Consider the following 57,325-nt stretch of genomic DNA (forward strand, 5'->3'; position numbering starts at 1 on the left):
GTCCACTACTCCGCGATCAACGCGAGCGGATTCCGCTCCCTCGAAGAGAACCAGGCGGTTTCCTTCGACGTCACGCAGGGTCCGAAGGGCCCGCAGGCGGAGAACGTCACCCCCCTGTAGGTCTTCGGCTCACCTGAGTCCCCGGCTCATCTGAGCCAGTTACTCTGATCCGGAACGTGTGCAGTACCCAAGGAGCTCCGAGCCATCCGGCATCGGAGCTCCTGCCCTTTCCGGCCACGGTCCCCGCCGCGGTCGGCCGCGTTGTCAGTGGGCCCCACTAAGGTCCCCGCCATGACTGACTTCGTCGCCGCCACCCGCGTCTTCTACGACGCCATCGCCGAGGACTACTTCTCCCGGTTCCGTACCGGGCTCGCCGACCAGCCCCTGGAGCGGGCCGTGCTCGCCGCGTACGCCGAGTTCGTACGGGGTTCAGGGGGCGGTGGCGGACAGGTCGCCGATCTCGGGTGCGGGCCTGGCTGGGTCACCGCGTTCCTCGACTCGCTCGGGCTGTCGGTGTTCGGTCTTGACCTGTCGGAGTCGATGCTCGCGGTGGCCCGGCGGGAGCATCCGGGGCTGCGGTTCGAGCAGGGCTCGATGCTGGAGCTGGATCTCGCGGACGGCGCGCTCGGCGGCGTCGTGTCCTGGTACTCGACCATCCACACCCCGATCGACCGCCTGCCCGCCCTCTTCGCCGAGTTCCACCGCGTCCTGGCACCGGGCGGGCATCTGCTGCTCGGCTTCCAGGTCGGGGACGAGCCCAAGCACCACGACCAGCCCTTCGGGCACCCCGTGTCCATGGACTTCCAGCGTCGCCGGCCCGACCGGATCGCCGCGCTGCTGACGGCGGCCGGGTTCACCCTCACCTCGCAGACCGTGCGGGAGGCGAACGAGGAGACCGGGGAGTCGTCCCCACAGGCGTTCCTGATGGCCCGCAGGCCGTTGGGCCAGGACACGTAGGCCCCGTAGACCCCATAGACCCCGTAGACCCCGTAGACCCCGTAGACCCCGTAGAGCGAGCGACGGTCACAGCACCCCCGCCGCCGCCAGTGCCGCCACATAGCCGAACGTCATCGCCGGGCCGATCGTCGAGCCCGCGCCCGCGTAGCTGTGGCCCATGACGGCGGCGCTGGCGTTTCCGGCGGCGTACAGGCCGGGGATCACCGTGCCGTCGGCGCGCAGGACCCGGGCCCGGGCGTCGGTGCGCAGGCCGCCCTTCGTTCCGAGGTCGCCGGGGACGATCCGGAAGGCGTAGTACGGGGGCAGCCACAGGGGGGCCAGGCAGGAGTTCGGGAGGACGGCCGGGTCGGTGTAGTAGTGGTCGTACGCGCTGTCGCCGCGCCCGAAGTCGGTGTCGTCGCCGTTCAGGGCAAGGGAGTTGAAGCGGCTGACGGTGGTGCGGAGGGCGGCGGCCGGGACGCCGATGGCAGTGGCCAGGGCATCGACCGTCCACGCCTTGTACGCGGCACCGGAGTTGTACCAGTCCGCCGGGAGTACGAAGGTCGGGGCGACGTCCTTGAAGAGGTAGCGGTTGCGGTAGTTCTGGTCGACGATCAGCCAGGCCGGGATGTCGGGGTCGGTGGGGTTGCGCTCGTACATGGTGTGGACGACGTCGCTGTAGGGACCGGCCTCGTTGACGAAGCGGGAGCCGGCCGCGTTGACCAACAGGCCGCCGGGGAGGGTGCGTTCGGCGAGGCAGAAGTACGGCTCGCCGGGGAGCGGGATCGCCGGGCCCCACCAGGCGTCGTCCATCAGGGCGAGGGAACCGCCTACCCGTTCCCCCGCGCGGATTCCGTCGCCCGTGTTCTCCTTCGCGCCGACGGTCCACTCCGTACCGATGGGCTGCTGCTGGTACTGGTCGCGCATCGCCGCGTTGTGCTCGAAGCCGCCCGAGCCGACGATCACGCCTCGCCGGGCGCGGAGGAGACCGGGGGTGCCGTTGCGGGTGACGACGGCGCCGGTGACCGTACCGGCTTCCGAGTAGAGGTCGGTGAGGGGGGTGTTGAGCCAGACGGGGACTCCGGCCGAGGCCAGCCCCGCGCGCAGTCCGCCCGCGAGTGCCTGGCCCATGGTGAGCGGGGTCTCCCCGCGCAGCGCCGCCCGCGTACCGCGTGCCAGGCACTCCACGGCAACGGCCGCGCCCTTCGCGCTCACGGCGGACAGGGCCAGCCACTTGTAGTCGGCGCTGAAGACGACCATGCCGGACGGGACGGCGAGGTAGGGCGGGTTGAGGCGGGCGAGTTCGGCGCCGAGGACGTTGCCGTCGAGCTGGTCGGGCTCTATGGAACGGCCGTTGGGGAGCCCGCCGGGCAACTCCGGGTAGTAGTCGCTGTATCCCTCCATCCAGCGGAAGCGGAGAGGGCTGTTCGCCATGACGAAGGAGAGCATGGCGGGTCCGTGGGCGAGGAAGGCCTGTTGGCGGGCGGCCGGGATCTCCGGTCCGACGACCGCCGCGAGGTAGGCGGCGGCCTTGGCGGGCGTGTCCGGCACCCCGGCGGCGAGGATCACGGAGTTGTTGGGTATCCAGATCCCGGCACCGGACCGGGCGGCCGACCCGCCGAAGGTGGCCGCCTTCTCTACGACGACGCAGGTCAGCCCCTGCTTGGCGGCGGTGAGCGCGGCGGTCATCCCGGCGGCACCGGCGCCGATCACGACGACGTCGTACGTCCCGAGGAGGGGCGGGGCGGCGGCATGGGCCGCCTTTCCACCGACCCCGACCGCAACACCCGCCACGGCGGCGCCTGCCAACACGCCTCGTCTGGAAGGGAGTTGGGTATGTCTTACGGAGTCCGATTCTGGGTTCATGGGGCGGGAATGTCGTACTTGGGTCTTGTGAAGTCAAGAAGCATGCCGGGGAGAAACCAGGAGGCGGCCGCAGCCCGGCGTAGGCGATCGTCAGTTTTCGGTGTCGAGTCGGATGTCCTCGATGCCGTTGTCCAGGAAGGTGGCCAGGTCCTGGGCCTCGGTGTGGACGGCTTCCTGTTCCAGGGCGGTGAGGGGGCGCAGGGAACTGATGTGGAGTCGGTGGTCGCGCACGGTCCAGGTGGCGGTGACGCGTCCGTCGACAAGAACGGTGCGGTGGCCCGCGACGGACAGACCGAGGTGGGGGGCGTCGATGATGCGGCTGCGGTCGTGGTAGCCGAGGATCGCGTTGTCGAAGGCCGGGAGGAACCGTACGGGGGCGGGGGTGTCGGGGTGGGGGCGGGGTGCGTCGGGCAGGTCGAGCAGTTCGCGGCCGCGTTCGTCACGGAAGACGACGAGTTCCTCTCGGGCGGCCTTGACGGCGGCGGGAAGGCCGGCGAGGCCGCACCAGGCACGTAGATCCGCGCTCGCGGCGGGCCCGTACGCGGCCAGGTAGCGGTGCAGCAGTCGCTGTCCGAGGGGATCGCTGCCATCGGCGGGCAGGGGGTCGATGTCCCGTTCCAGCCAGGTGCTCAACGGCAGGTTGCGTACGCCGGCGGTCTGCTGCCACAGGCCGCGGGGCGGGAGTTGGGCCATGGGGATGAGAGCTGCGACGAGCAGCTCGCCCAGGACACGACGTGGTGGGCCGGGCCAGCGGTCTTCGAGGGCCTGCACCAGCTCGGTCATGGTGCGGGGCCGCCCGTCGGCCATGACCGCGCGGCCGGCCGCGGCGACCTCGTCCATGTCGATGCCCGCCAGTTCACGCCGGTAGGTTCCCAGCACTCGCTGGCGCAGCATCGTGTCGTGGCGGGCCCGCCAGGCGAGCGCGTCGTCGGCGGTGACGAGGTGGACGGTGCGCCGCATCAGGTGGGTGCGCACCACCGCGCGACCGGTCAGCGCATCGTCGAGCTGCCTGGGCTCGAAGCCGGACAGGCGGGACCACAGGCCGATGAACGGTTCCTGAGGCTCCTGCGCCTGAAGGCCGCACAGCTGGGCCACCGCCTCCGACACGGATGTGTCGCCGCGCTCGAGCAGGTGCTGGCGGGCGAGGGCGGCGCGGTTGAGGGCACGGGCGTCAAGAACCGTCATGGCGTCGTGTGGATCGGCCGGTTCAGCCGTTGTACGGAGCGGTGACGTCCAGGACCCAGGTGATGCCGAAGCGGTCGGTGAGCATGCCGTACAGCGGTGCCCACTGCGCGGGCTCCAGCGGACTCACGATGGTCGAGCCCTCGGCGAGCCTGCCCCACAGGGCGCTGATCTCCTCGGCGTCGTCGCCGCGCACGGAGACGAAGAACGGGTTCTCGCCCTGGTTCCAGGGCAGCTGCGAGGGCACGTCGTAGGCCATGACGTGGAAGCCGTTGTCGCCGGCCACCTCGCCCCACATCACCCAGTCCGCCTCGCTCTCGTCCTGCACGGCGCCCGCGTCCTTGTAGGTGACCGCGACCGTACGTCCGCCGAAGACGGACCGGTAGAAGTCCAGTGCCTCACGGGCGGTGCCCCGGAAGTTCAGGTGGGTGGTGGTCGTGACGGACATGACCTGCTCCTTGCTCTATGTGCCCCAGTGGCGGCTGCCGTGACCAGGAGCGATGTCTCCTGAACGGCTCGTACGCCACGATGGCAGGGGTAGAGGACAGGATGTGTCCGGTACTCCGGGGATCATGGGTGCCATGCACAAGACATCCGCCCGGCTGCTCGCGCTGCTCTCGCTCCTTCAGACGCCCCGCGACTGGTCCGGCGATGATCTCGCCGAGCGTCTCGGCATCACGTCACGCACGGTGCGCCGTGACATCGACCGCCTGCGCGAACTCGACTACCCGATCAGGACCCTCAAGGGACCGGCCGGCGGCTACCGCCTGGAGGCCGGCACTCACCTGCCGCCCATGCTGTTCGACGACGACCAGGCCGTCGCCCTGGCCGTCGCGCTGCGGACCGCGGCGGCAGGCACCACCGTCGCCGAAGACGCCGTCCGCGCGCTGGCCACCCTCCGCCAGGTCATGCCGCCCCGCCTGCGCCACCGCATCGACCTGTTGCACATCACCGCAGTCGAGCCACCCGCGGCAGCGGGCGACACCCCCCAGGTCGACACCCAGGTCCTGATGGACCTGAGCCGCGCCATCCACGCCCGCGAGGAACTGCGCTTCGACTACGCCCCGGGTCCGAGCACCTCGGCCGATGACGTCCGCCGTGTACAACCCCACCACCTGGTCACCTGGCGTCATCGCTGGTACCTCGTGGCCTGGGACCTCCACCGCGAGGACTGGCGCACCTTCCGCGTCGACCGCATCCGGCCCCGCACACCCACCGGCCCCCGCTTCACCCCTCGCGACCTCCCCGGGGGCACCGTCTCCGCCTTCGTCACCAGCCGATTCCGCGGCAACGACGGCACCACCACCGACTGGCCCTGCCAGGGCGAAGTCGTCCTCGGCCTCCCGGCCGCCGAGGTCGCACCCTTCGCCCAGGACGGAATAGTCGAGGAACTCGACTCCCGTCACTGCCGGCTCACCCTCGGCTCCTGGTCCTGGACCGGCCTCGCCGCCGCGATCGGCCGCTTCGACACCGACATCGAGGTCATCGGCCCACCCCAACTGGCCACCGCGTTCGGGGAACTCGCGGCCCGGTACGCCTACGCCGCCCGCACCACAGGACCGGAGACCGGCCCGGCGCGTTGAGAACAGAACTCCGGTGGCGCAACACGCTCGGGCGCACCATGTGGGACTTCCCCGGTGACCGACCAACGGCGACCGGTACCTCGCACTCGGCCGCGACACGAGCCAGGCCGCCGACCTCACCCCACCCCACCGGCCGACCGGGACGGCCTGCTCGCGTACGGGCCCCTGCTCCGCGCCCCGGACCTGGAGACGGCACGCGCCGTCCTGACCTGGGCGCCCGCACTCAGGGCTCCGAGGCGTCCGCGTCAAGGAGGCCGAACAGCTCCAGGCCCGCCGCGGAGTCGCGTGCGGCCAGCAGCCGCTCCGGCGCCGAGGCGGCGCGCGGGCCCTTGGGAACGAGGGACAGAGCCTCGTCCTGGGCGCGTGTCCCCACGTCCTGTACGTCGTAGGCGTCCGGGGCGTCGAGGAAGGCGAGGGCGGCTGCTGCCAGCACTCCCGGGACGTCGTTTCGTTTCGTTCGCAATCCGGTACGGAGTCTGAGACTGGCCTCCGTGAGTCGGGCGGGGTCGCGCAGGCCGACGAGCGAGGTCAGAGAGGCTCCGCCGAGTTCCCGGAAACCGTCGCCGATCAGGGCGTTCACCACGGTCGGCGCCTCCTCGTCGTCCGGGTCGGTGGCTCCCGGCAGATCCGGCGGGACATGGGCACCGGCCGTGATCAGGGCGGCCCGGCAGACCAGCAGGCGCAGGCGGGGCGGTGGATAGTCCCCGGTGCCGTGGCCGGTTCCCGGCGTGGCGGCGAGTGCGTCGGCGAGTGTCCGGACGTACGCCTCCCCGCAGGCCAGCGTCGCGCACACGTCCGCGAACACCTCACCGAGCCAGGGCTCCCACACCTCGATCCGCTCCGCGGGGAGCCCCGCGTGTTCCCGCAGGCGCGTCCGCAGCGGCTCGGCGAGGCCGAAGTCGTCCTCGATGTGGTGACCCGTCTCATGGGCGACGGCGAGCAGGGCGGGAAGGTGATGACTCGCGGACCAGGGGATCCCGATGACCGGGAAGGGCAGATGCCCGCTCGCCCTCCGTCCGGCCAGCGTGCGCTGTTTTCCGGAGGGGAGCAGGTCCTCGAAGTCGCTGCCCCGGGCGGTGGCGAAGGGGACGGGATGCCGGCTGAGGAAGGTGAGCGGCGGTTCCCTGAGCAAGAGGTGGGCGGTTGCCGCCGCCCTGCGCACAGGGTCGTAGACCGCCCAGGCCAGTTCGTCGGCCACGTCCAGGAACCGCTGGTAGCGCGGTATATGACGGACCGCCAGCTTCGTGCGGAAGAAGTCCCACAGGTGATGCAGGTCGAGGACGAGTTCGGGTGCTTTCCTGTGCCGCTCGGCGTCGGGCAGGCTCCTGAGCTGCTCAAGTGCCCCTGCTATGACCCGTACCGCACTCGCGATCTGCGACTGGTGCTTCTCCAGGGGGCCGCGCTCCCCGGCGGCCTTCGCCCAGTCGGCGAGTTCCTCTTCGAGTCCGGTCAGGAGGTGCCGTACCTCGGCCTCGCGGCGGGCGTGGGCGCCTTCGGCCTGCGGGAGGAGGCCCGTCATGAGGGCGCGGATTCGGAGATGTGGAGGGCGGCCGGGCTGGCGAAGAGTGAGACACAGTGGTGTTCGATGGTGTCCTCGCCCCAGCGGGTGTGGCGGTCGGGGCGGTCGTCGGCGAGGCGGCGTAGGTCCGCGCACAACCGCAGGAGTGGTGCGTCCTCCCGGACCGCCCGCGCCACTAGGTCCCGCTGTGGCCTTCCCGTGCCGCGCAGCAGTCCGACGCCGAGCACGGCGGGGACATGCCCGGAGGCGAAGAGGGTCGCGGCGAACAGGTTGCGTAGCACCAGTTGCAGGGGAATGTCGGCCGGTGAGCCGGGACGCGGCGGATCGAGTACGACCAAGGGCTGCGTACCGGGTTCGAACTGCCTCAGCCAGTCGATGAGTTGGTCCGGGTCGAGGTCGGCGCCCATCGCCGTGCGGCTGAGCCGCTCGTCGTGGCTCAGCTCCGTCGAGGACAGGTCGAAGCAGGGGGTCGTTCCTCCGCTCAGACGCAGCGGGGCACTCACGTGGATGACGGCGGGGGGCGGCTGGCGCATCGGCAGGCTCTGCCGCGAGCGGATCTCCTGGGGTGCCAGGCCGTGCGTCTTGTAGGCGCCGAGTACGGAACGGGAGGAAAACGGGGCGGCCCCGGACGCGGCGTACGAGTGGTTGTCGGAGGCTGGGTCGCAGACCAGTACCAGGGCCTTCGGTCCGGACCGGGCACGCGCCCGCTCCCGTGACTTCTGTACGAGCTGAAGCGCCACGGCCGATACCCCGCCGGACACCAGCCCGAGGGCGGCAGCACCCGCGCCCACAGCGGCGCCGAGAGCCACCTTGGAGAGCGAGCCCCACACGCCGTCCGTCACCAGCTTCGTGTCAGCGCGGGCGTTGAGCGCCGCCTGGACGGACCGGACGTCGACCGCCTCCGCGGCCTCGGGCAGCGTCCGGAATACGGCCAACGGGTCGTCACAGAAGGCGAGTTCCCAGGGGAACGCGTGCGCCAGGGGCTGGTCCGCCTGGATCTGGACCGCGTCGGCGGGCGGAGTCCCCCAGGACCGCAGTTGCAGGGCACTGGCGTTGGCGGCCGTGACGTCCGGCCGGTTGGTGGTCAGGACCTGGGCGGTGTGCAGCGGGGCACTGGTCACCCGGAACGCGGGATCGATCCGAAACACGTGTTCGTGCTCCGAAGAGGCGCCGAAAGACGGGTCCGGGGCGCGCCGGACCGACGGCTCCGGACGGTAGCCGAGGGCAGCCGACATACGGTCAGCGGCCTTGAGGGTCGACTCGTCCGCGTTCACGAGGCCGATCGACCGCAGGATGTACTGGCCCCACAGAGAAGGCCGTTGCACCTCACTCAGGTGTTCCGAGGCTTCGTTCAGCAGTGCGCGTTTGGGCTCGGCGTCGCGTTCGGTGAGGGCGAGCATCCAGCGCGACGTCGCGCCGAGGAGGGGAGATGTTGTTCCGGGCAGATCGCACAGGGAGCGGCTCAGCTCACGCGACGCGAGCCCGTTGAAGCGGATCTGGGCCTGAGCCCAACGCCACTTGGGCAACGGCTCCCCGTCGCCGACCGACTCGCACAACACGGAGTGCGCCCGCATCATGAGGCGTACGGCCTCTTCGTGGCGGCCCGACACCCGCTCGAACTCCGCCAGCAGGGTCATCCGCACCTGCTGGTCGACGCTCCCGGGGTCCCCATCGGCCAGGTCTGCGAACAGTGGCCGGAACAAGGTGAGTTGGGGCAGTGGCTCACCCTCGGGAGTGGGGCAGCGGTTCAGTCTGCTGAGCGCGGCCAGGCGGGCCTCGGGCGGTTGTACGTCGGCCAGGGCTTCCGCCAGAGCGGTGGCGCGGCCGGGGTCGGCGAGTACGGCGGGCACACCACCGTCGATCAGGTCCTTGGGGGACCTCCAAGGCACGTCCAGCAGGGAGCGGTCCGGTACGTCGTAACCCCGGACGGCGAGATCGTGCCACAGCAATGCCGCGTGGACGGCGTGTTCACCCGCGGTGTCCACGGCCCGCAGTCGGTCGAGGGTCTGGGCGGCCCGGCGGAGGTCGCCGAGTTGCCAGGTGAGGAACCGGGCGTACATGAGCAGGGACAGCGGGTGCCCGTCCAGATGGCCCAGGTCGCTCCAGAGTGCTGCCGCCCGGGCGAACGAGCGTTCCGCGGTGTCCACTGACAGGAGCGCGCCCTCGTACAGTCCGCGTTGCAGGACGTTCTCAGCCAGATGCCGGAACCGGGTGGCGTCGTCGATGTCCGATCGGGCCAGTTCCTCCGCCCGGTCCAGTGCGTCCAGGGCGCGGCGCGAGCGGCCCAGCAGATGCTCGGCCGCCGCCTCGCACTGGTATGCCTCGACACGTTCGTGGACCGGCAGCGAGCTCGGATCGAGTGTGCCCAGCGTTTCCAGCGCCGAACTGGGGGAGAAGGTCCGGAGTTGCGTTTGTGCCAAGCGCAGCATGGCGTCGACACGGACCGCCAGGACCGGCTTGCCGGTGGCTTCCGGGAACTCGTCCACCGATGTCACCCGCCGGCGGAGTTCGGTGGACTCGTCGATGCGGCCCTGGTCCTCCAGGGTCTGCGCGAGTTCCAGCGAGATACGTGCCTCGCTCTCTTCGTCACCCCTGGAACGTGCCTCCAGAATGGCCCCGTGATAGGTCGATTCGGCCTCCGGGTCGTTCAACTGGATCTGGGTCCGCGACAGAAGCAGTTGCAGAGATTCCCGGTACTGATTGTGCGGCTCGGTTTCCAGTGCGGATCGGGCCAGCTCGACGGCCTCGTCCAGATGGCCACGGCCGAAGAGGACGAGAACCCTCAAGAAAGTTTCGGCCCCTCCTGCCCTGATGGGTTCGGACGACTGCGCCATCACCTCGTCGACGAGCGCGAGGCGGCGTTCGACCTCGCTCCAGGCCGGATCCGAGGGATTCGTCGTGGACATGTCCAAGTAGTCGTACGCTACTGCTGCCGCCAGGGCGAGATGGGATCTGGCCACCATCAGGCGACTGATCAGCGGCTCTCCGTCGACGCGCAGCCTGGGCTGCCCCTCATCGAGGTACTCCGCTCCCAGGACTTCCTCGCCGAGTTCCCGGACGGACTCGGGGGATTCCGAGTCGGCCGCCTTTTGGAAGGCATCCAACAGGATCTCCTCAGCCCGGGGATCCCCCGCCTGGAACCGGTGGTAAAACGCCTCCTTCGTGTAAGTCACCCACTGCTCGGGATGCGCCTCGGCCAGCCCGTCGAAGTGGGCGACGAACGCCTCGTGCAGCTCCCCGAACACCCGATGCCCGGAGACCAGCACCCGCATCGGTGCCAGCACGTTCGTGTGGAAGACGACGGTGCTGTCGTCCCCGGGGTGCCGTGACAACCAGGAGGACCTGGCCGCGTAGTCGAGGAGCCGTTGCCACGATCGCTCCAGTTCCTCGTCGGTGGGCTCGGTCGGAGCGATGGGGAAGACCTTGTCGCTGCCGCGCAGATGGTGGTCGTCCAGGCGCGGATCGTCGGCGTCGGAGCCGGCCGTGATGCCCCTGGCCAGCCAGGGGCGCATGAGGGTGAACACATCCTCCTTGCGCAGCCGCCGTGGGATCACGCCGTAGCGCAGCAGCCAGCGCACCGCAGGATCCTCGATGCGCTGGACGATCCGGTCGATGAGGTAGCGGACGTGGGGCCCGTCGTCGTCGGCGAGTTCGGCGGCCGTGATGTCCGGGTCCTGTTCGATGATGTCCGCGAACAGGGCCAGCTTGAAGGGGAGCCCACGTGCCTGGCGAACGGCGACGCGTACCAGCCGGCTGTCGCGGATTCCACGGACGTCCGTCAGATACGACCGGGCCTGTGCCGCGCTGAACGGGCGGACCCTGATGTGTTTGACCTGTTTCCTCGGGAAGGCCCTCAGCGCCTCGGGAATGCGAGTGCGCAGGTCGTAGCGGCCGGCCAGGACGAGGCGCAGCGACGGGCAGGCCTTCAGCAGGTCGGCGAGGAGGCGCAGGAGGCGTTCCGCCTCGGTGTGGCCGTGCAGGAGCAGTTCTTCGAGGGTGTCGACGACGAGTACGGCGGGGCGGTCGGCGACGGCCAGGTTCAGCCGGTCGGCGAAGGCGGCGAGGAGGTCCGCCTGAATCGCGTCGCTGTCGAGGCTGTCGAGGGTGCCGGCGACTTCGCGGCCGGATTCGGAGGGCATCCGGTCGAGGAGGATCCGGTAGACGCCGTAACTGCTGGTGAGCGACTCGAAGGGGCGTCCGGGCAGGCGGCGGCCGAACTGTTCGGCCAGTTCCAGGAGCAGCAGCCAGGGGTGGCGGCCCACCGTGTGCGGGTTGACGACGTCGAAGTCGATGCGGGCGCACGGCACATCGCGCGGTGCGGGCACGCAGTGGCGGGCGACGAGCCAGCGCAGCTGCATGGTCTTGCCTGCGCCGCCGGGGGCGTACAGCTGCCAGACGCGGCGCTCGCCGGACAGGAGCCGTTCGGCTTCGTCGACGAGTCCGGCGGGCTGGAGGAACTGTGCGGAGCGGGCGTAATCGGCGGACCAGTGGTCGCGGGCCCGTACGTATCCGGCGCGTTCCAGGCCGAGTTCGGAGATCTCGGGGCCGAGGTAGGGGAGCCGGTCGGGGTCGCCGAGTGCTTCGACGAGGTCCTGGCAGGTGGCGAAGTCTCGGCGCCGGTCCGCCGCGTCGAACCGCTCCCGGAAGAGGGTCAGGGCCTCGTCGGAGGAGGGCAGCAGGAGGTGTCGTACGGCTTCGGTGTGGTCGCCCGTCGTCAGTCGGTGCTCGGCGATCTCGCGTTCCAGGCGCAGGAGTTCGACGGGCAGCGCGTCGCCGCCGGTGCCGATCCAGTCGAGGAAGTAGGAGGTGCGGTCGGGTTCGGAGAGGGCGTACGTCCGTGGTGTGCCGCCCACCGGTCGCGCCACGCGCTCCTCGACCAGGTCACGGAGGGCGGGTGGGTCGCCGGGGCCGCCTGCCGCGGGGGCGAGGACGTTCTCGTACAGGGGCTCGTCGAAGGTGCGGGCGACGGCGCAGACCCGCAGTGCGGGCGCCCAGTCGGGCGGGCGCACGGAACGGGCGATGTCCTCCAGGCTCTCGCCGGCGGCGAGTCGGCGGGTGAGATCCGCCAGGGCGTCGGTCATCGGGCCCCCAGTTTTCTGGCTTCGCGCCAGTCCCGCAGAAGCCCGGTGAGGCGGTCGAAGGTCTCGACATCGAAGTACGGGCCCTGGCGGTCGCGCAGGATTTCCAGCAGCGCCTCGAATCCGTCGTCGGGCGGGACGCCGAGACGCCGCCCGTATGCCCGGGTGAGCCGAGTGAACTGGTCGCTGTCGAAGTCGCAGACGCTCACCCGGCCCAGCATGTGGGAGTCGGCTTCCGGGAGCACCGCGTTGAGCCACGGGTCGCGGGCGACGACGATGAGCCGCAGGGGCGAGGCATGGCCGTACGCGACCGGTCGCACCAGCCACTTGTACAGAACGTCGGTGAACGCCGCCGGCATGACGCTCTCGGCATGGTCGAGTGCGATGACCAGGGGGCGTCCGTCGGTCAGGGTGCTCAGGGCGTCACGGAACGCCTCGAAGATGGCTTCCTTGCGCTTGTCGTAGGGGTCCCCTATCTCGTCGTCGAACCGCTTCCACTCGTCCTCGGCCGGCTCCAGTTCACCGCACGGCAGGGTGGCGGCGCCGGTCAGGTGGTTGAGTACGGCGTTGAAGGTGCCGAAAGCCGTCTCCGGTAGCCGGCACAACTGCTCGGAACTCGTCGCCTCCTGCCGGATGAGCCGCAGGGCCGAGAGCCAGTCCTTGTACCGGGCGTACGGGTTGATGTCCGGGACCTCGGGGGGCGGGCGGAGCGGGGTCCTGAGGTCGACCGACACGACGTGGTGTCCGCGCAGGAACCAGGTGATGAGGCACCAGTTGGCGAGCCAGGTCTTGCCGGACCTGCCGGTCCTGCCGCTGTCGGTCTGTGAGTAGCCGCCGATCACCAGCACCGGACGTTCCTTGCCGCCCGCCGACGCGAACGGTCTGTCCAGGGTCCACCAGGCTTCCCGGCGTTCGTCGGAGCGTCCCACGAAGCGGCTGAGTTCGACGTACTGCTTGCAGTTGTCGATGTCGTCGAGCGAGGAGTCGGGCGGCGGCAGGCAGTTGATGCGGAGGACCTGGTCCGGGGCGCATCGGGTGAGGAGCACCGGCAGTGCCCAGGAACCGGTGTTTCCCGTGCGCTTGGCGAGGTGGGAGCGGGCGGCGGCGACCGCGTCGTCCAGGGGGTGCGAGTGGCCCAGCTCCTCGTAGAACTTGGTGGAGAAGGCGACCGCCGAGTCCGAGGCGATGTCGCCCTGCATCGACACCACGGCCCTCGTTCCCGCGTCCAGGAAGGCCTGCGCCATGCCGCCGATCCAGTCGGCGGCATCGGCCTTTCCCGCGTGGCAGGCGTTGAGCACGACCAGCATCGGCTTCCAGTCGGTGAGGTCGGCGATCGCCTCCGCCGTCAACTCCCAGTCGTCCACCCCTTCATGTGCCGGTACGAAGACGAGAACGGGGCTGCCCGCGCCGGGGCGTGCCATGCCGTGGCCGATGAAGTGCACGATGTGCGGGCGCAATGTGTCGATGCGGTCGGCCAGTTCTGCCGCGTCGTGGGGCGCGTCGAGCGGCTCCAGATGGGTGCGGCCCGGGGAACGCTCCACGGCGCTCGAAATCGAGGCGAGTTCCTGTTCGGCCAGGAGGCGGTCGTCGTGGGGCGGGTTGCACACGACGACGAGGACTCGCAGAGGGCCGAGTTCAGTGGGCTCGGCGCTCGGCGGATCGTCGACGCCGCCGCGTCTCCACCGCAGTTCGGGCCGCCGCCACAGCCACTGGTTCTGGTGGCGCAGCAACTCCCAAGGCAGCGGCCGTAGTTCGGGCGGGCCGATGTCGATGCGTACACGCAGGGGGCTGCCCGCCGACGCGCCGCTCCGCAGTTCGGCCCAGCGTTCGGCCAGTTCGCCGCCGAGTAACGCCGAGTACAGCCGTTCACCCGCCTGTTCGCGCTCGCTGTCGCCCACGCCCCGGTCGAAGACGGTGGTGAGGTCCCCGATCCGGCCCAGGTCGCCCAGCAGAGCGGAGGTCACCGGGCCGCCGTCCACTGAGAGTTGAACGACCGTCGTCCCCGCCTCGCCGTCCGCGCCGTCGACGAGCCGCAGTGCCACGTCGACGCCGTCGGTCATGACGCGTCCGTGGAGGGCTCGTCGGAGGAGACGTCAGGAGGAGGAGGCGGCTGCTCGTCCGGCGTCACCGTTTCGAGGACGGCGGCCGGATCGTCGTAGGCCTCCTCCAGCAGCACGGGGGGAACGGGCACGGGAGCCGCGCCCCGGCCCGGCTGGCGGGGCCCGTAGTCCGTCTTGACCTTGCCGAACCAGTTCTTGCGCAGGCGGGCGACGCGGAAGAAGGGGGTGGTGTCGGTGCCGAGCCACTCCAGGCCGACACTGCGACGCCACGCGACGCTCGCCCGGCCCGCGAGGTCGGCGAGGCCCAACTGCGCCTGGCCCGCGCCTGCTTGGAGGCGCAGTTCGACGACAGCTCCCCGCTCCGCGGCGGTCAGGACGATGCCGAAGCCGGCGGTGACCACGTCGGTCACGGCGAGCAGCGTGTCGTCCCACTCGTCCCAGCCACGCTGTACGAGCGCGGCAGCCAGGGCCCGTACGTCGGCGACGCCGGTCTCCGTCAACCCGCGATAGACGACGAGAGCGCTGTCGCCCTTCTCGAACCTGACCTGTGCGCCGAAGTCGGCGACCGCCAGCGCGGTGAGGCCGTCCATGGCGACTCCGGCCGCCTTGAACTGGAGGGACGCGGAACCCTGGGTGTCATAGGTGTAGTCGTTGTGGGGTGTGCCGGGGCGCGGCTCGAACGGGACACCCCGCTCCGACAGGCTTCCGGCGGTACGGACGCTGCCGTCCACGTTCGCCAGGACCTGACCCACCTCGACACGCCCGGACAGGGGCCAGGACACCCACCAGCCCTTCCAGACATCGTCGACGGCGCGGCGGTACAGCTCGTACGAGTCCTTCATGTCGTCCCCCGTGTGGTGCCCGTGCTGTTCTCGCAGCGTACTGCGATCGGCCGGCGCTCACCTGTCCTTGAGCGGGAGTTCCACCCACACCGTCTTGCCGACGGCCCGGTCCGTCACACCCCAGGTGCGTGCGAGCACCGACACGATGACCAGTCCCCGGCCGTATTCCTCGGCCTCCCACCGGGGCACGATCCGCAGTTGCCGGTCGCCGCGCGTATCGCTCACCTCGATACGCAGAGTGCCCTCCGGGAGCAGCAGGAGGCGCAGTTCGAAGTCCCGTCCCGGTACGCGTCCGTGCGTGACGGCGTTCGCGGCGAGTTCGGCGACGACGTGCTGGGCGGCGTCGTTCACGTCGCTGTCGTGCGGGTATCCCCACTCGGCGAGTTGCTGGGCGGCGAGTCTTCTGGCAAGGCGGGCGCCGCGAGGAGTTGAGCTGAGGCGCTGGGTCAGTTCGTCGGTGGGGGTGGCGATTTCCGAGTTCACGTTACCGAGCGTGGTCGTCCGGTTCTAATCTGACCAGGGGCGACTGGAGGACTCCGGGTATCCGTACGGGTGCGGTGGGTTAGGGGTACGGGTTGTCGGCCGTGACCACGACGAGGTGAAGGTGGGTGGCGTGAGTGACAGAGGATGCGGATCAGAGGCCGGAGACCCCTGCGGAGGAGAACGGAACGTGGGGTCTGTTCACGGCGCTGGGCAAGATGCTCAAGCTCTTGCGGGAGCGGGCGGGGCTGACGCAGAAGGAGTTTGGTGAGAAGGTGGGGTACGGGCCGGATGCCATCTCCGCCATGGAGCGCGGCGTGCGGATCACGAGGCCCGAGCTGCTGCGGAAGGCAGACGAAGTCCTCGACGCCGGTGGGTTGTTGAAGGAGGCGATCCCCGAGGTCGAGGAGGCCATGAAGAAGGCTCGGACTCGTCACCCCGAGTGGTATCGAGGGTACGCGGCGCTCGAAGGTGAGGCAGTCGAGCTTCACTATTACGCCAACCAAGGGGTGCCGGGCCTGCTTCAGACCGAGGACTACGCAAAGGCCATGTTCTCCCGCCGCCGACCGCTCCTCGACGAGGAGACCATCAATAAGCGGGTCGCCGACCGGTTGTCACGTCAGCAGGTCTTCGACCGATGGCCCGCGCCCATGTGTAGCTACGTACTGGAAGAAGTGGTGCTGGATCGGCCGATCGGCGGCCAGGCCGTGCGGCAAGGGCAGTTGACTCAGTTGCTGCGCATCGGTGGCATGCGAAACGTGGAGATCCAGGTGATGCCGACAGGCATCGAGGACCACCCCAACATGGGCGGCGCATTCAATCTGCTGACGCCCCAAAAGCACCCGCAGGTGGCGTACACCGAAGTCCAGGGGCACCCGCGGCTCATCACCGACGTGGAAGAGGTCCGGAAGATCGCCGACCGCTATGGGATCATGCGGGCGGTGGCCCTGCCGCCAACGGAGTCCCGGGCCCTGATCGAGAAGAAGTTGGGGGAGCTATGACCATCCAGCAACTCAACTGGTTCAAGTCCAGCTATAGCGACGGCGAAGGCGGCGAGTGCCTGGAAGCCGCCTACACCTGGCGCAAGTCCAGCCACAGCAGCGGCGGAGGCGGCGAGTGCCTGGAGATCGCCACCTGCCCCCGCGCCATCCACATCCGCGACTCCAAGCACCCCACCGGCCCTCAGCTCACCCTCTCCCCCGCCGCCTGGTCAGACTTCCTCCAGCGCGCCTACTGATCCTCGGGACCGTGCGGATAGGTCGCCGACCGGTGCTGGAAGGACAGGATCTTCGGGTTCTGTACGACCCCGTCGCGGATCTCGATCGCCTTGCGGAGCGTGATGTCCGCGTCCCAGGCCGGCGGGCCGTTCATGACCTTGCGCAGGTACGGCAGGAGCGCCTCGCTGATTTCCCAGGTGGCGGAGTTCCAGAGGTGGGACGGGCTGTGGTCGACGCCGTAGTAGTGACAGCCGGGGCCCACCTCGTGCATGGGCTCGCCGAAGGTGGTCGGGCGGGCGAAGCTGAAGCCCATGCCCTCGTCGCAGGAGACGTCGACGAAGAAGGTGCCCGGCCGGAACTGGGCGAGTTCCTCGTCGGTGACGAACATGAGCGGCGCGTCGGTGTCCTGGAGGACGCAGTTGACGATTATGTCGAAGCTGGCCAGGTACTCCGCCAACGGCATGGAACCGGCCGACGTGACCGCCCGTAGGCGCGTCGGGTCTTCCTGCTCTTCCTCGAAGTGAGCCATCACGACCGACGGCATCGGCGAGGCCACCGCGGCGGCGGCGCGCTGCGTGAGCACCGTGACGTCGGTGACCCCCATCGCGCCCAGGCCCGTGACCGCGCCGCGTGCCGTCGCGCCGAAGCTGATGACGACCGCGCGCAGGCGACGGCCGTAGTGGCCGGTGAGCCCGCCGAGCTGGAGGGCGTGCAGGACCGAGCAGTAGCCGGCCAGCTCGTTGTTCTTGTGGAAGACATGGACGCTGAAGGCGCCTGCGGCGGTCCAGTGGTTCATGGCCTCCCAGGCGATCAGGGTCAGCCGTCGGTCGATGGCGATCTGCGTCATCTTCTCGTCCTGCACGCAGTGCGGCCAGCCCCACAGGACCTGGCCCTCGCGCAGTTCGGCGATGTCCTCGTGCATCGGCTTGGGCAGCAGTATGGCGTCGCACTCGGCGACGAGCTGCTCACGCGAGCGCAGCCCGGCCACGAGTGGTCGCAGCGCGTCGTCGGCGATGCCGAAGCGTCGGCCGTAGCCCTCTTCGAGGAAGATCTTCCCGCGCAGGTCCGGGGCGATCCGGTCGAGGTGACGGGGGTGCAGCGGAAGGCGGAACTCGTTCTCCTTGCGGGAGGAGGCGAGTACTCCGAGACTCATGAGGCTCATGTGGGGCGGCTCGTTTCCGGCCGGGCACGAGGTGCTCCGGCATTGCCGTTCCCCGAGGGCGACGCCGAAATGGATGACGGCATGCGAGGTGCGCTCGGTAGCACCCACGGTACTCCGTCCGCCGTACAACCCAGGCACTACGGCACCGAACCGCTCACACTGGGTGATTCTCAGCGTTCCCGGCGGCGGTCCCGGCGGCCCAGCAGCGACCCCACCTCCTCCCACGCCCGTCCGCTCAGCAGTGGCCGGAAACCGTTGAACAGGGCGAGCAGGTCCGAGCCCCGCTGGTCGCGGAAGACCGGGTTCACCCGGGCCAGGTCGAGTTCGTTCGCGGCCGTCAGTTCGGCGAGGTCCTCGCACCGGCTCCGGAGCACGGTCCGGGCGCGGCCGGTGAAACGGTCGTGGAACACGGCGTCCGGGGCGGCCAGGCCCGGGTAGGTCGCCTTGCGGTCCATGGCCGCGTACACATGGACGATCTCCTCCGCCTCCGGGCCGATCACCCTTGCCAGTTCGGCGCGGCGGTCAAGGGAGAGCAGGGCGGTGGGGAAGCCGTCGGTGCCGTACGCGGCATGGCAGAGGCCCGCCAGCCGGAGAGCCGGTCTGGCCTCCCAGGCGGCGAGCAGTCGGTACACCCGGCAGAGGTGGGCGAGCAGGGTGCCGCCGGGGTGCGCGATCTGTTCGGCGCCCAACTCCCGTAGGAATCCCACTGCTTGGGCGGCCGGTGACGGGGCGAGAGCGGGAGTGGGAGTGGGAGTGGGGGGAGGGAGAGAGGTTGAGGGTGAGGGAGGGGAAGCGGACATGGGGTGGCGTCCTCTCGGTGCGCGAAAGGTCGGCACCCGTCCGCTCCCCGCCCTCGGTCCGGACCCCGGCGGGGGCGCGGGACGGGTTGCCGCCTGGGCCCTGCACCGATCGTGACGTACCGCCCGTACCCAGTCAATCCTAAGGTTCTGTCACCAACTCCAAGTGCTAGCTTGGGTGTTGTGACCCTGGATGACCTGCGTGTCTTCGTGGCCGTGTGCCGGGCGGGGAGCCTGAGCGCGGTGGCCCGTGATCTCGCGTGTACGCAGTCGGCCGTGAGCCAGCATGTGAAGCGGCTGGAGCGGGAGACGGGCGTCAGCCTGGTGGAGCGGCATGCGCGGGGAGTCGTGCCGACCGCGGCCGGGCGGGTGTTGCAGGCCGCGGCCTCGGAGGGGATCGCCGGGCTGGATCTCGCGTTGCGGCAGCTCAAGGATCTCGTGGACGGGGAGAGCGGGTCGGTGCGGGTTGCCACCGGTGCGACGACCGTACGGCACTTCATGGCGGAGGCGGTTGTTGCTTTTCGGCGTCAACACCCCAAGGTGAGCCTGGAGTTCCGTACGGAGAACTCCAGTCGGGGGTGTTTCGCGGCGCTCGCCGACAGTGAGCTGGATCTTGCGTGGATCACCATCGGGGCGCCTGTGCGGGGGATCGAGCAGCGGGTGGTGATGGAGTTGCCGTGGGTGCTTGCTGTGGGGGCGGGGGAGGCGCTCGCGCGGCGGGACTTCGCGGAGGTGGAGGATCTGCGTGATCTGCGGCTGATTCGGCTGCCGCCCAACTCCACGTCTGCGGCGCGGCTGGATGCGGCGTTCGCTGAGGTGGGGGTGCGGCCGGTGTTCGACACGAGTGTCGCCGACTGGGATACGGCTTTGTTGTTGGCCGAGTTGGGGCTCGGGTATGCCGTGGTGCCTGCTGTGCCCGATCTGGCGGTGCCGGGTACGGGTGGGCCGGTTCGGTTGATTCCGCTTCGGGCGTTGCGGCCGTTGGCGGTGGGGTGGGCTGTGCGGCGGTGGGATGCGCTCAGTCCGCTGGCGCGGGCGTTCGCGGATACTGTCGCTGACAGTTGTCGGGGGTAGGTGGGTGGGGTTGGGGGTTGGGTGAGGTTGTTTGTCGGCTGCGGGCTGGTGGGGCTTCTCGCGCAGTTCCCCGCGCCCCTGAAAGCAGGGGGTTTCCGTCGCGCTCGTTGCCAAGTTCCCCCGCGCCCCTGGGTTGTTCGTCGGCTGCCGGCCGGTGGGGCTTCTCGCGCAGTTCCCCGCGCCCCTAGAAGCTAGAAGCGGTCCGCCTCGGTTAGCGGTCGTAGAGGTCCTCCACCTCTGCTGCGAAGTCGCGCATGATTTCGAAGCGGCGGAGTTTCATTGAGGGGGTGAGGTGGCCGGCCTCTTCTGTGAAGTCGGTGGGGAGGATGGTGAAGCGGCGGATCGACTCCGGGCGGGAGACGAGTTTGTTGGCCTCCTCCACCGCGCGTTGGATGACCGCCCTCAAGTCGGCGTCGTCCATGAGGAGTTCGGCCGGTACCGGGTGCTTGCCCTGCATCTGGCGCCAGTGGGTGAGGCCCGCCGGGTCCAGAGTGATCAGGGCGGAGATGTAGGGGCGGCCGTCGCCCAGGACCATCGCCTGGGAGATCAGGGGGTGGGCCCGCAGCCAGTTCTCCATGGGCGCCGGGGCCACGCTCTTGCCGCCCGCCGTGATCAGGATCTCCTTCTTGCGGCCGGTGATCGTCAGATAGCCCTCGTCGTCCAGGGAGCCGATGTCGCCGGTCGCGAGCCAGCCGTCCGGGGCCGCCGGGACTACGCCGCCCGCGCTCGGGTCCCAGTAACCGCGCAGGATGTTCTCGCCCGCCAGCTCCACCTCGCCGTCGGCGGCGATCCTGACCCGGGTGCCGGGGATGGGCCAACCCACCGTCCCCACCCGGGGTTTGAGCGGTGGCGTGACCGTGGCCGCGCCCGTGGACTCGGTCAGGCCGTACCCCTCGTAGATCTCGATGCCCGCCCCGGCGAAGAACCCGGCGAGCGGCCGGCCGAGCGGTGAGCCGCCGCAGATCATGTAACGGACCCTGCCGCCCATGGCGTTGCGGATACGGCGGTACACCAGGGGGTCGTAGAAGGAGCGCGCGGTACGCAGCGCACGGCTGGGGCCGTGGCCGATGCCGTGCCGCTGCTCCTCGACCGCCTCGCTGAACCGGCGGGCCACGTTCACCGCGCGGTCGAAGGACGAGAGCCGTTTGCCCATCTCGGCCCTCGCGCGGGCCGTGTTGAAGACCTTCTCCAGCATGTACGGGATGGCCAGGAGGCAGGTCGGCTTGAACTCCGCCAAGTCCCCCAGCAGGTCTTCCGACTTGAGGCTCGGGGCGTGGCCGAGCCGCACCCGCGCCCGGAGGCACGCGATGGCCACCATCCGGCCGAAGACGTGCGACATCGGCAGGAACAGCAGCACCGACGCCTCCTCCTTCGTCCGGTCCCGGAAGACGGGGTAGAGGAGTTCGATGGCGTTGTCGACCTCGGCGAAGAAGTTGCCGTGCGTGAGCGCACAGCCCTTCGGGCGGCCGGTCGTGCCCGAGGTGTAGATGAGGGTGGCGAGCGTGTCGGGCCCCAACACCCCACGCCGTACGGCGACTTCCTGGTCCGGCACGTCCTTGCCCAGCTCCGCGAGCCGCTCGACATGCCCCTTCTCGAAGACCCACATGTGCTGGAGGTCGGGGATCCGGTCCCGCTCCGGACCGAGTGCGGCGGCCTGGGCGACGGTCTCCGCGGCGAGGGCCACGGCGCCGGAGTCCTGGAGGATCCAGCGGACCTGGAAGGCGGAGGACGTCGGGTAGATGGGCACGGTGACGAGACCCGCCGCCCACGCGGCGAAGTCCATGAGCGTCCACTCGTACGTCGTCCGCGCCATGATGGCCAGCCGGTCGCCCGGCACCAAGCCCTCGGCGATCAGCCCCTTGGCCACCGCGAGCACCTGCTCGGCGAACTCGGCCGCCGTCACATGCGCCCAACTCCCGTCCGGCGTACGGCGGCTGAGGATCGTCGCCGCGGGCGCCTGGTCCGCGTTGTCGAACGGGATGTCCGCGAGCGAGCCGTAGGTCACGGACGTCACGACCGCCGGTACGGACACCTCACGCACGGCCCCGTCCAACCGCCGTATCTCGGGCTCCACCAGGAGGGGTTCGCCGTCGTAACCGACGGCGGACACGGGCAGTGGCGAGGACGGGGTAGAGGGCGGGAACGACGAGGACACGGGCGGCTCCTGTGGCGTGCAGCGGCCTTCCGGGGCGTGCACCTCCGGTGGCGTTCGCCACGGGTGTACGACGACGGCGGTTACCGCTGGTTAGGAACCGGATCGTACGGCTCGCACGTGTGGAGTTCGTGCGGGTTCGGGGGTGATGGGGCGGCGGGGGTGTGCAAGCTCAGGCGTCGCACAGGCTACCGATGAGTCAACTTGCCCTGTCCTGAGCGTTTTTCACGTTAGCACCGGCCCCATGCGCCTTCCTAGGCCTTCTTCACACCTTCTACTCATCGGCACCTATGGGCGATCCGGGGCTTACCTCCGGTAACCTGACTCCGGAGTAAGTACGGTACCGAGGTGGGAGTTGACCATGGCCGACCGTTCCCTTCGCACCCTCGACCGGTCCCCGGCCCTCGCGCCGCTGCTCACCCGGGGCGCGCTGCTCTCCCCCGCCAAGAAGCTCACCCTCAACAGGCCCCGCCCGCACGCCGATCGCCCCCGCACCCGCCTCGTCCTGCCCGGCGTACGCATCGACCTCGCCCGCCTCGCCGCCTACGAACGCGTCTGCGGATTCCCCGTCGGCGACGACGCCCTCCCCGTCACCTACCCGCACGTCCTCGGCTTCCCCCTGGCCATGCGCCTGATGACCGACCGCAGCTTTCCGCTGCCGCTGCTCGGGCTGGTGCATACGTCGGTGGAGATCGTCCGCTGGCGGCCGTTGGCGGCCACCGGGTTGTACGAACTCTCCGTGTACGTCGATGAGTTGACGGCGCATCGGCGGGGGACGGAGGCGGCGGTGCAGACGGAGGTTCGGGAGGGGGAGGAGTTGGTGTGGGAGTCGCGGAGTACGTATCTGGCTCGGCATCGGAGCGGCGGGGCCGGCGTGGCGCCGGACTCCCTCGGTGAGCGTGAGGTGTTGCCTCTTGTCGCCGAGTGGCGGCTTGGTGGGGATGTGGGGCGGCGGTACGCCGTCGTGTCCGGGGACCGGAACCCGATCCATCTGAACGCGTTCGCCGCCCGGTTGTTCGGGTTTCGGCGGGCGATTGCTCATGGCATGTGGACGGCGGCTCGTTGCCTGGCCGCCCATGGCATCCCTGAATCGGCCCTGGTTCGGGTCGAGTTCAAGGCGCCTGTGCTGTTGCCGAGCGCGGTGGCTTATGGGGCGGACGGTTTTGGGAGCTTTGAGTTGCGGAGTGGAGGGCGGGTGCATTTGCTGGGGGAGATACGGCCGGTGTGAGGGGTTGTTGGGGTTGTTGGGTCGGTGCTGCGCCGTCGTGGCTGGTCGCGCAGTTCCCCGCGCCCCTTTTGGGGCCTGCGGCCCCATCAAGGGCGCCTAGCCCTCCGTCGTACGAGAAGTCTCGGTCGGGGGTGTCCAGGGGGTGCCTGCCATCAGGCTGTTCAGGCCCGACCAGGCGAAGTTCATCAGGGTTGCCGCTGCCTGTTTTGCGGTGACGCCTGGGGTGGCGTTTGCCCAGGCTGCCAGGGACTCGGCGGCTCCTACCAGGGCCTCGGCGAGGCCGGCGACCTCTCGTTCCGGGAGGGAAGGGTCGCGGTGGGCCTCGCGGGCCGCGATCACGATCAGCTGCGTGACGAACGCGACGATCTCCTCACGCATCACGGTGACCTCGGCCGCGAACGGCTCGCCGTGGGTGCGGGCCTGGAGGTGGAGTACTGACCAGCCGTCCGGGTTCTGGGCGGTGTGCGTGAAGAACGCGCGCAGTCCGTCCCAGAGTTGACGGTCAGCGGGGAGCGCCGGTTCGACGCCGACGCGGACAGCCTCGGTGAGTCTCCTCGCCTCGCGCCGGATGCAGGCGGTGAAGAGCTCTTCCTTCGAGTTCAGGTACAGATAGACCAACGGCTTGGAGACACCGGCGAGTTCGGCGATCTCGTCCATCGACGCGGCCATGTAGCCACGCTGCCCGAAGGTCCGTACGGCGGCGTCCAGCATCTGCTGCTCACGGACCGCACGCGGCATCCGCTTGTTCTTCACAGCACCCATGAGGGCAAGGGTAGTTGCGGCGTGGGTCAGGAAGGCTGACTCTGAGCCTGGGTCTGGGCCTGGGCGCGAGCGGCCTCGTCGACCGCCTCGTCCTCCTGGCTGCGGTTCGCGTCCAGGTTGGCCTTGACGCGGTCCACCTTCTCGACGATCTGCACCGACGCCCGGTCCCGCTCCTTGCGGAGCACCACGAAGCTGATCGGCGCGGAGATCACGAGGGAGAGCAGGATGACCCACATGCCGTTGGAGCTGCCCAGGCCGCGCGGAGCGATACCGGAGTAGACGGCGCCCCAGACGACCAGCAGGCAGGCCACCAGGATCCCGAAGCGCATCAGCGTGTAGCGGAGCATCTCAATCCACTCTTCTTCCGGTCCGAACATTGCCAATAACGGGCGTCATCCAGTGAAACACGCCCAGGTCACGATCTTGCAGTGGGGTACTCAGAGCAGCGGCAAGAGCATGGTGATGTCATCGCGGTCGTCCCCCGGGGCGACCCGTATCGCACCGGGCACGCGGCCGACCTCCTTGTAGCCGCAGGAGCCGTAGAAGCGCTCCAGGCCCAGTCCGCCCCGGCAGCCGAGCCGTATCGCCTCGATGCCGTCGAGCCCACGGGCGGCGTCGGCGACGGCCGCCATCAGGTCGCGGCCGTATCCCTTGCCCTGGTGCTCCGGGTGGACCATCACCGTGTAGACCGACAGCCAGTGTGTCCGCAGGCGGTGGGCGTTGAAGGTGAGGAACGCGGTCGCGGCGACCCGCCCCTCCTCATCGTGCCCGACGAGCAGCCGGGCGGCGCCCGCGGCGAGGCTCACGAACTGTCTCACCAGCTCCGGCCGTATCTCGTCACGCGTGACGGGTGCCACGAAGCCGACGGCGCCGCCGGCGTTGGTGACATCGGTCCAGAGGTCGAGGATGCCGTCACGGAGGGGGGTGTCGATGGCTGGGTCGAGGGTGAAGGTAAGGGCCACATGGCAATACTAACCATTACCCTCGGTCTTCTTTCGCCCCCGCCGCCCCTACCCGTTCCCATCCCTGGGGGCTGCGCCCCCAGACCCCCCTTTCGCGCTGAACGCGCTCGTCCTCAAACGCCGGACGGGCTGGGGTGCCCGGGGCGGGCTGGGGTGCCCGGGGCGGGCTGGGGTGCCCGGGGCGGGCTGGGGTGCCCGGGGCGGGCTGGGGTGCCCGGGGCGGGCTGGGGTGCCCGGGGCGGGCTGGGGTGCCCGGGGCGGGCTGGAGAGCTGGGGCGCAGCCCCGCTCTCCAGGGGCGCGGGGAACTGCGCGACCAGCCCCCACCGGACCCGCACCCGCAAACTCACACCCGCATCGGCTGCGGCGACTCCCGACGAGCCGGATCAGGACCCTCGTACTCCCTGATGATCTCGTACCGCGTGTTGCGCTCCACCGGCCGGAACCCGGCGTCCCGGATCAGGTCCAGCAGATCCTCACGCGTCAGCTTGTTCGGCGTGCCGTAGTTGTCCGCGTCATGCGTGATCTTGTACTCGACGACCGAGCCGTCCATGTCGTCGGCGCCGTGCAGCAACGCCAGCTGCGCGGTCTGGACGCCGTGCATGACCCAGAAGACCTTGACGTGCGGGACGTTGTCGAACAGCAGCCTCGACACCGCGAAGGTCTTGAGCGCCTCCGCGCCGGTCGCCATCTGCGTACGGGCCTGGAGCCTGTTCCGTACCTTGCCGTCCTTCATGTCGACGAAGTCGTGCTGGTAGCGGAGCGGGATGAAGACCTGGAAGCCGTTCGTCTCGTCCTGGAGTTCACGCAGGCGCAGGACGTGGTCGACGCGGTGGCGGGGCTCCTCGATGTGGCCGTACAGCATGGTGCACGGGGTCTTCAGACCCTTCTCGTGCGCCAGGCGGTGGATCCGCGACCAGTCCTCCCAGTGCGTGCGGTGGTCCACGATGTGCTGCCGGACCTCCCAGTCGAAGATCTCCGCGCCACCACCGGTCAGCGACTCGAGGCCCGCGTCGATCAGCTCGTCGAGGATCTCCGACGCAGACAGCCCGCTGATCGTCTCGAAGTGGTGGATCTCCGTGGCCGTGAAGGCCTTCAGTGAGACGTCCGGAAGAGCCGCCTTCAGCTCGCGCAGGGAGCGCGGGTAGTAGCGCCACGGGAGACTCGGGTGCAGGCCGTTGACGATGTGCAGCTCGGTGAGGTTCTCGCCCTCCATCGCCTTGGCGAGCTTCACCGCCTCCTCGATGCGCATCGTGTACGCGTCCTTCTCGCCCGGCTTGCGCTGGAACGAGCAGTAGGCGCAGGAGGCGGTGCACACGTTGGTCATGTTGAGATGCCGGTTGACGTTGAAGTGGACGACGTCACCGTTCTTACGGGTCCGCACCTCGTGTGCGAGCCCGCCGAGCCAGGCGAGGTCGTCCGACTCGTAGAGCGCGATGCCGTCCTCGCGGGTCAGCCGCTCACCGGCCCTGACCTTCTGCTCCAGCTCGCGCTTGAGTCCGACGTCCATACCCACTCCCACACCCTTCTCCGGCGATCCGCCAACATGCCCAACCGTACGACCTGACCGCTCAGACCTCTTCGGGCAGGTCTCCGACCCTGTTCTCCCACTTCGTGGAGAGCACGACGGTCGTACGGGTCCTGGAGACGCCCTGGATCCCGCTGAGCCGCCGGATGGTCTTCTCCAGACCGTCGACGTCACTCGCCCGCACCTTGAGCATGAACGAGTCGTCGCCCGCGATGAACCAGCAGTCCTCGATCTCCCCGAGGTCCCGGAGCCGGCGTGCCACGTCCTCGTGGTCGGCCGCGTCGGACAGCGAGATGCCGATGAGCGCGATGACTCCGAGGCCGAGCGAGGCGGAGTCGACGGTGGCGCGGTACCCGGTGATGACACCGGCCGCCTCCAGCCGGTTGATGCGGTCGGTGACACTGGGTCCCGACAGACCGACGAGGCGCCCCAGCTCGGCGTAGGAGGCCCGGCCGTTCTCCCTCAGGGCCTGGATGAGCTGCCTGTCCACCGCGTCCATGCGATCGAGCCTTCCGATGAAGAATCTTGAAGTTTGCCGATGGTGCTGAAAATGCTGGAACTGCTGAAGGTGTTGAAGGTTCTGCTGGTGCTCGAAGTGATGAGCGGTACCTCGGATCACTGATACGGCCCCGGACTCAGCCGTTATCAGTACGGGACGTACGCGACGCCCCGCCGCCGAGTTCGCCCTCCCAGCGGCGGTACAGCCCGTGCGGGACGCCCGCCGCGTCGAGCACGCGCCCGGCGACGAAGTCCACCAGGTCCTGGATGTGGGTGGCGCCGGCGTAGAAGGCGGGCGAGGCCGGTACGACGCTCGCGCCGGCGTCGTCCAGCGTCACCAGGTGCCGCAGGGTCTGCCCGTTGAGCGGGGACTCCCGCACGGCGACGACGAGCGTGCGCCGCTCCTTGAGGGTCACACTGGCCGCCCGCTGCAACAGATCCTTGGACAGCCCGAGCGCGACCCCGGCCACGCAGGCGGTGGACGCGGGCACGATCAGCATCCCTTTGGTGGCGTACGACCCGGAGGAGGGCCCGGCGGCGAGGTCGCCGGCGCTCCAGTGCCGTACGCCGCCGAGGTCCACATCGAACGTACCGGGCTTGCCGTCGGCGCCCCGGGTCAGCCATTCGCGCAGGTCGTCCTGCCAGTGGGCGTCCCGGAAGGAGATCCCGGTCTCGTCGAGCAGCGTCAGCCGGGAGGCCCGGGACACGACGAGGTCGACGCTCTCGCCCGCGTCGAGGAGGCCGCGCAGGACGGCGGCGGCGTATGGCGTGCCGGAGGCGCCGGACACCCCCACGATCCAAGGCGCGCGCGGCGTCTCTCCTGGCTTGAGTGGGTTCACGGGTCCGAGCTTATCCGGCATCGTGGGGTGGGAACCGGGGGAGGGCGCTCGGGCGTTCCCTGGAAGGGACGAGTTGATTCGTCCGTGATGGGCGGGACGGGGGTCTGCCATGTGGGAGAAGTGGAATCCGGCGGGAACGGGCCGGTCCGGTGCGGGCCCTGACCTGCCCGGCGGCCGTCTTTCCGACGCTCGCCCGTCCGGGGGTGACCGCGCGAAGGCCGCCGCCAAGCTGATGCTCGCCTGGGTGGCGCTGCTGTGGCTGCTGGAGGCCGTCGACGCGGTGAGCGGCCACGCGCTGGACGGCCTGGGCATCACCCCCCGTACGGCCTCCGAGCTGGTCGATGTCGTCCCGGCGTCCTTCATCCACTTCGGCTTCGCCCATGTGGCCGCCAACAGCGTCCCGCTGCTGGTCCTCGGCTTCCTCGCGGCCCTGGGCGGCCTGCGCCGGTTCGCCGCGGTCTGCGCGCTGATCATCGTCGTCGGCGGACTGGGCGTGTGGCTCATAGCCCCGGCACACACCAACACGGCAGGCGCCTCCGGCCTGATCTTCGGCCTCTTCGGCTACCTACTGGTGACGGGCTTCGTGGAACGCCGGCCACTGGGCATCGTGGTCGGTCTGCTCGTGGCGGCCATCTGGGGCACGACGTTCCTGGCGGGCCTGGCTCCGACCCAGACGGGGGTCAGCTGGCAGGGGCATCTGATCGGGCTGATAGCGGGAGTGGGGGCGGCGGTCGTGTTCCGGCGGCGGGGGGCTTCGGACGAGTTGACGTCGTCGGGGCGCTGACTGGGGTGTCCGGCCGCTGGTCTCGGGGACCAGCGGCCGTGGTCCTAGAGCGAGTCGTCAGCACGCATAGCTGTTCGACCTGGCCCAGATGTTGAGCTGTCCCCAGGTGTCGTCGCCGATGAGCGCGTCGTCGTCCAGGCCGGTGCAACGCTGGAACCTCAGTACGGCGTTCCTGGTGTTCGTGCCGAAGTAGCCGTCCTCCACGAGGTTGTCTCCCGTCATGGACCAGTTCAGCTCGCACTGCGCCTGCTTCACCGCGAGCTTGTACGTGTTGGGGGCGTACCCGAGCAGGGGCTCGTCAGGCGTGTACGTACAACGGCCCGCGATGATCGCGGCCTGCGCCGGCGCCGCCGTGACAAGCGGCACCGCGCCCGCGACACCCACGGTCGCCATCGTGGCCACGATCATCGAGACGATTCGTTTGCGGAGCATCTGGTTCTCCCTCTGTGAACGGCTCTGGTGGCAACCACTGTCGAACCGGGCGGTGCAACCGCAGCGCAGTCCCGGTGCGGCCCTGGTGCAGCCCCGGCGCAGTCGCGCGCGGATTGTTCGGACCTTGTTTGTTCGGTTCGGGAGTCCCGATCCCGAACAACGGCACCGCTGGTACTTCTGGACCCGGTGACCACCGGAAAGCACCATCAGGGGGATGTACGGGGGGAAATGTGGAGTTCCGTCTACTCGGTCCCGTGGAGGTCTGGGACTCGGGCCGACCGATGACGCCGTTCGCGCGGAAACCGACCGCCCTGCTGACCGCCGGCCTGCTCGACGCCGAGCGGGTCGTGTCGGTCGACCGGCTGATCGACGCCGTGTGGGGAGAGCGGCCCCCGGACACGGCCGCCAAGCTCGTCCAGAGCTATGTGTCCCGGCTCAGACAGGCCCTGCACCGGCCGAATCGCCCCGAGGTGATCGTGACCCGGCCCGGCGGCTACCACTTCCGGGCCGACGAGGCCGAACTCGACGTACGCCGCTTCCAGAACCTGCTGACACACGGCCGTACGGAGGCACGGAACGGCGAACACGCCGCCGCCGCGGACACCCTGGCGGCGGCCCTGGACCTGTGGCGCGGCCCCGCGCTCGGCGGCCCGGAGACCTCGACGCTCCAGCTGGAGGCGGCCCGTCTGGAGGAGATGCGGATGACCGCCGTCGAGGACCTGCTCGGCGCGCGGCTGGCGGCGGGCGCCGGGGCCGAACTGGTCGGCGAGCTGACCCGGTTGGTCGCCGGACAGCCCCTGCGGGAGCGGCTGCGCGCCCTCCTCATGACGGCCCTGCACCGCTGCGGGCGCCGCGCGGAGGCGCTGCGCGTGTACCGGGACGGCCACCGCGTACTCCGTACGGAACTGGGCATCGAGCCGAGCAGCGAACTACGGGACCTGCACGCCCGGCTACTGACCGGCGACGAGGACACCGCCCCCGTGCTGCAAGACCCACAGAACTCTTCAACGGGGCCCAGCGTCACCCACTCAGGGGCGCGGGGCTGTATTGAATTTGCGGCTACCGCCGCGTGGGCGCGACCAGCCACAACGCACCCGCACCCAAAGAACCACCCCCCTCACCCCCCACCACCCGCACAACTCCCGGCCCCTCCGCCCTGGCTGACCGGACGCGACAAGGACGCCGACCACCTCCTCTCCACCCTGCAAAACACGAGCACCGCCCCCCGCCTCTGCGTAATCCACGGCATGCCCGGCATCGGCAAATCCGCGCTCACCCTCCACGTCGCCCACCGTCTGGCGTCCGCCTTCCCGGACGGGCACCTCTACGCCGAGTTGTGCGGCACGGACCCCGCCCAGGCCGCGCCCCCGGGCAGGATCCTCGGCGGATTCCTCCACGCCCTGGGCGTGCGCCCCACCGACCTCCCCGCCTCCACCGCCGAACGCGCCGCCGCCTACCGCAGCCTCCTGGCCGGTCGGCGCGTGCTCGTCGTGCTGGACGACGCCGCCGGGGACGACCAGGTCCGGCCGCTCATCCCGGGCGCGGGGCCCGCCTCGGTGCTCGTCAACAGCCGCCGGAGTCTGCCCGGCCTCGACGCGACGGCCCGTATCGGCCTGGAGGTGCTCGGACGGGAGCACGCTGTCCAGCTCCTCGGCCGGCTGGTGGGCCGCGACCGGCTCGCCGCCGAGCCCACCGCCGCCGCCGAGATCGCCCGGCTGTCGGGGGGCCTGCCGCTCGCCGTGCGGATCGTGGGATCCCGGCTCCGCTCCGGCTGCCGGTGGCCGCTGCGGACGTTCGCCGACCGGCTCCGGGACGAGGACCAGCGGCTGGACGAGCTGACCTGCGGTGATCTGGACGTCCGGGCCAGGATCGAGGCCGGCTACCGGGCCCTGCCGGAGCGCGAGCGCCGTGTCTTCCGCCGGCTGGGTCTGCTCGACTCGCCCGACTTCGCGGCCTGGGTCGCCGGACCGCTGCTGGGCGTCGACCCGCCGTCCGCCCAGCGCCTGGTCGAACGGCTCGCGGAGGCAAGGCTGCTGGAGCCGCTCGGCGTGGACCGGACCGGGCAGGCCAGATACCGCTTCCACGACCTCGTACGGCTGTACGCACGGGAGCGGGCCGAGCGGGAAGTCGCCCCCGAGCAGCGCCGCGCGGCGGTGTCACGGCTGCTGCACGCCTGGCTGACGCTGGTCTGCCGGGCCGGTGCCGCCGAGCCCAGCGGAACCGTTCACCTCAAGCCCAGGGCGGCGGACCACACGGCCGACCCCGCGCTCGTGGCCACGCTGCTCGACCGGCCGCGGGACTGGCTCGCGGCCGAACACACCTCGCTCGTGGCCGCCGTGGACCTGGCCGCCGGGCTCGGCCTCGACGAGCAGGCGTGCGACCTGGCGACGGCGCTGGTCCAGGCGACCTTCCGGGTCAACAACCGGTTCGACGACTGGTGGCGCACCCACGACACGGCCCTGAAGGCCGCACGACAGGCCGGCAACCGGCGCGCCGAGGCCGTACTGCTCAACGGTCTCGGCCAACTCCGCTACGAACAGGACCGTTTCGCCGACGCCAACCACCACTACCGCGAGGCCCTGGTCCGCTTCCGCCGCCTCGGCGACGTGACCGGCCAGTCCACGGCCCTGTCGGGGATCGCGGTCGCCAGCCGCGAGCAGGGTCACTTCGCCGAGGCCATGGCCTGCCTGGAACAGGCCCTGCCCGGCTTCGAACAGGGCGGGGACGACGCCGGGGTGGCCGGTGCGCACTACGACCTGGGCGCGATCCTCCGGGAGCAGGGCCGCTCCCGGGAGTCCCTGGCCCATCTGCACCGCGCGGTCACCGTCTACCGGTCCCTGGGCAGCCGACGCGGCGAGGCACTGGCCCTGCGGGGCATCGGCCTGGTGCACCGCGCCGACGGCGACCTGGCGCTCGCCGAGGAGCGGTGCTCGCAGGCCCTGATCATCCTGCGCTCGACGGGTGACCGGCTCATGACGGCGTACGCGGCACAGGCCCTCGCGAAGGTCCGTTTCCGCAGGTGTCCCGTCGGCGCGCAGGCGTCCGCGCTGCGGGAACTCCGGGAGTCACTGCTGGTCTGCCGGGAACTCGGCGACGGCTTCGGCGAGGCGCTCGTCCTGCGCACGCTCGGCGAACTCCATCTGTCCGGCGGGGCGCTGGAGCCCGCCGCCGCCTGTCTGGAACAGGCACTGGACCGGTGGACGCGGCTCAGTCTGCCGCTCTTCCGGGCCCGTACGCTGCGCGACCTGGCCCGCCTCCACGAGCTGCGCGGGGACGGGCCCGCCGCGCTGGCCATGCGGCGGGAGGCACTGCGGACGTTCCGGCGCTACGGCACCCGGGAGGCGACGGAGCTGCGCGCGCTGCTCGGCGACCCCGTGCCCGCGGGTGAACGTGAACCCGAGTAGGCGGCTACGGCGTGAGGCCCCGGACCAGCAGGTCCAGCAGCGCGCACACGAAAAGGGCGATCCCGATGAACCCGTTGACGCTGAAGAACGCCCTGTTGAGCCGTGACAGGTCGGTCGGCTTCACGATGTTGTGCTCGTACAGGAACGCGCCCGCGACGATCACCAGGCCGACCCAGAGGAACGTACCGGCGTCGGTGGCGACCGCGTACCAGACCAGGAGTGCCGTGGTGACGGTGTGGCAGACGCGCGCGCCCCACACCGCCGCCGGGATGCCGAAGCGCGCGGGCACCGACAGCACGCCGGTCTCGCGGTCCGTCTCGACGTCCTGGCAGGCGTAGATCAGGTCGAAGCCGCCGATCCAGATGCCGACGGCGAGGCCGAGGATGACCGCGTCCCAGGACCACTCCCCCGTGATGGCCAGCCAGCCGCCGACCGGGCCCATGGCCTGGGCGAGACCCAGGATGGCCTGCGGGAAGTTCGTGAACCGCTTCCCGTACGGGTACACCACCATCGGGATCACGGCGACGGGGGCGAGGGCCAGGCAGAGGGGGTTCAGAAGGGCCGCCGAGCCCAGGAAGATCACGACGGCGATCAGCGCGCCGGTCCAGGCGTGCTTCACCGACATCGCGCCCGTCACCAGCTCGCGGTGGGCCGTACGCGGGTTACGGGCGTCGATCTCGCGGTCGATGATCCGGTTGACGGCCATCGCGAACGTCCGCAGGCCGACCATGCAGATCGTGACGAGAAGCAGCCTGCCCCAGTGGATGTTCTTGTCCGCCTGGAACATCGCCGTGAGCGCGGCGATGTAGGCGAAGGGCAGCGCGAAGATCGAGTGCTCGATCATGACCAGGCGCAGAAATGCCTTCGTGCGGCCCGGCTGGGGCAGTTCGGCGGATGCGGATGCAGCACTCACAGGCCGTATTCCTTCCAGCGTCTGTCGACCGTCGCCGCCGTCTCCGGGTCGGACACCACCATCTCCGGCCAGCCGCCGTCCCGCGTGTACCCCTCCTCGGGCCACTTACGGGTCGCGTCGATGCCCGCCTTACCGCCCCAGAACTGCTGGTACGAGGCATGGTCGAGATGGTCCACCGGCCCCTCGGCCACCGTCAGGTCGCGGGCGTAGTCGGTGTTGCCGAGGGCCCGCCAGGCGACCTCGTGCAGGTCGTGGACGTCGCAGTCGGAGTCGACGACGACGATCAGCTTGGTCAGAGACATCATGTGGGCGCCCCAGACCGCGTGCATGACCTTCTGCGCGTGCTTCGGGTACTTCTTGTCGATCGCGACGATCGCGCAGTTGTGGAAGCCGCCCGCCTCGGGGAGGTGGTAGTCCACGATGTCCGGGACGATGATCTTCAGCAGCGGGAGGAAGAAGCGCTCCGTGGCCCGGCCCAGCGGCCCGTCCTCCGTCGGCGGCCTGCCGACGACGATCGACTGGAGTAGCGGTCGTCGCCGCATCGTCACACAGTCGATGGTGAGCGCCGGGAAGGGTTCCTGCGGGGTGTAGAAGCCGGTGTGGTCCCCGAACGGGCCCTCCGGGAGCATCTCCCCCGGTTCCAGCCAGCCCTCCAGCACGACCTCCGCCTGCGCCGGCACCTGCAAGGGCACGGTCTTGCAGTCGACCATCTCGATGCGCTTGCCCGCGATGAACCCGGCGAACAGATATTCGTCGATGTCACCGGGGAGGGGCGCGGTGGACGCGTACGTCACGGCGGGCGGACACCCGAACGCGATGGCGACCGGCAGCCGCTCGCCCTTGCGCGCGGCCACCTGGTAGTGGTTCCGGCTGTCCTTGTGGATCTGCCAGTGCATACCGATCGTGCGCTTGTCGTGCCGCTGGAGGCGGTAGAGCCCGAGGTTGCGTACGCCGTTCTCCGGGTCCTTGGTGTGCGTGAGCCCCAGGTTGAAGAAGGAGCCGCCGTCCTGCGGCCAGGTGAACAGGGCCGGGAGCCGGTCGAGGTCCACCTCGTCACCCTTGAGGACGACCTCCTGCACCGGCGCGTTGTCGGACTTCACCTTCTTCGGCGGTACGTGCGTCATCGCGCCGAGCTTCCCGAAGGCCTCCCGCACGCCCACGAACCCGTGCGGCAGCTCGGGCTTCAGCAGCCCGCCGATCTTGTCGCTGATGTCCTCGTACGACGTCAGTCCGAGGGATTTCAGCAGCCTGCGGTCGGTGCCGAACACGTTCATCGCCAGCGGCATCGCCGACCCGCGCACGTTCTCGAAGAGCAGCGCGGGCCCGCCTGCCTTCTGCACCCGGTCGACGATCTCCCCGACCTCCAGGTACGGGTCCACCTCGGCCTTGATGCGCTTGAGGTCACCCTCGCGCTCCAGCGCCCTGAGCAGGGAGCGAAGATCGTCGTAAGCCATGCGTTCCAGTATCCGTCACCCACTACCCTGGACTGGTCAGCGGGGGCCGGACGCGACCGTCAGCGCGCCCGGACAGCGACTCAAGGGGAACCGATACATGCTCCGGGTGCTGATCGTCCTGGTGCCTCTCGCACTGAGCATCTACGCGTTCATCGACTGCGTCACCACGCAGGAGAAGGACGTCCGCTTCATGCCCAAGCCCGTGTGGGCCCTGCTCATCCTGCTGTTCCCGCTGGTCGGCTCCATCTCCTGGCTGATCATCGGCCGCGACCGCGCCACCTCCCAGCGCATGGGCTCCGCCTCGGGCGGCCAGTGGGTCGCCCCGGACGACAACCCCGAGTTCCTGAAGTCCCTCAAGGACGACAAGCCCGACGCCCCCGAGCCGGTGGAGGACGACGACACCCACCTCCGCGACTGGGAGGCCGACCTGCGCCGCCGCGAGGAGGAACTGAAGCGCAGGGAGAACGGCGAGGAGCCCAAGGACTAGGCCGACATCTTCGTCCAGCGCTGTGACGTCGCGGCTGAGTCACACGTCGACGTCGTCGCGAAGCTGTTGAACTGGTTCACGTCGAGGCAGGCGTCGTCCGCGACACTCCGGAGGCTGCCACCGGAACCATTTCGCCAGGACACGGACGCGCTCTTGTCGCAGGTGCCCAAGCCGGACTGACCGCCGCGCAGGCACAAGTCGGTGTCTTGGTTCACGAGCATGAACGTGCCGTCCGACCCCCTCTCGACGGTCCACACAGCTGGGGTGTCAGTGCAGTTCCCAGTGCCCGTCGGGCCGTAGCCCCCGGTCAAACACTGGTTATTACTACCGTTTCGGAAGCGGTAGGTGCCCGATGCCGCGGACGTGGGCGTCCCTCCCGTCGGCTTACTGGCGGAACCGCTCGAATTACCCGAACCGGCCTGGCTCGCGTTCTCGTCGGAGTCGTTCGACCCGTCCGTGTCGCCGGAGCCCTGCACGCTCCCCGAGCCGCCCCCGTTTCCCTCGGAGGTGCGGCTCGCCGACGGCGAGGGGGACGGTTTCGCCGTGCGCGAGGCGCTCGTGCCGGGCGTTGGCGACGTGAGCTTCGCCGACGCGGAGGCCGAGACGGACGGGGTGGCATGTGTCTCGTCCTGTTGTGCGGTCACGTACGGCAGGAGCTGGACGACGAGCGTCGTACCGCCCACCAGGACAACGGGGACAGCGGTCAACAGGGCGCGGACACGGCGGCGTTCACGGCGGGACGGGCGGGGCGAGGGCACGTCCTGGGGCGGGGACCCTGCTTCCGCAGAAGGCGGCTTCTTCTCGGAAGGCGGCTCCTCCTCGGCCACCGGCTCACTCGGCGCATCCGGCGCGTCCGGTTGATCGTCCGGCTCGTCGATGTGCGGCACGGTCGCGGCGAAGGACTCCCGCTGGTCGAGGAGGTTGGTGATCGGCCGCGGCCACAGGGGCAGCCCGGACGGCCCGCGGTTCGCGGCGCGTTCGAGGAGTTCGGCCGCCGACGGGCGTTTCTCGGGGTCCTTGTCGAGGCAGGAAGCGACGACCTCGGCGAGTTCCCGGTCCAGGGCGCGCACCGCCCGGAGGTCGGGGTTCTGGTGCACGATCCGGTACAGGACCTCGACGCCGGCGCCGTCACCGAAGGGAGCCTTCCCGCTCGCCGCGAAGAGGAGCAGCAGGCCCAGCGCGAAGACATCCGTGGCGCCGGTGAACTGCCGTGCCCCCGAGGCCTGTTCGGGCGACATGTACGCGGGCGTGCCGACGACCATGCCGGTCCTGGTCAGCCGGTTCTGGCCGGTGGCGCGGGCGAAGCCGAAGTCGATGAGGGTGACGCCGCCGAGGGTCAGCATGATGTTCGACGGTTTGAGATCGCGGTGCACGACGTACATCGCGTGCACGGCGGCCAGCTTCGAGGCGATCTCCCCCAGCAGCAGCCACAGCGCGTCGGCGGGCAGACCGCCGCCGTGCGCCTCGATCGCGTCGCCCAGGGTGAGGCCCGGCACATAGGCGGTGGCGAGCCACGGCGGCCGGGCGTCACGGTCGCTCGCGAGCAGGGGCGCGGTCGCGGTGGCGGGCAGCCGGGAGAGGTTGTCCAGCTCCTGCCCGAAGTGCTGTAGGAACACCTCGTCCTCGGCGAGTTCGGGCAACACCAGCTTGACCGCGGTGTAACGCCCTTCGGTGACTCCGAGGTACACCCGCCCCGTACCGCCCGAGCCGAGCCTGCCCACGATCGGGATCGGACCGATCCGTACCGGGTCCCGCAGTTCAAGTGGCCCGGCACCGCTGCCGCTCAGATCGAGCACGTCATCCCCATTGACTTTGCTTCTGCACGTTTCTTCACGAATCGGAACTCGACCCAACGGCTCCAACGGCTCAACTGCTCACCGCTCAAAGGTTTCGCGGAGCCTTTTCTGGGCAAGGCGACGAGCATACAGAGAACACCCGTGCGACAAAGGCGACTTGCGCCATACACGGTCGACCACCGGTCCGAACCTGCGGCCACCTGCGGATTTCGAACACCCCGCCAGTGTGAACCAGCAAACCGCACAAGCTGCCCCGTACAAGTTGTACGCCGACGAGCCCCCCGAAGCGGACAATGCGCCTCTGGGCCGGAGGTTGCGGGGGCCGGACACTTACCTCGCATGACGACTGCTCCCGCCGGTACCACCAGTCCCCCACCGGCCCCCGCGTACGGCGACAAGGTCATCGCCGTGGAGACGGCGGGCTCGGAACCCATTCCGGACGCCGAACGGCACGGCGGTCCGCTCCAGTTGCTGTGGACCTGGGCCTCGCCGAACATCGAGTTCGCGACCGTCTACATCGGTGTGATCTCGGTCCTCTTCTTCGGGCTGAACTTCTGGCAGGCGTCCGCGGCCCTGCTGCTGGGCACCGCGCTCGGTTCGCTGACGCACGGGATCCTCTCGCTCGACGGGCCCAAGTTCGGCGTACCGCAGATGGCGATCGGCCGGTTCTCCTTCGGGTTCAAGGGGAATCTGCTGCCCGCCGGTGTGAACGCGCTTGTCGCGGGTGTCGGCTGGTTCGCCGTCAACAGTGTGAGCGCCGCTTTCGCGCTCAACACGCTGACCGGACTGCGTCCGCTCCCCTCCCTGTTGCTGGTGGTGGCGGCGGAGATCGTGATCGGCTTCATCGGCCACAACTTCGTCCACGCCTTCGAGAAGTACGCGTTCCCCGCGCTCGCGGTCGTGTTCCTGCTGGCCGGTGTCTGGACGTTCAAGGAGGCCGACCTGGGCGCGCCGGGCGCGGGCGGCGGCATCGGCGGGTTCCTGCTCGCGTTCAGCGCGGCCTGGGGATACACGGCCGGCTGGAACCCGGGGGCCTCCGACTACTCCCGCTACCTCCCCCGTACGGCCGACCGTTTCCGGACCGTTCTCTACCCGGCGGTGGGCCTGTTCGTGTCCGTCGCCGTCGTGGCGCTGATCGGCGCGGCCTCGGCGACGATCGTCGCTCCCGAGGGCGCGTCCCCGACGGCGGCCTTCACGGGTCATCTCCCGGGCTGGCTCAGCGACTTGGTGCTCCTCGCGATCATCCTGGGCGCGGTCTCGGCGAACGCCATCAACGTCTACTCGTCGGCGATGTCGATCACCTCTCTGGGGCTGCGGCTGCCCGTCTGGCTGGGGCGGAGCGCGATCGTCGTGCTGTGCGGGCTCGCGGGTACGGCGGCGGCCTGGTCTGCGCTGGAGGACGCGGGGCACGCGTACGAGGCGTTTCTGCTGGTGATCGCCTACTGGGTGGGGCCGTGGCTCGGCGTGGTGCTGGTGGAGCGGTGGCTTCAGGCGCGGACGCCGGTGGAGACGCTGGAAGCGCGGCTGTCCGACCGGTCCTTCGCCAACTGGCCCGGCATCGGCGCTCTGTTGGCGGGCATCGCGGTGTCGGTGCCGCTCTTCTCGAACCAGGAGAAGTACGTGGGCTGGGTGCCGGAACAGTGGCCGGCCTTCGGCGACATCACGTGCCTGGTGGGGTTCGCGGTGAGTGCGGCGCTGTACCGGGTGCTGCGGCGGGCGGCCTGAGCGCCGCTCACGAACGGCCGGGCGTACATCCCCCACACGCCCGGCGCGCTTGATCGGTTGTCCCGGTCGAGCGTCTGTCCCAACTGAGCCTCTGCCCCAATTGAGCCACTACCCCAACCGAGAGTCATGCGCACGTCATTTTTAGGTCACGAGCCGCCTCGTCGCGGTTCGAGAACGCGGACCGGAGGGCTCACACACCGCTCAGCATCGGCAGCGACGCCAGGTGCTCCTCCGGGACGTCGAAGGCCTGCGTCAGGGTGCTGAGGTGCGGGGCGAGCCGGGTCGTCAGGGTGTTCAGGGTCGCCGGGATCGCGCGGACCTGGTCGGCGGTGAGGGCCTGTTCGGCGAGCAGCAGACCGCTGCGGGCGCTGACCTGACGGAGCAGGAAGAGCGCGCCGAGGTCCTCCAGTACAGCGCGGGTGATCGGGTCGGAGACGTGGGCGCAAGCAGCGAGTAAGGCGTCGGCGGCCTGGCCGACCGCGTACACCTCGACGAGGTTCAGGGCGGCGTCGGACGCGTTGTTCCAGCGGCCGAGGGCGTCGCCGCCGTCTCCGCCGCGCAGGTCGCGGCGGGCGGCGAGGTGCCAGTAGCGCTCGGCGGCGGTGAGGGCACGGCGCAGCAGGCCGGGGTCGGTGAGCGGTTCGTCGCCGGTGGCGGGGACGGGCTCGGGCGCCAGCTCGTGGCCGAAGATCATCTCGGCACCGGCCTTGCACCAGATCGCCAGGTTGTCGCCCTCGGCGGTGATCGCGCCGTCCATGTTGCCGGCCAGGTCGGCGAGCCCGTTCACGAGGAACAGCCCGCGCGCGCCGCACCGTTCCCGGCTCTCGGTCGCTATCTCGCGGGCCTGCCAGGTGACCCACCCCTTGGTGACGGCGACCAGCCGTTCGGCGTCCGCGCGGCCCTCGGGCGTGTGGGTGACCCAGCGTTCGGTGGCCGCCCGGTGGAGGAAGGTCATGGCGTAGGCGGTGGCGGTGTGGTCGAGGAGGCGGGAGTGGTGGCTGCGGTGGGCGGCGAGCGGGACGCGCTGTCCGGCGACCGGCCCGGAGATGTGCCGGGTGTAGGAGTACCGGACGGCGACGGCGAGCGCCGTACGGGCCACTCCGAGCCCGCTCGCGCTCATGCACAGCTTGCCCGCCGTGACTCTGCTGATGGCGTGGATGAACCTTTTCCGCGGGCTGCCGACGGAGCTGACGAGGGATCCGTCGGGCAGGAGCTGTCCGTGGGCACCCTGGATGAGGGCGCTGCGCGGCAGCCGTACCTGGTCGAAGTTGGTGGCGCAGTGGTCCACCGAGGTGCCGATGCGCTCGGGCAGCTGGGTGACGGTGATGCCGGGCAGCGTGCCGTACTCGTCGCTCAGCGGGGTGAGGAAGAGGAAGGCGCCCAGGTACTTGTCGTCGACGACGAGCCGCGCGGCGACCACGGCGGTCTTGGGGCCGCCCGAGGAGCTGGTGTTGGGCATGTACTTCTGCGCCCCGGGGTGCGGGGTGTGGAGCACGAACTCGTCGTTCTCCCGGTCGTAGCGGGCCACGGTCTCCAGCGCCGGTACGTCGTTCCCGTGCGCGCGTTCGGTGCACAGGAACGTGCCCATGCGCGTCATGGAGGTGAACTCCGTCAACTCGCGGGGCGGGGACACCTTGTCGTCGACGACGCTGCCGAGGAAAAGGTTGTAGTGAATCCCGGCCACGGTGACGGTGGCGCCGTCCACCGGGCAGGTCCACTCGTGCAACGCCGCAAGTCCGCGCGGGTCGCCGGCGAATTCCTCGGGCGAGGAAACCTCGTCGTTCAGTGCTCGCAGCCGCTCGTAGGCGAGCTGCCAGCGTTGCTGGGTTCCGAGTCCGGGACGGTACCGGAACAGGTCGTTCGAGACCGCCTTGCGCCAGCGGCCGTGGATCTTGTTTCCGTCCGAACCGTCGCGAAAGAGGAGGCTCGTGATGGTGGCTTGATCGAGGACTGGATGGGGTGTGCGTGTCTCGGTGGTCATGATGATCAAGATGCCCATTGTGCTTCTGGGATCAACCAATAGTGACCAGGAGCACTTCAGAAATTGCCGAATATGCGGCATTAATGGACAGGAATCGGCCGAATTACGGCAGCGGCGATTAGACCGCTTTCGAACGCCAGATCGACCTTCGCGAGGGTCCGGATTTCGCTAACCGGAATCCAGTTCGAGTGAATCGGAACGCGGGATTCCAGAGTGGCCCGTGGTGTCATCGACAGGTTCGTTCGAGGGGCGGAACGGAACGGATCCGGGGCGGATCCACCGCCTCCGGGCCTGTCCGACGCCAGCCGGATACCGGTCGGATGTTGGCCGGATATCGGCCGGAATCCGTATTGCCGGTGGGGGCCTTGTAACGCTTTTCGGATCTCCGTCCAAGAACAGGTGAAGAGCGAAGGCCGCTACGAGCAGGACACGAAGGAGATGCCAGTGGATGGTGCGGAGGCGGAAAGGTTACGGAGCGGGCCCTCCGATGCCGTCCATGACCCGGCGCTCTTCGAGGCGTTCTACCGGCGTCATGTCGACGCCGTGCTGCGGTTCGTGGCCCGACGGGTCGACGACCCCCACACGGCGGCCGACCTGACGGCCGAGATCTTCCTCGCGGTGCTCGACTCGGCCCACACGTACAAACCGCGCCTGGGCAGCGAGACGGCCTGGCTGTACGGGATCGCGCGCAACGTCGTGTCGTCGGAGCGGCGCCGGGTCGCCCGGGAGGCCGAGCGGGACCGGCGGTTCTCCGGGCGACGGCTGCTGGAGGCCGACGACATCGCCCGCATCGAGGACAGGCTCGACGCGGAGAGTCCGGGGCGGCGCGCCCTGGCCGCACTCGAGCGGCTCCCCGAGGGCGAGCGGGCCGTCCTGGAACTGATCGTGGTGGACCAGCTCACGATCCCGGAGGCGGCATCCGCGCTGGGCATCCGCCCGGTCACGGCCCGGGTCCGACTGCACCGGGCACGCAAGGCACTGCGCGGGGAGGCGGGTTCGCAGGGGTCCAGGAGTCCTGGGGGTTCCAGGAGTCCAAGGGTCCCGGAAACACCGGACACATCACTGCTGTACGTCAGGAAGGGCGAGGCATGAACACGGGGAGGACGTCGTTCGAGGAACGGCTGCTGAGGGAACTCCAGCGGGAGATCGAGCTGCGCGAGAGTGTGTCGACGGAGACCGAAACGGGTGAGGCCGGGGCGAGCACCTCCGTACGGCGTCTGCTCACCCCTCGCCGGATCTCCCTCGCCGCAGCGGTCTGTGCGGTGGCCGGGCTCGCCGCGGTGGTCCTGCCCGGTTCGCCGGCCGACTCGGTGGCGTACGCGGTGGAGAGCCACGGGAACGGCAGTGTCACGGTCACCCTCCAGGTCGAACACATCAACATCGATGCCCAGTACGAACTCGCGGAGGAGCTGAGCCCGAACGGCATCGTGGTGGACGTGGAGCTGCTCCCGGCCGGCTACACCTGCAAGCCGTGGGGCGACGCCGCCGCCCTCCAGCTGGTGTCGGTCGACAAGGACGACATCGTCAGTGGACCCGTGCACGCCTGGAACGTGCCCGTGCGGGTCACCCTGAGCCGGGGTGACGTGGTGGTCTTCGAGAACAGCAAGGACAGCGCCGAGCCGCAGGCGGTGCACGCCTACGAGATCGACCGGTACACGCTCGACTCCTCCACGACCGAGGCCAAGTCCGAGCCTTGCGTCCCCGTCCCCGTGAAGCCCACCCGATGACCAGCCCACCGAGCCCCCCAGGGGACCGCCTGAGTCGACTGGGCTGGCTGGACGCCCTGCGGGGCATCGCGGCGCTCGTCGTCGTGTTCGACCACTCGGCGTACTCGTTCCTGCCGGAGTTCCGGCGGGAGCTGGTCCCGGAGTTCAACACCAGCCGGTACGGCATCATGGTGTTCTTCCTGGTCAGCGGCTACATCATCCCGGCGTCACTCGAACGCCGGGGCAGTGTACGGACGTTCTGGATCGGCCGCGTCTTCCGCATCTACCCCCTGTGCGTGGCGGCCGTCGCGACCGTCCTCGTCCTAGGCCTCCTCGGGATCGCGGAGCCGCGCACCGACCTCGGCGCCGCCACCACCGCCCTCGCTCATCTGACCCTGTTCCAGGAGCTGTTGGGCACCCCCAACCTCCTCCTCGTCCTGTGGACGCTCTCCTACGAGATGGCCTTCTACCTCCTGATCGTCGCCCTCTTCACGGTCCGCCGGCACGAACGGCCGGCGCCGGTCGCCGTCACCCTGGCCGTGCTCGCCGCCGTGAGCGTGGCAACAGGGGTCGCGATCCCGGTCTCCGCCCTCTCCGACGCGGTCGGCACCGGCACCCTGGTCACGCTCACGGCGATCGCCCTGACGGCAGCCATCTGCTGTACGAGCGCCAGGTCGCCCCGGCTCCAGGTGTTCGGGGGCGGGGTGGGCGCGGCGCTCGCCCTCGTACTGGTCCTCTTCAACGGCACGGTCCCGGTGTGGGAGGGCCTGGTGATCCTCGCCGTGATGTTCCTCGGCACGGTCGTCCACCGGGCCGAACACGGCGGGAGCAGCTGGTGGTACGCCGCCTGCATGGCTGTCGTGGTGGTCGTCTGCGCCGTGGGGAGCGCGTACGGGCACGGCGACGGGGCCCAGTTCACGCGGCGCGGCTGGATCACGGCGTTCCTCCTGGCCGTCCTCACCTTCGGCACCGGGCTGGCGCTGCGCCACCGCCGCGTACCGCTCCTGCTGATCGGCCTGGGCACGATCAGCTACTCGGTCTACCTGCTGCACCCACTGCTGCTGATGGCGAGCGACGGCACGATCGGCCGACAGCGACAGAACACTCCGCTGCTCGAAGTGGCCTTCTTCGCCGTGCTGTTGCCGCTGTGCGTACTGAGCTACCGGTACATCGAGGCACCGGGGCAGGCGCTGGGCCGGAGGCTGGCGAGACGGCGCCCGAAGAGATCCGGGCAGAGCGGGTCCGGTGCGAGCGGGCCGGGTGCCGACGGCGATCGAATACGTGGGCACGCGGCGGCGACGGCGACGGCGACGGCAGGGAGAGGCCGGAGCGATGACGACGTGCCTCGTCGAGTCCCTGTCGCTGTGAACTACCCTCACGGGAACGGAAGTTGAAACTGAGGCCGACGCAGAAGCCGACACAGAATCCGGCACGGAAGCCGACCGGGAGGACCGCAGGGTGAGCCAGGATCACGTCCGGATCGAGGACATCGACACCAGCAGGCCGCACCCTGCCCGGATCTACGACTATCTGCTGGGCGGCAAGGACAACTACGAGGTCGACCAGCAGGCCGGGGAGGCGCTGGCCGCCGCCGCGCCCGAGGTGCGGATCGGGCTGCGGGCCAACCGTGCCTTCATGCGGCGCGCGGTCCGGCACGTGGTCGGCAGCGGCGTACGCCAGATCCTCGACATCGGCACCGGGCTGCCCACCTCGCCGAATGTGCACGAGGTGGCCCAGGAGCTGGTGCCGGAGGTGCGGGTCGCGTACGTCGACAACGACCCGATCGTGAAGGCGCACGCCGACGCGCTGCTCAGCCGCTCGGGCGGCGGGACCAGCACGGTGCTCGCGGAACTGCGCGACCCACAGGTCGTCCTGGAGCACCCGGACGTCCGCCGGATCATCGACTTCGACGAGCCGGTCGCGCTGCTCCTGGTGGCCGTGGTCCACTTCCTCGCCGACGCGGACAAGCCCGGGGAGATCCTCGCCACCCTGCGCGACGCACTGCCGGCCGGCAGCTTCCTGGTCCTGTCGCACGCCACGGGCGACTTCGCGGACCGCACGGACGCGCAGGCCGAGTACAGCAGGAAGGCCACCGCCACCCTGAACCTGCGCCCGCGCGCGGAGGTGGAGCGGTTCTTCGACGGCTTCGAACTGGTCGACCCCGGCCTGACCCAGGTCCCGTTCTGGCGCCCCGACGGCCCGCCGCCGGAGGGGTCCGAGGAGATCGGCATCTACGGGGGTGTGGCCCGCAGGACCAGGTGATCCAGAGGCTTGGAGGGAGTTGGAGGAGTTGGAGTATCTGGACGGCCGGTTCACGGTGGCCGGTGACGGTGGTCGAGGTAGGCGAGTACCGCCCGGACCCGGCGGTGGCCGCTCTCCGTCGGGGAGGCCCACCCGGTCCTTGAGCGGATAGCCGATGCCGCCGCGGCCGTCGGAGAGCGGCTCAGGATGCCGCCGACGCCGGTGCCAGTTCCGGTGCCGAAAGGCCTCAGCTCCCGCACGGTGGGCGGTACTTCCACTGTGGGAAGTACTGGCGCCATTCGGCGCGGGTGATCGTCGGATAGGCCGTGGCGCAGATCCGTTCGGCGACGCGGTCGATGTCGGGGTCCCAGAGGAGGGCGGTCCAGTCCTCGCTGCCGGTGGCGAGGGTGCGGCCGTCGGGGCTGAACGCGAGGGTGTCCACCGGCTTGGTGTGGGCGGCCAGCAGCACCGGTTCGCGGGCCTCGCCGCCGGCTGAAAGCCCGTACAGCCGCACCCTCTTGTCGGCGCTCGCGGCGGCCAGCGTCCGGCCGTCCGGCGCGAAGGCGACGGACATGACGCCGTCGGTGTAGCCGGTGAGACGGTCGTAGGAGAGGGGGTGGCGGGGGTCGTCGAGGCTCCAGAGGCGTACGGTGCGGTCCTCGCTGCCGGTGGCCAAGGTGCGGCCGTCGGGTGTGAAGGCGACCGACTTCACGGCGCCGGTGTGGCCGGTGAGGACCGACAGCCGGGCGGGGTGGCGTCGGAGGGTGACGTTCCAGAGGGTGGCCGTGCGGTTCCGGCCGGCCACGGCCAGGGTGCGGCCGTCGGGCGCGAACGCCACGGAGTCCACGGCGCCGGTCAGCCGCAGGGCGGACAGCGGGCGTGGGTTGCGTACGTCGGTGGTGTTCCAGATGCGTACGGTGCCCTGCTCGCCGCCGGTGGCGAGGGTGCGCCCGTCGGGGCTGAAGGCGAGCGTGTTGACGTGATCGATGCGGGCGGGGACCGCGCTGAGGAGACGGGACGGGCCGTCCGCCCCCGGGGCCCACATCCTCAGGGTGCCGTCGGCGCTGGCGCTGGCGAGGGTACGGCCGTCGGGGCGGAAGGCGACCGAGTTGACGGGGCCGGTGTGGCCGGTGAGCGGGGGGAGTTCGCGTGGGCGGTTCCGGTCGGCGAGGTTCCAGAGGCGTACGACGCGGTCGTAGCTGGCGGTGGCGAGGAGCCGGCCGTCGGGGCTGAAGGCGACGGAGTAGAGCGAGCTGGTGGCGCCGGTCAGGGCGGGGCCGGGCAGGTCCCAGAGCCGGGTGCTCTGGTCCTCGCTGCCGCTGGCCAACGTGCGCCCGCCGGGCCCGAAGGCCAGCGCCCGCACGCTCCCGGTGTGCCCCGTGAGCACGGCCACCTCACGAGCGGAACCGTCTCCCTCTCCAGCACTTTCCACGTCCCACCGCCGTACGGTGCCGTCGGTGCCGCCGGTGGCCAGCTGCCGCCCGTCGGGGCTGAAGGCGACGGCGTTGACGGCATCGGTGTGCGTGGTGAGCACCTGCGTCTGCCGGGGCCGACCCGCCTGCCCCACGTCCCAGAGCCGCACGGTGAAGTCGGCGCCGCCAGTGGCGAGTTGACGTCCGTCGGGGGCGAACGCCATCGCGTTCACTGGGCCGGTGTGGGCGGTGGGGGTGGGCTGGGTGGCTTGAGGCGTGGGGGCGGTCTGGTCGGCCCAGTCGGCCCCGCCCGCCTCGCCGGGCAGGCCCGTCCGTCCCGGTACCGTCGACAGTCGGCGTAGTCGTGGTTGTCCGCCCGACTCCGTCAGCTCGGACAGACGTACGGCGCCGTCATCGTGGCCCGTGGCCAGTGTGCGGCCGTCCCGGTGGAACGCGGCGGCGGTGAGGTCGGGACCCGCGTCCAAGGTCGCGAGGGCGTGCGGGCTGCGGGGGTTCGACAGTTGCCAGACCCGGATTCCGTCGCGGGCGGCGGTCGTGAGGGTGCGGCTGCGGCCTTCGGGGGCGAATCCCAGCCCCACCACCGGACCGGCGCCGCCCGGCAGGCGTGTCGCGAGCCGGGGGTGTCGTACGTCGCCGATGTCCCACAGCCCCACCGTACCCTCCTCGCCCCCGGCCGCCAGCAGCCGCCCGTCGGGGCTGACGGCGACCGTGCGTACGGTGCCGCCGAGGCGGCCCAGGGTGACCGGCCCGGTCGGCCGGTGCGGGTCGGGCACCTCCTGTAATCGCACGGTCCCGTCGGCGTCGCCGGTGACCAGGATGCGGCCGTCGGCACTGAACGCCAGTGCGGTGACGGCAGCCTGACGGTCCGTCAACTGGGTTGCGTACGGAGTCGCGAAGGTGCTGAGTACGCTGCCGCGTGCCTCCGGGGTGGGCGACAAACGGTAGGCGGCCAGGCTGAGTTGGGCGGCCAGGGCCGGGTTGACGCCGCGCAGTGCCGCCGCCCGTTCGGCCGCGCGCTGCGAACCGACGACGTCACGCTGCTGGTCCGCCGCCCGCTGTGCCCGTACGGCCAGTGCCGCTGTCGTCGTGGTCAGCACCAGCAGGACGCTCAGCAGCCCCACGCCCAGGCGCCGGAACCGGGCCCGGCGCCGTACCGCCGCGTGCTCCGCCGCCCGTGCGGCCAGACCGGCGTCGAGGAACTCCCGCTCCGGTACGGACATCGTCGTACGGTCGAGTCCGGCGGCCAGGGCGAGACGCGTGCCCCGGTACAGCGCCCCGGGTTCGCGCCCGAGCGCCTCCCAGGTCTGGGCCGCGTCGGTGAGACGGCGCGCGGTCCGGGTGGCCTCGCGATCCTCGGTCAGCCAGCCGTGCAGCCGGGGCCAACACCGGATCAGCGCCTCGTGCGCCAGCTCCACGCGCTCACGGTCCAGGGTGAGGAGGCGTGCGCCTGCCGCCAGGTCGAGTACGGCACGGATCTCGCCGACGCCGACGCCGGGGTCGGCATCGGTACCGGTACCACCAGCACGACCGGCACTGGCGCCACCACCAACACCGGTGTCACCGCCGCGACCGGCGCCGCCAGCGCCAGCCCTGTCTCCGCCGCCACCCGCACCAGCACCAGCCCCATCTCCGTCACCGGCCTCGCCCTCGCCCTCGCCACCAGCCCGATTGCCGTCACCGGCCCCGCCGCCCTCACCCGCTCCCGCCAACCCGTCCAGCTCCTCCAACCGCGCCGGGCGCCGGGTGTCCTCCGTGCCGTCCCCCAGCGCCGTCAGCCGTACGAACACCTGGCGGGCCAGCTGTTGCCGCCCCGGGGCCAGTTCCTGGTAGAACTCCTCGGCCGTACGCGCGAGGGCGCCCTCCAGGCCGCCCGCCGCCTCGAAGGCGTCCCGGGTCAGCGCGTTGCCGCGCCGACGCCGCCAGGTCTGGAGCAGGGCGTGGGACAGGAGGGGCAGCACGCCCGCCTGGCCGTGGGCCTGTGCGATGAGGGTCGTCAGGAGGGCGCCCTCGATGGTCAGCCCGGCCCGTTGGGCGGGCTGCACCACCGCACGGCGCAGCTCGTCCAGGCTCATCGGCCCGACCGGTACCTGTGCGTCGCGCATCGCCTCGACCAGGGGCGCGTGGTGGGTGCAGTGGGCGTAGAAGTCGGCGCGTGCTCCCAGGGCGACGCGACATCGGCCACTGGCATCCGCTGCGGCGGAGACGAGCGCCTCGATGAAACGGTCGCGCTCGGCGACATCCTGGCAGAGCGTGAACGTCTCCTCGAACTGGTCGACCACCAGCACGAGTTCACCGTCGGCCACACCGGGCCGCGGCGCGGTGATCTGCCGTACCAGGCGCCCCAGGTTCTCCGGGTCCTCCCTCAACTCCCCGTACAGCGCACCCGGCATGAGGCCCGCCATCGCCCCGAGCCGTACGGCGCACTCCTCCAACGGCCGTGCCCCAGGCGTCAGTACGACCACCGTCGTCGCGGCGGCGGCCTCAAGACGCGGGACGAGTCCGGCCCGCAGCAAGGACGACTTGCCCGAGCCCGAGGCCCCGATCACCACCACGAACCGCTGCCGCTCCAGCCGCCCGACCAGCTCCTCCAGCAGCCGCTCCCGCCCGAAGAACCACTCCGAGTCCTCCTCGCGGAACGACCGCAGTCCGGCGTACGGAGGCGACTGGTCGTCCTCCTCCGCCGGGCCGGAAGCCGGATACTCCTCGCCGAGAAGTACCGCCACCTCGCGCCAGAGCCGCTCCCACTCCTCGACGTCCCCGTCGCAGGCCCGCACGTACGCCAGCGTCACCGCCAGTGTCGGCAGCCGCTGCCCGGAGGCGGCGGAGGACAGCGTCGAGATCGAATAATGTGCCTGCTCCGCCAGTCTCCGGTACGGAGGATTCCCCGCCTTCCGCCTCAACCGCCGCAGTCCTGCGGCGAATTCGACTAACGGACCGTCCCCCGCGTCCAGCGGTCGCTCCCTGCGCGGCATCGCCGCACCTCCCCGATGGTCCCCGCAGCTCCTCGTGGCTCCCCGTTCCCCCGTGTCACGACTCGCGCGGCGCGTCGCATTTTTCAGGACTTGTTTGTCCGACACCAGGCTTCGAACACGAACAACGCGCGAGCCGCCGCATGTGGAGGTGTGCAGTACACCTTCTTCCAGCTCTTCCAGCGCAATCATGGCGCCGCGTGGTGCCACGTGACGCCAAGTGGTGCCACTCGACACCACCAACACTTGCCTAGGCGCCACGACGGTGCCACAATGGCGTCATGGACCTCACACCGTACGTCGACTCCCTCCGCCGCGAACTCGCGGTGGCCGCCGAAGCCGGTGGCGACGAAGCCCGCGAGCTGGCCGAGAGGCTGACCGCACCCTTGCAGTCGGCGACCCGGCTGACCATGCTCAACGTGCTCTCCGCCGCGATGGACGAGATCACCCGTGAACTCGCCCCCGGCTCGGTCGACGTACGACTGCGCGGCCTCGACCCCGACTTCGTGGTGACACTGCCGCCCGCCTACGACCGCGCTCCCGAGGAACCGGCCGCACCCGCCGAGCCCCTCAGGGCCCCGGCCGACGGCGACGAGGGCGGCATCGCCCGCGTCAACCTGCGGCTGCCGGCCCACCTCAAGGCCCGCGCCGAGGAGGCCGCGACCCGCGAGGGCCTGTCGGTCAACGCGTGGCTGGTGCGCGCCGTGTCGGCCGCGGTTGACGGCGGCACCCGGCCACGTACGCCGGAGAAGGCCCAGACCGTCGGACAGAGCTTCACCGGCTGGGTGCGCTGACCGCGCTCCCACGCGCACCCCACACCACCGCACCCCGCCCCACCCCACCCCATACCACCGCACCCGCACCACCTCACCCACACCACGTCCCACCAGCGGGGACGTCTCCAAGACCCAAGAGGACGGGACAGCCATGCCTTCTTTCGACACTCCCGAAACGATCTCGGTCACGGCGCGCGTGGAGGCCGGTTCCATCCAGTTCACCGCGGGCGACCGCCTCGACACGGTCGTCGAGGTGCGCCCCCGCGACCCGAAGAAGGACCTGGACGTAAAGGCGGCCGACCAGACCGAGGTCACCTACACGGGCGGCACACTGACCGTCCGGACACCCAAGGGCAATCTGCTCGGCCTCGGGCGTACGGGCACGGTCGACGTGATGGTCGAACTGCCCACGGGCTCACGCGTCGACATGACCGGCGCCTGGGCCCAGGTGCTCGGCGAGGGCCGGCTCGGCGAGGTCCGGGTGAAGACCTCGTCCGGCGACGTCCGCCTCGACACGACCGGCCCGCTGCACCTGACCGCGGCGCACGGCTCGATCACCGTCGACCGGATCGAGGGCACGGCCGAGATCACCACCAGCTCCGGCAGTGTGCGCGTCGGCCTCGTCGACGGCTCCGCCGTCCTGAAGAACTCGCACGGCACCACGACCGTCGGCGCCGCGACCGGCGAACTGCGGGTGAGCGGCTCCAACGGCGACATCGAGATCCGGCGCGCCGAGGACTCGGTCACCGCCACCACCGCCCACGGCACCCTGCGCGTGGACGAAGTGGCCCGTGGCGAGGTCCAGTTGGAGACCGCATTCGGCGCGATCGACATCGGCGTCCGCGAGGGCACGGCCGCCTGGCTCGACGTCAGCTCGACCTCCGGCCAGGTACGCAACACGCTCACCGCGTCCGACAACCCGGGGCAGACCGAGGACACCGTCAGGATCCGCGCCCGCACCCGGTACGGCAACATCGACGTCCGCCGCGCCAAGGCCTGAGCACCTCCAGCACCTTCAGCTCTTCAAGCACCTCCAACTCCCGCTCCACTCCCACCACTTCAGCCTTCTCCCAGGAGGGCCACATGCCTTCATCTGTCATGCCCACGCCCAATGCGTCGCCCAACGCATCCAGTACGTCCAGTGCGACCGCCGCCGCCATCTCCACCGTCGGTCTGCGCAAGTCGTACGGCGACAAGACCGTCCTCGACGGCATCGATCTGCGCATCCCCACCGGGTCCGTCTTCGCCCTGCTCGGCCCCAACGGCGCCGGCAAGACCACCGCCGTCAAGATCCTCTCCACCCTCATCACCGCTGACGGCGGACAGGCCCAGGTCGCGGGCCACGACATCGCCACGTCACCGGACGGGGTCCGGGCCGCGATCGGCGTCACCGGGCAGTTCTCCGCCGTGGACGGCCTGATCACCGGCGAGGAGAACATGCTCCTCATGGCCGACCTCCACCACCTGCCCAAGCAGGAGGGCCGGAAGGCCGCCGCCGAACTCCTGGAGCGCTTCGACCTCACCGAGGCCGCGAGCAAACCCGCCTCCACCTACTCCGGAGGCATGAAGCGCCGCCTGGACATCGCCATGACGCTGGTCGGCAGCCCCCGGATCATCTTCCTCGACGAGCCGACCACGGGCCTGGACCCGCGTTCCCGCCACACCATGTGGCAGATCATCCGCGGGCTGGTCGCCGACGGGGTGACGGTCTTCCTCACCACGCAGTACCTCGAAGAAGCCGACCAACTCGCCGACCGCATCGCCGTGTTGAACGACGGCAGGATCGCCGCAGAGGGCACAGCGGAGGAGCTGAAGCGGCTCATCCCCGGCGGACACGTCCGCCTCCGCTTCACCGACCCCGACGCCTACCGATCGGCCGCCACCGCCCTGCGCGAGGTCACCCGCGACGACGAGGCACTCGCCCTCCAGATCCCCAGCGACGGCAGCCAGCGCGAACTGCGCTCCCTGCTCGACTGGTTGGACTCGACCGGCATCGAGGCGGACGAACTGACCGTGCACACCCCCGACTTGGACGACGTGTTCTTCGCGCTGACCGGCCCCACCGCCAAGGTCCCCAACCAGCCCAGCCACTCCGAGAAGGAGGACGCCCGATGAGCACTGCCCTCACCCTCGCCGTACGCGACTCGAACACGATGCTGCGCCGCAACCTGCTCCACGCCCGCCGCTACCCGTCGCTCACCCTGAACCTGCTGCTGACACCGGTCATGCTGCTCCTGCTCTTCGTCTACGTCTTCGGCGGCGCGATGAGCGCGGGTATCGCAGGCGGCGGCATCGGGGACGGTGGGTCGGACCGCTCCGCATACATCGCGTACCTCGTCCCGGGCATCCTGCTGATGACCATCGGCTCCACCACGATCGGCACGGCCGTGTCCGTCTCCATGGACATGAACGAGGGGATCATCGCCCGCTTCCGTACGATGGCGATCCACCGCGGATCCGTGCTCATCGGGCACGTCGTCGGCAGCGTGTTGCAGGTGCTCGCCAGCCTGGTCCTGGTCGGCGCCGTCGGTGTGGCCATCGGCTTCCGCTCCACCGACGCGACGGCCCTGGAATGGCTGGCCGCGCTCGGACTGCTCGTACTGTTCGCCCTGGCGCTGACCTGGATCGCGGTCGGGATGGGCCTGTCCAGCCCGAACCCCGAGGCGGCCAGCAACACGGCGATGCCGTTGATCTTCCTGCCGCTGATCTCCAGTACGTTCGTGCCGATCGACGCGATGCCGGGCTGGTTCCAGCCGGTCGCGGAGTACCAGCCGTTCACGCCGGCCATCGAGACCCTGCGCGGTCTGCTGCTCGGCACGGAGATCGGCAACAACGGCTGGATCGCGGTGAGTTGGTGCCTGGCGCTGGCCGCGCTCGGCTACTACTGGTCCAAGTCACTGTTCGACCGCGACGCGAAGTGAAGTAGTGGCTACTTGCTTGGGCCGGGGTTGACGTTCTTCGACAGGTCTGTCTGCATCTCCTGATAGGAGCGCGCCGCATGCCCGTTGCCCTCGTCGTGGCGGTACATGAGGTAGTCGTAGAGCACCGCCACACACGTGTCCCGGGTGGCGTACGGAGCGTCGTCGACGAGTTCCCTGTCCCGGGAGACCTCCCTGATCCGCCCCTGTTCATCGGTGTACAGGGGATGCCAGATCAGCTCGACCTCGGGGTGGATCCGCTGGAGCTGCCGCAGCTGCGGAACCTCCTGCCCGATGAGGACGCTGTCCGGGCTGTAACTGCGCAGGAAGATGTGGACGGGGCCGGTCGCCTGGGCGGCGTAGAACTTCGACAGGGCGTTCCACAAGGGACCTTGCAAGCCCCAATTCCTGTGGAACTCAAGCTCGTTGAAGACCTTCCCGGCCCGCGTGAACTCCATCGGCGTGTAGCCCTTGGACTGCGCGTACTTGCACACGTCGAACCCGCCGGACCACAGCGCCATCCTCGGCGTCGTGAAGCCGCTGTTCTCGCGCAGCATCTCGATCGCCTGCTGGTACCAGTCGTTGCCCTCGCGCCGCAGCCGACGCTCCGTCCTGGTGAGCGAGGGGTCCGCCGACGCGGAGTTGATCGTCTCCTGCTCCCGCAGCCCGCCGACCAGGAGCGACCAGAGGTTCTCCACGACGTTCGCGGAGAACCCCGCGTCCGTCATCAGCGTGCGGTACATGGCCCACTCGGGATGCGCGGTCGGATCATCGGTGTGATGCCGGTCGGCGGCGTTCGGCCCCGGCCACTTCCGCTGTACGACGGTCTGTACGGCGGTCTGTACGGCGGCCTGCTGGCCCCGCGCCTGCCCGATCGCGCGGGTCACCGCCGCGTTCCCCGCGGACCTCTGGAGGGTCCGTACCCAGGCCTCGGGGCCGCCGGAAACCCGCCCGTCCCGCTGCCGCTCTGCGGGGCCGCCGTCCACGGCGGTCCTGTCCAGCGACCCCAGCGGCCTGGGCCTGGGCCTGAGCATGGCGTCTCCCTCGATCCCTCGAAGTCAGAGGGGGCCAAAGATAGCGCCCCGGAACAGCGCCAAAAAAAGTCCCAAGAAAAGTGAGCCGACGATGTCGAGAACCCGCGTCCCGCTCCGTCCCCGGTGTGAACGCGACCAGAATGGGCCGCACCGGCACATCCCAGGAGACACACCATGGCCAAGTACCTGCTGCTCAAGCACTACCGAGGCGCCCCGGCCGCCGTCAACGACGTGCCCATGGACCAGTGGACTCAGGACGAGATCACGGCGCACATCCAGTACATGCGGGACTTCGCGGACCGGCTGGAGAAGACGGGCGAGTTCGTCGACGGTGAGGCGCTGGCCCCCGAGGGGGCGTGGGTCCGGTACGACGGTGAGGGGCGCCCGCCGGTCACGGACGGCCCGTTCGCGGAGACCAAGGACCTGATCGCCGGCTGGATGATCATCGACGTCGACACCTACGACCGTGCCGTCGAACTGGCCGGGGAGCTGTCGGCCGCCCCCGGAGCGGGCGGCAAGCCGATCCACGAATGGCTGGAGGTACGCCCGTTCCTGGCCGCGCCTCCCACCATCCCGGAGTGCCCTCACTAATGACGTCACCGACCTCATCGAACCCCTCGATGAACGAGGCCCTGCTCCGAAGCCTCACCCCGAACGTCCTCGCCGTCCTCGTCCGCCGCGGAGCAGACTTCGCGGCGGCCGAGGACGCGGTGCAGGACGCCTTGGTCGAGGCGATCCGCGTCTGGCCGGACGACCCGCCCCGGGACCCGAAGGGCTGGCTGGTCACGGTGGCGTGGCGCCGGTTCCTGGACGCGACCCGGGCGGACACGGCCCGCCGTAGACGCGAGGACCGCGTGGACGAGGAGCCGACGCAGGGCCCCGCCCCGGCACAGGACGACACACTCCAGCTGTACTTCTTGTGCGCCCACCCGTCCCTCACCCCCTCCTCAGCGGTAGCCCTCACGCTCCGCGCGGTCGGCGGGCTCACCACGCGCCAGATCGCCCAGGCCTACCTGGTCCCCGAGGCGACGATGGCGCAGCGCATCAGCCGGGCCAAGCGCACGGTGTCCGGCGTACGGCTGGACCAGCCCGGCGACGTCGCCACCGTGCTGCGCGTCCTCTACCTGGTCTTCAACGAGGGCTACTCCGGCGACGTGGACCTGGCCGCCGAGGCCATCCGCCTCACCCGCCAGCTCGCCACCGCGATCGACCACCCCGAGGTGGCGGGCCTGCTGGCCCTGATGCTGCTCCACCACGCGAGGCGCGCGGCCCGGACGACCCCCGACGGCGACTTGGTACCACTCGCTGAACAGGACAGAACCCGCTGGGACACGAGAACGATCGCCGAGGGCGTGGCGATCCTCCAGACCGCCCTCTCCCGAGACCGCCTGGGCGAGTTCCAGGCCCAGGCCGCCATCGCGGCCCTCCACGCGGACGCACAGACCGCCGAGGAGACGGACTGGGTCCAGATCGTGGAGTGGTACGACGAGTTGACCCGCCTGACGGACAACCCGGTGGTCCTCCTGAACCGCGCGGTAGCCGTGGGCGAGGCGGACGGCCCCCGCGCGGGCCTGGCGGCACTGGCGAAACTGGACGACTCACTACCCCGCCGCACGGCAGCGGCGGCCTACCTCCACGAACGAGACGGCGACACGAAATCGGCCGCCCGCCTGTACGCCGAGGCCGCCCAAAAGGCCCCCAACCTCGCCGAACGCAACCACCTGACCCGCCAGGCGGCCCGCCTCAACGCCGACCGGTAACTCATGCGGTCGTCGCGATTCGCGGCGACGAATACAGGCGCTGGTCCTTTCCCAGGGGTTGTTCCTCGACCCTGCCGAGCCACAGGAGTACGCCGTGGCGTCGCTCCCAGAAGGACACGTACACGCCCTTGACGATCCGCTCCGGTATGAACACAATCCCCCAACTGGCGGCCCAGGGGCCCCAGAGCAGGCCGAGAACCAGGGTCATCAGTCCGACGATGACAACGAAGGATCCGTCGAAGCTGCGGCGCATGGACGCACGCGGCGCGGGGAGTATCGCCTCGGGGTCGTTCAGGGGGGCCGCGCTCTCGAATTCGCGCTTCTCGCCGCCCAGCCACCACGACCGGGTCAAAACCGCCTGTAGGCCGAACAGCGTGCTGGCCACTGCAAGGCACAGCGCGAGAAGCACCTTTTCGCTGTCGGCCTGCGGCAGCCCGCGCAGGCCGAAAATCACAGGCACGGTGACGGCCATGGCGACCCCCGCCTCAACGACCGCCGCCAATTGATGGTGAACGTAGCGCACCACGGTTTTCCCCCTCCGCATGCGCCTCCCAGGGCGCACACGGGACTCACTATGTACGATCGTCAGCGAGCCGCGAACCCCACGAACTCCGCCCAGGCGGCACGGGTTACGACGATCACAGGACCGCCAAGAGCAGCCTTGCTGTCACGGACGGGGACGACGCCGGGGAATCCGGGGGCCACTTCGACGCAGTTGCCGCCGTCGTTGCCGCTGTAGCTGCTCTTGATCCAGGTCGCCGTGTCGAGTGCGTGCCTGCGCATGATGCTCGTAACCCTCCATCACGTCGCTGATCAGAGCGGCGGATTCGCGGGCCGACGGAATGTCCGCCCTGAGCACATCATAGGTCTGGCTGTGCCGTGCGTAATCGGCTGGATCATTGGTGAAGTGGCCCTGGCTCAGCGACTCCGAGTACACCCACCGCTCGCCGGGGAGATCGATCAGGGACATGGAACTCTTCGGTGGGACAAGCCCGAACAGGCCCGTCGGGACCACCTGGATACGGATGTTGGGGCGCTGCCCGACACCCAGCAGATGCGCGCACTGGTCGCGCATGACCTCCGGGCTGCCCACCGCGTTGCGCAGACAGCTCTCGTCCAGGACAGCGACGTACAAGGGGCCGTCGTCCGCCAGGAAGCGCGGCTGGCGACTCAACCGGGCCCGGACGCGGTCCTCCACTTCGGTACCGGTCGAAATCTGGGAGAACAGGGCGTGCGCGTAGCCCGGAGCCTGCAACAAGCCGGGGATGACCTGCTCCTGATACTCCCGAAGAGCCACCGCCTCCCCATCCATCCTCGCCCGCCGCTCGAACCAGTCCGGATGCTGAACCTCCGGATACCAGTCCACCTTCTTCCACAACCGCAGCAACACCCCACCCGTACCGAGCAGTTCGTCGCACGTCTTCGCGAACGTGTCCTGCGGGACGCTGATCCCCGCCTCCACCTTCGCCACGTGGGACCGGTCGCACGGGATCTGCTGGGCCAGCGCCGCCTGGGTCAGGAACGCGGCCTCGCGGAAGTGGCGTAACACCTCGCCGAACAGGGCGGCGTTGCTGACTCCCGTCCCGGAACCGTCCTCAGCGTTTCGTCGCGCCACGCGTCCTCCTCATGAACCCTCGTGTGCCAGTGCCCCGTTCGCACGCCTCAGGCGTTGAACCGGACCGTTCCCCTCAGCCACCCTCGATACACCCAGAGTAATGACGAACAGTGACGTACGTACGGAGTTGGCGC

48 protein-coding genes (1 of these 48 only partly in view) are annotated in these 57,325 nt (G+C 70.1%); 21 read left to right on the plus strand and 27 right to left on the minus strand.

Annotated features, from left to right (window positions below):
• Positions 1-120, plus strand: partial view of a cold-shock protein gene (locus tag OG787_RS18805; RefSeq protein ID WP_148009945.1) — the 3' portion only. The gene continues 84 nt to the left of window position 1, outside the view; 120 of the gene's 204 nt are visible here — the last part of the coding sequence; its start codon lies beyond the left edge, outside the window; its stop codon occupies positions 118-120.
• Positions 121-291: 171 nt separating this feature from the next.
• The gene (locus OG787_RS18810; RefSeq protein WP_405535796.1) at positions 292-957 is read left to right on the plus strand and encodes a class I SAM-dependent methyltransferase; all 666 of its coding nucleotides are present in this window, start codon (positions 292-294) and stop codon (positions 955-957) included.
• A 66-nt stretch (positions 958-1,023) separates the two neighbouring features.
• Here OG787_RS18810 and kstD read toward each other — a convergent pair whose 3' ends face one another.
• The 3 genes from kstD to OG787_RS18825 form a co-directional block, all read right to left on the minus strand.
• Positions 1,024-2,802 carry a 3-oxosteroid 1-dehydrogenase gene (gene kstD / locus OG787_RS18815; RefSeq protein ID WP_405535797.1) on the minus strand — a complete coding sequence of 593 codons (1,779 nt, stop codon included), beginning with the start codon at positions 2,800-2,802 and terminating at the stop codon, positions 1,024-1,026.
• Between the two features lie 90 nt (positions 2,803-2,892).
• A complete protein-coding gene (locus OG787_RS18820) occupies positions 2,893-3,987 on the minus strand; it encodes a winged helix DNA-binding domain-containing protein (protein ID WP_405535798.1) in 1,095 nt (364 codons plus the stop codon).
• A gap of 22 nt (positions 3,988-4,009) precedes the next feature.
• Complete coding sequence (locus OG787_RS18825) at positions 4,010-4,432, minus strand: VOC family protein (protein WP_405535799.1); 423 nt, start codon at positions 4,430-4,432, stop codon at positions 4,010-4,012.
• Positions 4,433-4,565: 133 nt separating this feature from the next.
• On the opposite strand from OG787_RS18825, the gene OG787_RS18830 reads away from it, so the two are divergent.
• Positions 4,566-5,567: a helix-turn-helix transcriptional regulator gene (locus OG787_RS18830; protein WP_369034481.1), complete on the plus strand. Its 1,002-nt coding sequence runs from the start codon at positions 4,566-4,568 to the stop codon at positions 5,565-5,567.
• Between the two features lie 223 nt (positions 5,568-5,790).
• On the opposite strand, the gene OG787_RS18835 is transcribed toward OG787_RS18830, so the two are convergent.
• The 5 genes from OG787_RS18835 to OG787_RS18855 are packed head-to-tail and all read right to left on the minus strand — an operon-like array spanning position 5,791 to position 15,549.
• The gene (locus OG787_RS18835; protein ID WP_405535800.1) at positions 5,791-7,086 is read right to left on the minus strand and encodes a hypothetical protein; all 1,296 of its coding nucleotides are present in this window, start codon (positions 7,084-7,086) and stop codon (positions 5,791-5,793) included.
• A complete protein-coding gene (locus tag OG787_RS18840) occupies positions 7,083-12,167 on the minus strand; it encodes a tetratricopeptide repeat protein (RefSeq protein WP_405535801.1) in 5,085 nt (1,694 codons plus the stop codon). Before OG787_RS18840 ends, OG787_RS18835 begins: the two co-directional genes overlap by 4 nt.
• On the minus strand, positions 12,164-14,224 hold the full coding sequence (locus OG787_RS18845; RefSeq protein WP_405535802.1) for a CHAT domain-containing protein: 2,061 nt from the start codon (positions 14,222-14,224) through the stop codon (positions 12,164-12,166). The genes OG787_RS18840 and OG787_RS18845 overlap by 4 nt, the downstream gene beginning before the upstream one ends.
• Positions 14,221-15,066: a hypothetical protein gene (locus tag OG787_RS18850; protein WP_405535803.1), complete on the minus strand. Its 846-nt coding sequence runs from the start codon at positions 15,064-15,066 to the stop codon at positions 14,221-14,223. The genes OG787_RS18845 and OG787_RS18850 overlap by 4 nt, the downstream gene beginning before the upstream one ends.
• A gap of 57 nt (positions 15,067-15,123) precedes the next feature.
• A complete protein-coding gene (locus OG787_RS18855) occupies positions 15,124-15,549 on the minus strand; it encodes an ATP-binding protein (protein ID WP_405535804.1) in 426 nt (141 codons plus the stop codon).
• A gap of 134 nt (positions 15,550-15,683) precedes the next feature.
• Here OG787_RS18855 and OG787_RS18860 point away from each other — a divergent pair, with 134 nt between their 5' ends.
• Complete coding sequence (locus tag OG787_RS18860) at positions 15,684-16,547, plus strand: helix-turn-helix transcriptional regulator (RefSeq protein ID WP_405535805.1); 864 nt, start codon at positions 15,684-15,686, stop codon at positions 16,545-16,547.
• Entirely contained in the window at positions 16,544-16,783 is a 240-nt protein-coding gene (locus OG787_RS18865) for a DUF397 domain-containing protein (protein WP_405535806.1), read from the plus strand. Before OG787_RS18860 ends, OG787_RS18865 begins: the two co-directional genes overlap by 4 nt.
• Here the strand turns inward: OG787_RS18865 and OG787_RS18870 are convergent.
• Both OG787_RS18870 and OG787_RS18875 read right to left on the minus strand, forming a co-directional pair.
• Positions 16,777-17,925, minus strand: a complete 1,149-nt coding sequence (locus tag OG787_RS18870) for a N(5)-(carboxyethyl)ornithine synthase (protein WP_405535807.1) — start codon at positions 17,923-17,925, stop codon at positions 16,777-16,779. The genes OG787_RS18865 and OG787_RS18870 overlap by 7 nt on opposite strands.
• 170 nt (positions 17,926-18,095) lie before the next feature.
• Positions 18,096-18,632 carry a DUF6817 domain-containing protein gene (locus OG787_RS18875; protein WP_369034475.1) on the minus strand — a complete coding sequence of 179 codons (537 nt, stop codon included), beginning with the start codon at positions 18,630-18,632 and terminating at the stop codon, positions 18,096-18,098.
• Positions 18,633-18,905: 273 nt separating this feature from the next.
• Between OG787_RS18875 and OG787_RS18880 the strand changes: the two genes are divergently transcribed.
• Positions 18,906-19,796, plus strand: a complete 891-nt coding sequence (locus tag OG787_RS18880) for a LysR family transcriptional regulator (RefSeq protein ID WP_369034474.1) — start codon at positions 18,906-18,908, stop codon at positions 19,794-19,796.
• Positions 19,797-20,007: 211 nt separating this feature from the next.
• On the opposite strand, the gene OG787_RS18885 is transcribed toward OG787_RS18880, so the two are convergent.
• A complete protein-coding gene (locus OG787_RS18885) occupies positions 20,008-21,951 on the minus strand; it encodes a long-chain fatty acid--CoA ligase (protein ID WP_369034473.1) in 1,944 nt (647 codons plus the stop codon).
• Between the two features lie 358 nt (positions 21,952-22,309).
• Between OG787_RS18885 and OG787_RS18890 the strand changes: the two genes are divergently transcribed.
• Positions 22,310-23,176, plus strand: coding sequence for a MaoC family dehydratase (locus OG787_RS18890; RefSeq protein WP_405535808.1), 867 nt, complete (start codon positions 22,310-22,312; stop codon positions 23,174-23,176).
• A gap of 96 nt (positions 23,177-23,272) precedes the next feature.
• On the opposite strand, the gene OG787_RS18895 is transcribed toward OG787_RS18890, so the two are convergent.
• The 6 genes from OG787_RS18895 to OG787_RS18920 all read right to left on the minus strand — a co-directional run bounded on the left by OG787_RS18895 (position 23,273) and on the right by OG787_RS18920 (position 27,784).
• Positions 23,273-23,938: a TetR/AcrR family transcriptional regulator gene (locus tag OG787_RS18895; protein WP_369034471.1), complete on the minus strand. Its 666-nt coding sequence runs from the start codon at positions 23,936-23,938 to the stop codon at positions 23,273-23,275.
• Between the two features lie 26 nt (positions 23,939-23,964).
• Complete coding sequence (locus OG787_RS18900; RefSeq protein WP_369034470.1) at positions 23,965-24,285, minus strand: DUF4229 domain-containing protein; 321 nt, start codon at positions 24,283-24,285, stop codon at positions 23,965-23,967.
• Between the two features lie 90 nt (positions 24,286-24,375).
• On the minus strand, positions 24,376-24,900 hold the full coding sequence (locus OG787_RS18905; protein ID WP_369034469.1) for an N-acetyltransferase family protein: 525 nt from the start codon (positions 24,898-24,900) through the stop codon (positions 24,376-24,378).
• A gap of 344 nt (positions 24,901-25,244) precedes the next feature.
• Entirely contained in the window at positions 25,245-26,408 is a 1,164-nt protein-coding gene (mqnE, locus tag OG787_RS18910; protein ID WP_389352259.1) for an aminofutalosine synthase MqnE, read from the minus strand.
• A 61-nt stretch (positions 26,409-26,469) separates the two neighbouring features.
• Positions 26,470-26,925: an Lrp/AsnC family transcriptional regulator gene (locus tag OG787_RS18915; RefSeq protein WP_105972321.1), complete on the minus strand. Its 456-nt coding sequence runs from the start codon at positions 26,923-26,925 to the stop codon at positions 26,470-26,472.
• A 136-nt stretch (positions 26,926-27,061) separates the two neighbouring features.
• The gene (locus tag OG787_RS18920; RefSeq protein ID WP_405535809.1) at positions 27,062-27,784 is read right to left on the minus strand and encodes a UbiX family flavin prenyltransferase; all 723 of its coding nucleotides are present in this window, start codon (positions 27,782-27,784) and stop codon (positions 27,062-27,064) included.
• Between the two features lie 211 nt (positions 27,785-27,995).
• On the opposite strand from OG787_RS18920, the gene OG787_RS18925 reads away from it, so the two are divergent.
• Positions 27,996-28,547, plus strand: coding sequence for a rhomboid family intramembrane serine protease (locus OG787_RS18925; protein ID WP_405540524.1), 552 nt, complete (start codon positions 27,996-27,998; stop codon positions 28,545-28,547).
• 57 nt (positions 28,548-28,604) lie between these two features.
• Here OG787_RS18925 and OG787_RS18930 read toward each other — a convergent pair whose 3' ends face one another.
• Positions 28,605-28,979, minus strand: coding sequence for a peptidoglycan-binding protein (locus tag OG787_RS18930; protein WP_369034466.1), 375 nt, complete (start codon positions 28,977-28,979; stop codon positions 28,605-28,607).
• 254 nt (positions 28,980-29,233) lie between these two features.
• On the opposite strand from OG787_RS18930, the gene OG787_RS18935 reads away from it, so the two are divergent.
• Positions 29,234-32,383, plus strand: a complete 3,150-nt coding sequence (locus OG787_RS18935; protein WP_405535810.1) for an AfsR/SARP family transcriptional regulator — start codon at positions 29,234-29,236, stop codon at positions 32,381-32,383.
• 4 nt (positions 32,384-32,387) lie between these two features.
• On the opposite strand, the gene mqnP is transcribed toward OG787_RS18935, so the two are convergent.
• The gene (gene mqnP / locus OG787_RS18940; protein ID WP_369034464.1) at positions 32,388-33,296 is read right to left on the minus strand and encodes a menaquinone biosynthesis prenyltransferase MqnP; all 909 of its coding nucleotides are present in this window, start codon (positions 33,294-33,296) and stop codon (positions 32,388-32,390) included.
• Positions 33,293-34,750, minus strand: a complete 1,458-nt coding sequence (locus OG787_RS18945; protein WP_235475697.1) for a menaquinone biosynthesis decarboxylase — start codon at positions 34,748-34,750, stop codon at positions 33,293-33,295. Before OG787_RS18945 ends, mqnP begins: the two co-directional genes overlap by 4 nt.
• A gap of 97 nt (positions 34,751-34,847) precedes the next feature.
• Here OG787_RS18945 and OG787_RS18950 point away from each other — a divergent pair, with 97 nt between their 5' ends.
• On the plus strand, positions 34,848-35,237 hold the full coding sequence (locus tag OG787_RS18950) for a PLD nuclease N-terminal domain-containing protein (protein ID WP_369034463.1): 390 nt from the start codon (positions 34,848-34,850) through the stop codon (positions 35,235-35,237).
• Here the strand turns inward: OG787_RS18950 and OG787_RS18955 are convergent.
• Positions 35,234-37,033 carry a protein kinase domain-containing protein gene (locus tag OG787_RS18955; protein ID WP_405535811.1) on the minus strand — a complete coding sequence of 600 codons (1,800 nt, stop codon included), beginning with the start codon at positions 37,031-37,033 and terminating at the stop codon, positions 35,234-35,236. The two genes, OG787_RS18950 and OG787_RS18955, sit on opposite strands and share 4 nt — an antisense overlap.
• A gap of 339 nt (positions 37,034-37,372) precedes the next feature.
• Between OG787_RS18955 and OG787_RS18960 the strand changes: the two genes are divergently transcribed.
• Positions 37,373-38,758 carry a cytosine permease gene (locus OG787_RS18960; RefSeq protein ID WP_369034462.1) on the plus strand — a complete coding sequence of 462 codons (1,386 nt, stop codon included), beginning with the start codon at positions 37,373-37,375 and terminating at the stop codon, positions 38,756-38,758.
• A gap of 190 nt (positions 38,759-38,948) precedes the next feature.
• Here OG787_RS18960 and OG787_RS18965 read toward each other — a convergent pair whose 3' ends face one another.
• A complete protein-coding gene (locus tag OG787_RS18965) occupies positions 38,949-40,739 on the minus strand; it encodes an acyl-CoA dehydrogenase (protein WP_405535812.1) in 1,791 nt (596 codons plus the stop codon).
• Between the two features lie 438 nt (positions 40,740-41,177).
• Here OG787_RS18965 and OG787_RS18970 point away from each other — a divergent pair, with 438 nt between their 5' ends.
• The 4 genes from OG787_RS18970 (at position 41,178) to OG787_RS18985 (ending at position 44,707) form a co-directional block, all read left to right on the plus strand.
• The gene (locus tag OG787_RS18970; RefSeq protein ID WP_369034492.1) at positions 41,178-41,831 is read left to right on the plus strand and encodes an RNA polymerase sigma factor; all 654 of its coding nucleotides are present in this window, start codon (positions 41,178-41,180) and stop codon (positions 41,829-41,831) included.
• A complete protein-coding gene (locus tag OG787_RS18975) occupies positions 41,828-42,466 on the plus strand; it encodes a hypothetical protein (RefSeq protein WP_405535813.1) in 639 nt (212 codons plus the stop codon). The genes OG787_RS18970 and OG787_RS18975 overlap by 4 nt, the downstream gene beginning before the upstream one ends.
• The gene (locus OG787_RS18980) at positions 42,463-43,839 is read left to right on the plus strand and encodes an acyltransferase family protein (RefSeq protein WP_405535814.1); all 1,377 of its coding nucleotides are present in this window, start codon (positions 42,463-42,465) and stop codon (positions 43,837-43,839) included. The genes OG787_RS18975 and OG787_RS18980 overlap by 4 nt, the downstream gene beginning before the upstream one ends.
• Positions 43,840-43,903: 64 nt before the next feature.
• Positions 43,904-44,707, plus strand: a complete 804-nt coding sequence (locus OG787_RS18985) for an SAM-dependent methyltransferase (RefSeq protein WP_405535815.1) — start codon at positions 43,904-43,906, stop codon at positions 44,705-44,707.
• A 226-nt stretch (positions 44,708-44,933) separates the two neighbouring features.
• Here the strand turns inward: OG787_RS18985 and OG787_RS18990 are convergent, their stop codons facing one another.
• Positions 44,934-49,091, minus strand: a complete 4,158-nt coding sequence (locus OG787_RS18990) for an XRE family transcriptional regulator (protein WP_405535816.1) — start codon at positions 49,089-49,091, stop codon at positions 44,934-44,936.
• Positions 49,092-49,369: 278 nt separating this feature from the next.
• Between OG787_RS18990 and OG787_RS18995 the strand changes: the two genes are divergently transcribed.
• The 4 genes from OG787_RS18995 to OG787_RS19010 all read left to right on the plus strand — a co-directional run bounded on the left by OG787_RS18995 (position 49,370) and on the right by OG787_RS19010 (position 52,785).
• On the plus strand, positions 49,370-49,882 hold the full coding sequence (locus OG787_RS18995) for a toxin-antitoxin system HicB family antitoxin (RefSeq protein ID WP_235475706.1): 513 nt from the start codon (positions 49,370-49,372) through the stop codon (positions 49,880-49,882).
• 133 nt (positions 49,883-50,015) lie between these two features.
• Positions 50,016-50,864, plus strand: a complete 849-nt coding sequence (locus tag OG787_RS19000; protein WP_369034455.1) for a DUF4097 domain-containing protein — start codon at positions 50,016-50,018, stop codon at positions 50,862-50,864.
• Between the two features lie 83 nt (positions 50,865-50,947).
• Positions 50,948-51,979 (plus strand): ATP-binding cassette domain-containing protein, encoded by a 1,032-nt coding sequence (locus tag OG787_RS19005; protein WP_405535817.1) that lies wholly within the window; start codon positions 50,948-50,950, stop codon positions 51,977-51,979.
• Positions 51,976-52,785, plus strand: a complete 810-nt coding sequence (locus OG787_RS19010; RefSeq protein ID WP_369034454.1) for an ABC transporter permease — start codon at positions 51,976-51,978, stop codon at positions 52,783-52,785. The genes OG787_RS19005 and OG787_RS19010 overlap by 4 nt, the downstream gene beginning before the upstream one ends.
• Before the next feature lie 8 nt (positions 52,786-52,793).
• Here the strand turns inward: OG787_RS19010 and OG787_RS19015 are convergent, their stop codons facing one another.
• On the minus strand, positions 52,794-53,816 hold the full coding sequence (locus OG787_RS19015; RefSeq protein WP_405535818.1) for a hypothetical protein: 1,023 nt from the start codon (positions 53,814-53,816) through the stop codon (positions 52,794-52,796).
• 174 nt (positions 53,817-53,990) lie between these two features.
• Between OG787_RS19015 and OG787_RS19020 the strand changes: the two genes are divergently transcribed.
• Both OG787_RS19020 and OG787_RS19025 read left to right on the plus strand, forming a co-directional pair.
• On the plus strand, positions 53,991-54,407 hold the full coding sequence (locus OG787_RS19020) for a YciI family protein (protein ID WP_369034452.1): 417 nt from the start codon (positions 53,991-53,993) through the stop codon (positions 54,405-54,407).
• A 29-nt stretch (positions 54,408-54,436) separates the two neighbouring features.
• Entirely contained in the window at positions 54,437-55,576 is a 1,140-nt protein-coding gene (locus OG787_RS19025) for an RNA polymerase sigma factor (protein ID WP_405535819.1), read from the plus strand.
• A 1-nt stretch (position 55,577) separates the two neighbouring features.
• On the opposite strand, the gene OG787_RS19030 is transcribed toward OG787_RS19025, so the two are convergent.
• Genes OG787_RS19030 through OG787_RS19040 form a run of 3 tightly spaced genes read right to left on the minus strand, consistent with a single transcriptional unit; the run spans position 55,578 to position 57,191 of the window.
• Positions 55,578-56,102, minus strand: a complete 525-nt coding sequence (locus tag OG787_RS19030; protein ID WP_369034450.1) for a hypothetical protein — start codon at positions 56,100-56,102, stop codon at positions 55,578-55,580.
• A 59-nt stretch (positions 56,103-56,161) separates the two neighbouring features.
• Positions 56,162-56,281: a DUF397 domain-containing protein gene (locus OG787_RS19035; RefSeq protein WP_369034449.1), complete on the minus strand. Its 120-nt coding sequence runs from the start codon at positions 56,279-56,281 to the stop codon at positions 56,162-56,164.
• A complete protein-coding gene (locus OG787_RS19040) occupies positions 56,244-57,191 on the minus strand; it encodes a Scr1 family TA system antitoxin-like transcriptional regulator (protein ID WP_405535820.1) in 948 nt (315 codons plus the stop codon). Before OG787_RS19040 ends, OG787_RS19035 begins: the two co-directional genes overlap by 38 nt.
• Positions 57,192-57,325: the final 134 nt, after the last annotated feature.

The organism is Streptomyces sp. NBC_00075 (assembly GCF_045041225.1).
Lineage (GTDB): Bacteria > Actinomycetota > Actinomycetes > Streptomycetales > Streptomycetaceae > Streptomyces > Streptomyces adonidis.

Excerpts from the sequence above, each read along its gene's own strand:
- OG787_RS18810 (WP_405535796.1), top strand. The coding sequence starts at position 292 with ATGACTGACTTCGTCGCCGCCACCCGCGTCTTCTACGACGCCATCGCC.
- kstD (WP_405535797.1), bottom strand. The coding sequence starts at position 2,802 with ATGAACCCAGAATCGGACTCCGTAAGACATACCCAACTCCCTTCCAGA.
- OG787_RS18820 (WP_405535798.1), bottom strand. The coding sequence starts at position 3,987 with ATGACGGTTCTTGACGCCCGTGCCCTCAACCGCGCCGCCCTCGCCCGC.
- OG787_RS18825 (WP_405535799.1), bottom strand. The coding sequence starts at position 4,432 with ATGTCCGTCACGACCACCACCCACCTGAACTTCCGGGGCACCGCCCGT.
- OG787_RS18830 (WP_369034481.1), top strand. The coding sequence starts at position 4,566 with ATGCACAAGACATCCGCCCGGCTGCTCGCGCTGCTCTCGCTCCTTCAG.
- OG787_RS18835 (WP_405535800.1), bottom strand. The coding sequence starts at position 7,086 with ATGACGGGCCTCCTCCCGCAGGCCGAAGGCGCCCACGCCCGCCGCGAG.
- OG787_RS18840 (WP_405535801.1), bottom strand. The coding sequence starts at position 12,167 with ATGACCGACGCCCTGGCGGATCTCACCCGCCGACTCGCCGCCGGCGAG.
- OG787_RS18845 (WP_405535802.1), bottom strand. The coding sequence starts at position 14,224 with ATGACCGACGGCGTCGACGTGGCACTGCGGCTCGTCGACGGCGCGGAC.
- OG787_RS18850 (WP_405535803.1), bottom strand. The coding sequence starts at position 15,066 with ATGAAGGACTCGTACGAGCTGTACCGCCGCGCCGTCGACGATGTCTGG.
- OG787_RS18865 (WP_405535806.1), top strand. The coding sequence starts at position 16,544 with ATGACCATCCAGCAACTCAACTGGTTCAAGTCCAGCTATAGCGACGGC.
- OG787_RS18870 (WP_405535807.1), bottom strand. The coding sequence starts at position 17,925 with ATGAGCCTCATGAGTCTCGGAGTACTCGCCTCCTCCCGCAAGGAGAAC.
- OG787_RS18890 (WP_405535808.1), top strand. The coding sequence starts at position 22,310 with ATGGCCGACCGTTCCCTTCGCACCCTCGACCGGTCCCCGGCCCTCGCG.
- OG787_RS18895 (WP_369034471.1), bottom strand. The coding sequence starts at position 23,938 with ATGGGTGCTGTGAAGAACAAGCGGATGCCGCGTGCGGTCCGTGAGCAG.
- OG787_RS18900 (WP_369034470.1), bottom strand. The coding sequence starts at position 24,285 with ATGCTCCGCTACACGCTGATGCGCTTCGGGATCCTGGTGGCCTGCCTG.
- mqnE (WP_389352259.1), bottom strand. The coding sequence starts at position 26,408 with ATGGACGTCGGACTCAAGCGCGAGCTGGAGCAGAAGGTCAGGGCCGGT.
- OG787_RS18915 (WP_105972321.1), bottom strand. The coding sequence starts at position 26,925 with ATGGACGCGGTGGACAGGCAGCTCATCCAGGCCCTGAGGGAGAACGGC.
- OG787_RS18920 (WP_405535809.1), bottom strand. The coding sequence starts at position 27,784 with ATGCCGGATAAGCTCGGACCCGTGAACCCACTCAAGCCAGGAGAGACG.
- OG787_RS18925 (WP_405540524.1), top strand. The coding sequence starts at position 27,996 with ATGCTCGCCTGGGTGGCGCTGCTGTGGCTGCTGGAGGCCGTCGACGCG.
- OG787_RS18930 (WP_369034466.1), bottom strand. The coding sequence starts at position 28,979 with ATGCTCCGCAAACGAATCGTCTCGATGATCGTGGCCACGATGGCGACC.
- OG787_RS18945 (WP_235475697.1), bottom strand. The coding sequence starts at position 34,750 with ATGGCTTACGACGATCTTCGCTCCCTGCTCAGGGCGCTGGAGCGCGAG.
- OG787_RS18950 (WP_369034463.1), top strand. The coding sequence starts at position 34,848 with ATGCTCCGGGTGCTGATCGTCCTGGTGCCTCTCGCACTGAGCATCTAC.
- OG787_RS18960 (WP_369034462.1), top strand. The coding sequence starts at position 37,373 with ATGACGACTGCTCCCGCCGGTACCACCAGTCCCCCACCGGCCCCCGCG.
- OG787_RS18965 (WP_405535812.1), bottom strand. The coding sequence starts at position 40,739 with ATGACCACCGAGACACGCACACCCCATCCAGTCCTCGATCAAGCCACC.
- OG787_RS18970 (WP_369034492.1), top strand. The coding sequence starts at position 41,178 with ATGCCAGTGGATGGTGCGGAGGCGGAAAGGTTACGGAGCGGGCCCTCC.
- OG787_RS18975 (WP_405535813.1), top strand. The coding sequence starts at position 41,828 with ATGAACACGGGGAGGACGTCGTTCGAGGAACGGCTGCTGAGGGAACTC.
- OG787_RS18980 (WP_405535814.1), top strand. The coding sequence starts at position 42,463 with ATGACCAGCCCACCGAGCCCCCCAGGGGACCGCCTGAGTCGACTGGGC.
- OG787_RS18990 (WP_405535816.1), bottom strand. The coding sequence starts at position 49,091 with ATGCCGCGCAGGGAGCGACCGCTGGACGCGGGGGACGGTCCGTTAGTC.
- OG787_RS18995 (WP_235475706.1), top strand. The coding sequence starts at position 49,370 with ATGGACCTCACACCGTACGTCGACTCCCTCCGCCGCGAACTCGCGGTG.
- OG787_RS19000 (WP_369034455.1), top strand. The coding sequence starts at position 50,016 with ATGCCTTCTTTCGACACTCCCGAAACGATCTCGGTCACGGCGCGCGTG.
- OG787_RS19005 (WP_405535817.1), top strand. The coding sequence starts at position 50,948 with ATGCCTTCATCTGTCATGCCCACGCCCAATGCGTCGCCCAACGCATCC.
- OG787_RS19010 (WP_369034454.1), top strand. The coding sequence starts at position 51,976 with ATGAGCACTGCCCTCACCCTCGCCGTACGCGACTCGAACACGATGCTG.
- OG787_RS19015 (WP_405535818.1), bottom strand. The coding sequence starts at position 53,816 with ATGCTCAGGCCCAGGCCCAGGCCGCTGGGGTCGCTGGACAGGACCGCC.
- OG787_RS19020 (WP_369034452.1), top strand. The coding sequence starts at position 53,991 with ATGGCCAAGTACCTGCTGCTCAAGCACTACCGAGGCGCCCCGGCCGCC.
- OG787_RS19025 (WP_405535819.1), top strand. The coding sequence starts at position 54,437 with ATGAACGAGGCCCTGCTCCGAAGCCTCACCCCGAACGTCCTCGCCGTC.